Annotated in this window: 55 protein-coding genes (1 of these 55 cut by a window edge); 29 read left to right on the top strand and 26 right to left on the bottom strand. The window is 37.7% G+C overall.

The genetic code is table 11. The annotated features are described in order from the left end of the window. The first annotated feature begins 119 nt into the window (after positions 1-119). Positions 120-431 (top strand): ankyrin repeat domain-containing protein, encoded by a 312-nt coding sequence (locus WA249_RS12555; protein ID WP_336169140.1) that lies wholly within the window; start codon positions 120-122, stop codon positions 429-431. 44 nt (positions 432-475) lie between these two features. On the opposite strand, the gene WA249_RS12550 is transcribed toward WA249_RS12555, so the two are convergent. The 5 genes from WA249_RS12550 to ribF form a co-directional block, all read right to left on the bottom strand. Then, positions 476-1,018, bottom strand: a complete 543-nt coding sequence (locus WA249_RS12550; RefSeq protein ID WP_336169139.1) for an NADPH-dependent FMN reductase — start codon at positions 1,016-1,018, stop codon at positions 476-478. A 136-nt stretch (positions 1,019-1,154) separates the two neighbouring features. Beyond that, positions 1,155-1,637 (bottom strand): FKBP-type peptidyl-prolyl cis-trans isomerase, encoded by a 483-nt coding sequence (locus tag WA249_RS12545; protein ID WP_262473572.1) that lies wholly within the window; start codon positions 1,635-1,637, stop codon positions 1,155-1,157. Between the two features lies 1 nt (position 1,638). Then, positions 1,639-2,169, bottom strand: a complete 531-nt coding sequence (gene lspA, locus WA249_RS12540) for a signal peptidase II (protein WP_003655819.1) — start codon at positions 2,167-2,169, stop codon at positions 1,639-1,641. Continuing rightward, positions 2,162-4,999, bottom strand: coding sequence for an isoleucine--tRNA ligase (gene ileS, locus WA249_RS12535; protein WP_336169137.1), 2,838 nt, complete (start codon positions 4,997-4,999; stop codon positions 2,162-2,164). Before ileS ends, lspA begins: the two co-directional genes overlap by 8 nt. Before the next feature lie 61 nt (positions 5,000-5,060). Further along, positions 5,061-6,062, bottom strand: coding sequence for a bifunctional riboflavin kinase/FAD synthetase (gene ribF / locus WA249_RS12530; protein WP_336169135.1), 1,002 nt, complete (start codon positions 6,060-6,062; stop codon positions 5,061-5,063). Between the two features lie 207 nt (positions 6,063-6,269). Here ribF and WA249_RS12525 point away from each other — a divergent pair, with 207 nt between their 5' ends. Together WA249_RS12525 and WA249_RS12520 are read left to right on the top strand one after the other, a co-directional pair. After that, positions 6,270-7,403: a TDT family transporter gene (locus tag WA249_RS12525; protein WP_336169134.1), complete on the top strand. Its 1,134-nt coding sequence runs from the start codon at positions 6,270-6,272 to the stop codon at positions 7,401-7,403. Between the two features lie 80 nt (positions 7,404-7,483). Then, positions 7,484-8,050 carry a 5'-methylthioadenosine/S-adenosylhomocysteine nucleosidase family protein gene (locus WA249_RS12520; protein ID WP_336169132.1) on the top strand — a complete coding sequence of 189 codons (567 nt, stop codon included), beginning with the start codon at positions 7,484-7,486 and terminating at the stop codon, positions 8,048-8,050. 36 nt (positions 8,051-8,086) lie between these two features. Here the strand turns inward: WA249_RS12520 and WA249_RS12515 are convergent, their stop codons facing one another. From WA249_RS12515 to ubiG, 12 genes are all read right to left on the bottom strand, one after another. Further along, positions 8,087-8,707: a TetR family transcriptional regulator C-terminal domain-containing protein gene (locus WA249_RS12515; RefSeq protein WP_016139695.1), complete on the bottom strand. Its 621-nt coding sequence runs from the start codon at positions 8,705-8,707 to the stop codon at positions 8,087-8,089. Positions 8,708-8,966: 259 nt separating this feature from the next. Further along, the gene (locus tag WA249_RS12510; RefSeq protein WP_336169130.1) at positions 8,967-9,767 is read right to left on the bottom strand and encodes an ABC transporter ATP-binding protein; all 801 of its coding nucleotides are present in this window, start codon (positions 9,765-9,767) and stop codon (positions 8,967-8,969) included. Positions 9,768-9,780: 13 nt separating this feature from the next. Further along, complete coding sequence (gene ssuC, locus WA249_RS12505) at positions 9,781-10,578, bottom strand: aliphatic sulfonate ABC transporter permease SsuC (RefSeq protein WP_336169128.1); 798 nt, start codon at positions 10,576-10,578, stop codon at positions 9,781-9,783. Beyond that, complete coding sequence (gene ssuD / locus WA249_RS12500; RefSeq protein ID WP_336169126.1) at positions 10,575-11,750, bottom strand: FMNH2-dependent alkanesulfonate monooxygenase; 1,176 nt, start codon at positions 11,748-11,750, stop codon at positions 10,575-10,577. The genes ssuC and ssuD overlap by 4 nt, the downstream gene beginning before the upstream one ends. Positions 11,751-11,776: 26 nt before the next feature. Further along, a complete protein-coding gene (locus WA249_RS12495) occupies positions 11,777-12,760 on the bottom strand; it encodes a sulfonate ABC transporter substrate-binding protein (RefSeq protein WP_336169124.1) in 984 nt (327 codons plus the stop codon). A gap of 72 nt (positions 12,761-12,832) precedes the next feature. Then, entirely contained in the window at positions 12,833-13,801 is a 969-nt protein-coding gene (locus tag WA249_RS12490) for a sulfonate ABC transporter substrate-binding protein (RefSeq protein ID WP_151989218.1), read from the bottom strand. A 334-nt stretch (positions 13,802-14,135) separates the two neighbouring features. Next, on the bottom strand, positions 14,136-15,491 hold the full coding sequence (gene argA, locus WA249_RS12485) for an amino-acid N-acetyltransferase (protein ID WP_336169121.1): 1,356 nt from the start codon (positions 15,489-15,491) through the stop codon (positions 14,136-14,138). Positions 15,492-15,611: 120 nt separating this feature from the next. After that, positions 15,612-15,941 carry an RcnB family protein gene (locus tag WA249_RS12480; protein WP_336169119.1) on the bottom strand — a complete coding sequence of 110 codons (330 nt, stop codon included), beginning with the start codon at positions 15,939-15,941 and terminating at the stop codon, positions 15,612-15,614. Positions 15,942-16,181: 240 nt separating this feature from the next. Next, positions 16,182-16,586, bottom strand: a complete 405-nt coding sequence (locus tag WA249_RS12475; RefSeq protein ID WP_336169117.1) for an RcnB family protein — start codon at positions 16,584-16,586, stop codon at positions 16,182-16,184. A gap of 217 nt (positions 16,587-16,803) precedes the next feature. After that, complete coding sequence (locus WA249_RS12470; protein ID WP_336169115.1) at positions 16,804-17,550, bottom strand: YciK family oxidoreductase; 747 nt, start codon at positions 17,548-17,550, stop codon at positions 16,804-16,806. Between the two features lie 68 nt (positions 17,551-17,618). After that, entirely contained in the window at positions 17,619-18,320 is a 702-nt protein-coding gene (locus WA249_RS12465; RefSeq protein WP_336169113.1) for an HAD family hydrolase, read from the bottom strand. Continuing rightward, a complete protein-coding gene (ubiG, locus tag WA249_RS12460; protein WP_336169111.1) occupies positions 18,317-19,030 on the bottom strand; it encodes a bifunctional 2-polyprenyl-6-hydroxyphenol methylase/3-demethylubiquinol 3-O-methyltransferase UbiG in 714 nt (237 codons plus the stop codon). The genes WA249_RS12465 and ubiG overlap by 4 nt, the downstream gene beginning before the upstream one ends. Positions 19,031-19,210: 180 nt before the next feature. On the opposite strand from ubiG, the gene WA249_RS12455 reads away from it, so the two are divergent. Beyond that, the gene (locus WA249_RS12455; protein WP_336169110.1) at positions 19,211-19,828 is read left to right on the top strand and encodes a thiol:disulfide interchange protein DsbA/DsbL; all 618 of its coding nucleotides are present in this window, start codon (positions 19,211-19,213) and stop codon (positions 19,826-19,828) included. Between the two features lie 106 nt (positions 19,829-19,934). Here WA249_RS12455 and WA249_RS12450 read toward each other — a convergent pair whose 3' ends face one another. After that, positions 19,935-20,582: a TetR/AcrR family transcriptional regulator gene (locus WA249_RS12450; protein WP_336169108.1), complete on the bottom strand. Its 648-nt coding sequence runs from the start codon at positions 20,580-20,582 to the stop codon at positions 19,935-19,937. A gap of 137 nt (positions 20,583-20,719) precedes the next feature. Next, on the bottom strand, positions 20,720-21,358 hold the full coding sequence (locus WA249_RS12445) for a TetR family transcriptional regulator (RefSeq protein ID WP_336169106.1): 639 nt from the start codon (positions 21,356-21,358) through the stop codon (positions 20,720-20,722). Positions 21,359-21,531: 173 nt separating this feature from the next. Here WA249_RS12445 and WA249_RS12440 point away from each other — a divergent pair, with 173 nt between their 5' ends. The 6 genes from WA249_RS12440 to WA249_RS12415 all read left to right on the top strand — a co-directional run bounded on the left by WA249_RS12440 (position 21,532) and on the right by WA249_RS12415 (position 27,645). Next, positions 21,532-22,557, top strand: coding sequence for a ferredoxin reductase (locus WA249_RS12440; protein WP_336169104.1), 1,026 nt, complete (start codon positions 21,532-21,534; stop codon positions 22,555-22,557). Between the two features lie 33 nt (positions 22,558-22,590). After that, positions 22,591-23,754, top strand: coding sequence for a fatty acid desaturase family protein (locus tag WA249_RS12435; protein ID WP_336169102.1), 1,164 nt, complete (start codon positions 22,591-22,593; stop codon positions 23,752-23,754). Between the two features lie 124 nt (positions 23,755-23,878). Beyond that, complete coding sequence (gene rph, locus WA249_RS12430; protein WP_336169100.1) at positions 23,879-24,595, top strand: ribonuclease PH; 717 nt, start codon at positions 23,879-23,881, stop codon at positions 24,593-24,595. Positions 24,596-24,729: 134 nt separating this feature from the next. Next, positions 24,730-24,864 (top strand): hypothetical protein, encoded by a 135-nt coding sequence (locus tag WA249_RS12425; protein WP_336169097.1) that lies wholly within the window; start codon positions 24,730-24,732, stop codon positions 24,862-24,864. Between the two features lie 20 nt (positions 24,865-24,884). Then, on the top strand, positions 24,885-27,053 hold the full coding sequence (locus WA249_RS12420; RefSeq protein ID WP_336169096.1) for a phosphocholine-specific phospholipase C: 2,169 nt from the start codon (positions 24,885-24,887) through the stop codon (positions 27,051-27,053). Positions 27,054-27,477: 424 nt separating this feature from the next. Continuing rightward, positions 27,478-27,645 carry an ABZJ_00068 family colistin stress protein gene (locus tag WA249_RS12415; RefSeq protein ID WP_336169094.1) on the top strand — a complete coding sequence of 56 codons (168 nt, stop codon included), beginning with the start codon at positions 27,478-27,480 and terminating at the stop codon, positions 27,643-27,645. Here WA249_RS12415 and nadC read toward each other — a convergent pair. Then, complete coding sequence (nadC, locus tag WA249_RS12410) at positions 27,642-28,487, bottom strand: carboxylating nicotinate-nucleotide diphosphorylase (RefSeq protein WP_267531685.1); 846 nt, start codon at positions 28,485-28,487, stop codon at positions 27,642-27,644. The two genes, WA249_RS12415 and nadC, sit on opposite strands and share 4 nt — an antisense overlap. A 171-nt stretch (positions 28,488-28,658) precedes the next feature. Between nadC and ampD the strand changes: the two genes are divergently transcribed. Together ampD and murJ are read left to right on the top strand one after the other, a co-directional pair. Then, a complete protein-coding gene (gene ampD / locus WA249_RS12405) occupies positions 28,659-29,228 on the top strand; it encodes a 1,6-anhydro-N-acetylmuramyl-L-alanine amidase AmpD (RefSeq protein ID WP_336169089.1) in 570 nt (189 codons plus the stop codon). Between the two features lie 72 nt (positions 29,229-29,300). Next, positions 29,301-30,851, top strand: a complete 1,551-nt coding sequence (murJ, locus tag WA249_RS12400) for a murein biosynthesis integral membrane protein MurJ (protein WP_336169087.1) — start codon at positions 29,301-29,303, stop codon at positions 30,849-30,851. A 50-nt stretch (positions 30,852-30,901) separates the two neighbouring features. On the opposite strand, the gene WA249_RS12395 is transcribed toward murJ, so the two are convergent. From WA249_RS12395 to WA249_RS12375, 5 genes are all read right to left on the bottom strand, one after another. After that, positions 30,902-31,597 carry an FKBP-type peptidyl-prolyl cis-trans isomerase gene (locus WA249_RS12395; RefSeq protein ID WP_336169085.1) on the bottom strand — a complete coding sequence of 232 codons (696 nt, stop codon included), beginning with the start codon at positions 31,595-31,597 and terminating at the stop codon, positions 30,902-30,904. 49 nt (positions 31,598-31,646) lie between these two features. Continuing rightward, a complete protein-coding gene (locus tag WA249_RS12390) occupies positions 31,647-32,372 on the bottom strand; it encodes an FKBP-type peptidyl-prolyl cis-trans isomerase (protein ID WP_336169084.1) in 726 nt (241 codons plus the stop codon). Between the two features lie 186 nt (positions 32,373-32,558). Beyond that, a complete protein-coding gene (locus WA249_RS12385; RefSeq protein ID WP_336169082.1) occupies positions 32,559-34,754 on the bottom strand; it encodes a polysaccharide biosynthesis tyrosine autokinase in 2,196 nt (731 codons plus the stop codon). Between the two features lie 21 nt (positions 34,755-34,775). Continuing rightward, the gene (locus WA249_RS12380; RefSeq protein ID WP_336169080.1) at positions 34,776-35,204 is read right to left on the bottom strand and encodes a low molecular weight protein-tyrosine-phosphatase; all 429 of its coding nucleotides are present in this window, start codon (positions 35,202-35,204) and stop codon (positions 34,776-34,778) included. Between the two features lies 1 nt (position 35,205). Beyond that, entirely contained in the window at positions 35,206-36,348 is a 1,143-nt protein-coding gene (locus tag WA249_RS12375) for a polysaccharide biosynthesis/export family protein (RefSeq protein ID WP_336169078.1), read from the bottom strand. 162 nt (positions 36,349-36,510) lie between these two features. Between WA249_RS12375 and tviB the strand changes: the two genes are divergently transcribed. From tviB to WA249_RS12295, 16 genes are all read left to right on the top strand, one after another. Further along, positions 36,511-37,788, top strand: coding sequence for a Vi polysaccharide biosynthesis UDP-N-acetylglucosamine C-6 dehydrogenase TviB (tviB, locus tag WA249_RS12370; protein WP_336169077.1), 1,278 nt, complete (start codon positions 36,511-36,513; stop codon positions 37,786-37,788). Positions 37,789-37,817: 29 nt separating this feature from the next. Beyond that, a complete protein-coding gene (rfbB, locus tag WA249_RS12365) occupies positions 37,818-38,876 on the top strand; it encodes a dTDP-glucose 4,6-dehydratase (protein ID WP_336169075.1) in 1,059 nt (352 codons plus the stop codon). Then, positions 38,876-39,748 (top strand): glucose-1-phosphate thymidylyltransferase RfbA, encoded by an 873-nt coding sequence (gene rfbA / locus WA249_RS12360; RefSeq protein WP_336169074.1) that lies wholly within the window; start codon positions 38,876-38,878, stop codon positions 39,746-39,748. The genes rfbB and rfbA overlap by 1 nt, the downstream gene beginning before the upstream one ends. A gap of 1 nt (position 39,749) precedes the next feature. Next, the gene (locus WA249_RS12355) at positions 39,750-40,604 is read left to right on the top strand and encodes a WxcM-like domain-containing protein (protein ID WP_336169072.1); all 855 of its coding nucleotides are present in this window, start codon (positions 39,750-39,752) and stop codon (positions 40,602-40,604) included. Beyond that, on the top strand, positions 40,604-41,719 hold the full coding sequence (locus tag WA249_RS12350) for a DegT/DnrJ/EryC1/StrS family aminotransferase (protein ID WP_336169070.1): 1,116 nt from the start codon (positions 40,604-40,606) through the stop codon (positions 41,717-41,719). Before WA249_RS12355 ends, WA249_RS12350 begins: the two co-directional genes overlap by 1 nt. A gap of 1 nt (position 41,720) precedes the next feature. After that, entirely contained in the window at positions 41,721-42,977 is a 1,257-nt protein-coding gene (locus WA249_RS12345) for an O-antigen translocase (RefSeq protein WP_336169069.1), read from the top strand. Between the two features lie 3 nt (positions 42,978-42,980). Then, entirely contained in the window at positions 42,981-43,859 is an 879-nt protein-coding gene (locus WA249_RS12340; RefSeq protein ID WP_336169067.1) for a glycosyltransferase family 2 protein, read from the top strand. A gap of 39 nt (positions 43,860-43,898) precedes the next feature. Next, complete coding sequence (locus tag WA249_RS12335; protein ID WP_336169066.1) at positions 43,899-44,891, top strand: hypothetical protein; 993 nt, start codon at positions 43,899-43,901, stop codon at positions 44,889-44,891. After that, a complete protein-coding gene (locus WA249_RS12330; RefSeq protein ID WP_336169064.1) occupies positions 44,888-45,952 on the top strand; it encodes a glycosyltransferase in 1,065 nt (354 codons plus the stop codon). The genes WA249_RS12335 and WA249_RS12330 overlap by 4 nt, the downstream gene beginning before the upstream one ends. Beyond that, entirely contained in the window at positions 45,942-47,099 is a 1,158-nt protein-coding gene (locus WA249_RS12325; protein WP_336169063.1) for a glycosyltransferase family 4 protein, read from the top strand. The genes WA249_RS12330 and WA249_RS12325 overlap by 11 nt, the downstream gene beginning before the upstream one ends. Further along, positions 47,083-47,703, top strand: a complete 621-nt coding sequence (locus WA249_RS12320; protein ID WP_336169061.1) for a sugar transferase — start codon at positions 47,083-47,085, stop codon at positions 47,701-47,703. The genes WA249_RS12325 and WA249_RS12320 overlap by 17 nt, the downstream gene beginning before the upstream one ends. A 24-nt stretch (positions 47,704-47,727) precedes the next feature. Further along, entirely contained in the window at positions 47,728-48,603 is an 876-nt protein-coding gene (galU, locus tag WA249_RS12315; RefSeq protein WP_336169060.1) for a UTP--glucose-1-phosphate uridylyltransferase GalU, read from the top strand. Between the two features lie 114 nt (positions 48,604-48,717). Further along, positions 48,718-49,980, top strand: coding sequence for a nucleotide sugar dehydrogenase (locus WA249_RS12310; RefSeq protein ID WP_336169058.1), 1,263 nt, complete (start codon positions 48,718-48,720; stop codon positions 49,978-49,980). Continuing rightward, positions 49,977-51,647 (top strand): glucose-6-phosphate isomerase, encoded by a 1,671-nt coding sequence (gene pgi / locus WA249_RS12305; protein ID WP_336169056.1) that lies wholly within the window; start codon positions 49,977-49,979, stop codon positions 51,645-51,647. Before WA249_RS12310 ends, pgi begins: the two co-directional genes overlap by 4 nt. Beyond that, positions 51,640-52,659: a UDP-glucose 4-epimerase GalE gene (gene galE, locus WA249_RS12300; RefSeq protein ID WP_336169054.1), complete on the top strand. Its 1,020-nt coding sequence runs from the start codon at positions 51,640-51,642 to the stop codon at positions 52,657-52,659. The genes pgi and galE overlap by 8 nt, the downstream gene beginning before the upstream one ends. Before the next feature lie 137 nt (positions 52,660-52,796). Next, entirely contained in the window at positions 52,797-54,644 is a 1,848-nt protein-coding gene (locus tag WA249_RS12295; protein ID WP_336169052.1) for an LTA synthase family protein, read from the top strand. A 27-nt stretch (positions 54,645-54,671) separates the two neighbouring features. On the opposite strand, the gene WA249_RS12290 is transcribed toward WA249_RS12295, so the two are convergent. Beyond that, positions 54,672-56,042 carry a phosphomannomutase CpsG gene (locus tag WA249_RS12290; RefSeq protein WP_336169051.1) on the bottom strand — a complete coding sequence of 457 codons (1,371 nt, stop codon included), beginning with the start codon at positions 56,040-56,042 and terminating at the stop codon, positions 54,672-54,674. Between the two features lie 439 nt (positions 56,043-56,481). Here WA249_RS12290 and lldP point away from each other — a divergent pair, with 439 nt between their 5' ends. After that, positions 56,482-56,573 carry the beginning of an L-lactate permease gene (gene lldP / locus WA249_RS12285; RefSeq protein WP_336169049.1) on the top strand. The gene runs 1,576 nt beyond the window's last position, so the window shows 92 of its 1,668 coding nt (coding positions 1-92); the start codon lies at positions 56,482-56,484; the stop codon falls past the right edge of the window.

Genomic DNA, 56,573 nt, shown 5'->3' with positions numbered 1-56,573 from the left:
ATTAATCTAGTAGATACAGAATTTAGGGCAATGAAATTATAGTTTCAAAATCAGATTTGCATACTAGCCATGTTCTAGGAATATAATAATTATGAAGTTTGTTATTTTTAGGTGGCTACGTGAAAATTAATTCCTTCTCTTCAATACCTGAAGATGATGAAGAACTCTCTCTTCCTGAATTGGTCTATTGGGCTTCTTTAGGTGATTTGGAACAGGTAGAGAAATTACTTTTAGAAGGACAAGATCCTAATCAAGCAGATGATGAAGGTTATAGCGCTTTGCAAGCAGCTGCTGAAAATGATCATCTAGAGGTGGTTAAACTCTTAGTAGGAAAAGGTGCTCAGGTTGCTTATAAAAGCGAATACACAGCGCTACAGCTTGCAGAAATGGCTGGTAATATAGATGTAGTAAATTATTTAAAAAGTTTATAAAAATAAAAGGCCTCTTATTTTGATTAAAGAGGCCTTTTTTAAATTTAAGGTAAATAATATTTCTGTAGTTTCTCAACAATAGATTGAAGTCCTTTTACTTCAAATTCATTAGCTTCGAATTTTTCATCTTTATTGCGTTTAAATATATCCCGAATCTCTATTACAGCATTCGGATCAATGATACTTAAACTTGAGGTGACTTGACGTATTTGGCTAATAGAGCGAGAGCCATTAGTTGAACCATATCCAATAAATGCAGCAGGTTTATCGCTCCATTCTTTACCAACATAGTCGAGAGCATTTTTTAAGGCTGGACTGTAACCATGGTTGTATTCTGGGCTAATAAAGATAAAAGCATCTGCTTGAGCAATTTTGTCAGCCCATTCTTGTTGTTTAGGTTGATCATAAATTCCGGTAGCAGGCGGGTGAGATCCTGAAAATAGAGGTAAATTCCATTCTTTTAAATCAACTACTTCGGTTTGGAAATCATTTAGACCAAATGTTGGAATTGTTGATTCTAGCCAATTGGCAATTTTAATTGCTGTACGTCCTTCACGAACACTTCCTACGATGATATAGACCAGCATGTATTTTTCCCAAGGATTTTTATACTTATAACTTAATTCATTATATAGGTAGCTGAGAATATAGAATTTGTAAGGATTCTTATGTTATGAATAAAAATTGAATAATAAAAAAGCCCTCATTCAGAGGGCTTTTTATTTATATGAGTTTAATGCCTTGTTGGCCTTCAGGAGTAACCTTGAATATTTCTACTTCAAAGGTAATGTTTTTGCCAGCTAACGGGTGATTAAAATCAATTTCTGTAATGTCATCATTAACCGACTTCACTACACCGAATAAGGTTGTTTTTGCCTTATCTTCAAACTCAATCATATGACCAGGAATAGGGCGTTGTTCAAACTTAACTGTATCGAAAGTTTGAATATTTTCCGGATTCCATGGACCAAATGCATCTTCTGGCGGAAGATGTACTGTACGACGGTCGCCAGCACGTAAACCAAATAATGCTTTTTCAAAACCTGGCAAAAGGTTTCCATCACCAATGGTTAGGCTAACAGGTTCTTCACGGTTACGTGTATTATCGATTTCTACACCATTTTCAATAGCGACAGAAAAGTGTAAATCGACTTTAGAGCCGTCTGTAATACGAATTTCTTCGTTAGGTTGGATAATTTCGGTCATATTATGCATCCGAATTTTGGTTGCGTTGCTTCTCAAGGAAGAATGTATCAATGAGTAGCAAGATGGTACCTAAGGTAATAGCACTGTCCGCAATATTAAAAGCTGGAAAGTGATGATTTTGATAATAAACATGAATAAAATCGACCACATAACCTAGGGTAATACGGTCAATTAAATTGCCTAAAGCTCCACCTAAAATTAAAGCGATGGCTACAGGTAGCACCACCATCTTTTTAGGCATACGAAGCAACCAAAATACAAAAAGGATTGAAACTAAGCCTGCTAAAGATGTGAAGAAATAGCGTTGCCATCCCCCCGCATCAGATAAAAAGCTAAAGGCTGCACCATAGTTATGTAATAGTGTCCAGTTTAAAAATGGAAGTACAGGCACTGGATCTGCGTAGTTCAGATGCGTACTTGCAATCCATTTTGTCCATTGATCCAACACAATGGCAAGGACAGAAAGTCCAAGCCAAATTAAGTTGTGTGGATAAAACTGGAATAAGCCTTTTTTAGCTTGTGAATTAGGCATATTTTCTCACTTCGCCACGACCAGTGACGTTCACAATACAACGACCACATAAACCAGGATGATCGGCATGTGTATTTACATCTGGAAGGACGTGCCAGCAACGTGCGCACTTTTCACCTTCAGCTGCAGATATTTGTACACGTAAGCCTTCCATTTCAGTTGCTTCACCTTGCTCAGCAAATGGATGTACTACTACTTGAGAAGTAATAAGAACAAAACGGAGTTCATCAGCCAGTTGGTTTAAAACTGTTTGTAATGATTCATTTGCCCAAAGTTCAACTTTGGCTGAAAGATTACTGCCGACAAGTTTAGCGTTACGAGCTGCTTCAATCTGTTTATTTACTGCAGATTTTACGCTAATCAATGTTTGCCAATCTTCTTCAGAAAGGAGGTTTGCTTTTGATGAAACAGGTAAGTCATACCATTCTGAAGTAAATACATACTTTTCAGTTTGTTCTGGAATGAGTGGCCAAGCTTCTTGAGCAGTAAAGCTTAAGATTGGACTCATCCAACGAATAAATGCTTGAACGATATGATAAAGCGCTGTTTGTGCAGAACGGCGTGCCTGAGAATCCGCTTTAGTGGTGTATTGACGATCTTTGATAATGTCGAGGTAGAAACCACCTAAATCATTGATACAGAAGCTTGTTAACGCGCTACACACTACATGGAAGTTCATTTCTTCATAAGCAGTGATAATGGTTTGTTGTACTTCATTTGCACGTTGCAAGATGTATTGATCTAGAGCAATTAAGTCATCGACAGCTAAAGCATCTGTGCTTGGTTTGAAACCATTTAAGTTAGCAAGCAAGAAGCGTAATGTATTACGAATACGACGGTAGCTATCACTTACACGGCTAAAGATTTCTTTAGATGCTGCAATTTCATAGCGATAGTCGCTAGAAGCTACATATAAACGTAAACCATCAGCACCAAGTTGTTTGATGATTTCTTCAAGCGGAATGTAGTTGCCTAAAGATTTCGACAATTTACGACCGTTTTCATCCACTGTAAAACCATGTGTTAACAAGGCTTTATATGGTGCGCGATTATGAATTGCCATAGACGTTAATAAAGAAGACTGGAACCAGCCACGGTGTTGGTCTGAACCTTCTAAATATAAATCAGCAGGGCTTTCTAATTCTTCACGTTGCTCAAGTACAGCGTAATGTGTTGTACCAGAGTCGAACCATACATCGAGCGTATCGCGAATAGCGTTATATTGTGCAGCATCTTCACCAATGAAGTCTTTTGCTTCACGTTTGAACCATGCTTCGATACCTTCTTGTTCGATCAGTTGAGCAACTTCTTCGATAAGTTCAGGTGTACGAGGGTGTAATTCGTTCGTATCTTTATGAACGAAGAAAGGAATTGGAACACCCCAAGTACGTTGACGTGAGATACACCAGTCCGGGCGACCTTCAATCATTGATTCAATACGGTTTTTACCCCAGTTCGGTACAAACTCGATATCATTTTCAATCGCGTTAAGCGCACCTTCACGTAAACCTTTTTGATCCATGTTAATGAACCATTGTGGGGTAGCACGGAAAATAATAGGAGTTTTGTGACGCCAGCAGTGTGGGTAGCTGTGTTTGATTGGTTGATGCGCCCATAAACGGCCTACAGCGCCCAAAGCTTCGATAATCTTTGGATTGGCTTTATAGATATGCTCACCAGCATAGATTGGAGCAGTTGGTAAATAAACACCATTACCACCGACTGGATTATCTACTGTAAGGTTATATTGAAGACCTACTTTATAGTCGTCTGCACCATGGCCAGGAGCTGTATGTACTGCACCTGTACCGCTTGTTGCGATAACGTGTTCACCTAAAATCACTGGAACTTGACGATCAGTGAGTAGCGGGTGTTGTAAAGTAAGGTTTTCAAGCTTGCTACCAGTAAAGTCTGCTAAAACGACTGGATTTTCAAGTTTATAACGTTCAATTGCTGAAGCAACGAGATCTTTAGCAAGAATGAAGTTTTGCTTACCGCGCTCAGTAGTTACTTGTACCAATTGATATTCAATTTCGGCATGCAAAGCAACGGCTTGGTTAGCAGGTAATGTCCACGGTGTAGTCGTCCAGATCACGATATCGGTTGGGTCTTGAACTTCTACGTTTAAACGGGCACTTAAATCTTTGAGATCTACAACACCAAAACCAACGTCAATTGCGTCAGATTTTTTATCTTCATATTCAACTTCAGCTTCAGCAAGTGCTGAACCACAGTCCATACACCAGTTCACTGGTTTTAAGCCTGGCTGGATATGACCATTTTTTTGGATTAAACCTAAAGTACGAACAATATCGGCTTCTTGTTTATAGTTCATGGTCAGATACGGATTATCCCAGTCACCTAAAATACCAAGACGTTTAAAGTCAGTACGCTGTAAATCAATTTGTTTTAAAGCATATTCACGGCAAAGTTTACGGAAAGTCGCTGCATCAACTTTTTCACCAACTTTCCCTACTTTTTCTTCAACTTTTAGCTCAATTGGCAAGCCATGACAGTCCCAACCCGGAACATATGGTGCATCGAAACCGGCCAAAGTACGGCTTTTTACAATCACGTCTTTGAGTACTTTATTGACTGCGTGACCTAAGTGAATTGTACCGTTCGCATATGGAGGGCCATCGTGCAAAATATATTTTTTCTTGCCAATACGCGATGCACGAATCTGCTGATAAATGTTGTCGGTATACCACTCTTCTAACCATTTCACTTCACGTACTGCCAAATTTGCTTTCATTGCAAATTGAGTATCTGGCAGGTTTAGCGTGGCTTTGTAGTCCACTGCATTCTCAGGAGTTTGCTTATCGCTCATGCAAGTTTTCATCCAGTTTAATCAGCTTGGGAGCTGACATGTTTTACAATCAAAATTCGAATTAAAAAGGAAATTGTGTCGTGTCGTTACGGTATTGTCGTAACTGCTGCACGTCATTATCAATTCCTGCCTTAAGTGCTTCAAGCGAAGGGTAGTTCAATTCACCATGAAGATAGTGAAGAAAAGTCACCCGCATAAATAAGCCATACAGATTAGCAGAAACATCAGGGAAATGTACTTCTAATCTCCACTCTGGATATTCTTGCTGGATGGCTGGACGTGTACCGACATGTCCTGCGCCATATAGGCTGTTTTCATGATATCCGGCAATTCCCGGTTTTTCGGGTGTATCTTGACGCACTTTTTGAGTAAGTGAGGTTGTTTCACAAATGACTTCAACACCATAAATACCATTTAAACAGGGCTTGTGGCGGTTGAGGCGAACGTTAATCGTTGGAAAATCCAGAGTTCGGCCAATCTGGTCGCCATATTGAACACGTCCGGTAATACTGTAAGGACGGCCTAATAATTTAGCAGCTAAGGCAAGATTTCCTACCTGAAGTACTTGGCGAATACGAGTTGAACTTACGCGTTCGCCTTCAAGTTCAATCGTATGTAAATTTGTGACCCCAAATCCGTAATCTTTTAAAAATTTGCTGTTGCCTTGACGGTCCTTACCGAAATGAAAGTCATCTCCTAAAACCAAAGTTTGCGCGTTTAATTTATCTTTTAATAAGTCTGCAAAGGCTGACGCGCTCAGGCTACGGAAATGCTCATCAAATTTAGCAACTGCAATGTAATCAACCCCAAGCTCAGCTAGGTATTCAACTTTTTCTCGTAGTGAATTAATACGAGGAGGGGCATCGTAGCCTTTAAAGAATTCAAGAGGTTGTGGCTCAAAAATCATAACCAATGTTTTTAAGCCTTGTGCTGCAGCAATTTTTTTGAGTTGAGCAATCATCGCTTGGTGACCTAAATGGACACCATCAAAATTACCAATAGTTACCGCTGTTTGAGGTAACTGAAAATTGGGCGATAACGCATTAAGACGAAGCAGTTTCATGAACTTAAAATATGGCTATTTTTGCAAGGGCTATATATTGCCATAATCTCACAGATTCGTCTTGTTGTTGTGTTTTTACTCAGTTATTTTTCAATATGAATATTTTTATATCTAAAATATTGATGAATTAAATAAAAATAAATCAATTTTTCTTATTAATGGTTTGCTCTATTATATCTTTATCCACTCTTTGATTAGAGAACTAAGATGAAAAAACCCTTTTACCAATTAAATCATAGCAAAGATGTTATACGACATTTTACTCCAAATTGGTTTACAGCGACTATGGGTACTGGTGTGGTCAGTATGATTTTAATTCAGCTTCCATTCGCTCAATCATTTTTATTTACGCTGGCGAGTTTGTTATGGCAATTTAATATTGTTTTATTCAGCGTTTTTTCAGCTCTCTATTTATTGCGGTGGTTTCTTTTCCCCCATGAAGCGAAGCAAATATTTAACCATCCCAATATGAGCTTGTTTTTAGGCGCTATTCCGATGGGACTGGCTACAATATTGAATGGTTTTTTAAGCTTTGGTATCGGGCTTTACGGTGAAGTTGCGATACATATTGCTCAAGCTTTATGGTACGTCGATGTTTTTTTAGCACTATCAATTGCGTGGATCGTGCCGTTTTGTATGTTTAGCCGTCAGAATCATCAGCTACATACGATGACCGCAATCTGGCTTTTACCTGTGGTTGCATGTGAAGTAGCAGCAAGTTCTGCGGGCATGTTAGTTGCGCATTTACCAGCAGATTTGCATAGCTTTCATTTATTAATGGCGGGCTACGTACTCTGGGGGATTTCTGTTTTACCCGCATTCGCTATTTTGACAATTCTAATGTTGCGTATGGCTTTGCATCAGTTACCAGAAAAAGAAGTCGCAATTTCTAGCTGGCTTTCTTTAGGACCGATTGGTACTGGTGCATTAGGTTTATTGTTACTAGGTGAGCAAGCCCAAAGAGTGGCACCAAATGTAGGATTCCACCAATTTGCGAATGTCTTTCAAGCTTTAGGAATTGTGGGTAGTCTCGTGCTTTTAGGCTTCGGATTATGGTGGCTTGGCCTAGCGATTTTAACAACGCTTCGTCATGCAAAGACAGGTATTCCATTTAACTTAGGCTGGTGGGGCTTAACCTTTCCATTAGGCGTATTTATTCTGGCACTATTTAATTTAGGGCATCAGGTCGAAATTGTCTTTTTACAATACGTTGCTGTGGCATTGAGTCTTTTATTATTGACGATGTGGGGTGTGGTAATGAAGAAAACGCTAGCAGGCGCATATAGTGGCCAACTCTTCTTCTCTCCATGTTTAATCGCTTTACAACAAAAAATGCAGTAATGATGAAAAGGTGCAAAAAGCTTTTGCACCTGATTTATACTTATTTGCTAATTTATTTAATTTTGATTTGAGCTTTTTGAATGAACACTGATATTGCTTTAATTATGGCACTTCCTAATGAATCTAAAGGTTTGTTTGAGCAGGCAGGTGTTGAAGTCCATTACAGTGGTATTGGTAAGATTAATGCTGCTTTTAAAGCATTTGAGGTTATTCAAAAAACTGGATGTAAAACTTTAATTAATCTAGGTACAGCTGGAAGCTCTGCATTTAATCGACATGATTTAGTCGAAGTAAAGACTTTTGTCCAACGTGATATGGATGTTTCACCTTTAGGGTTTGAAGTTGGTGTGACGCCATTAGATGATCACTTGGCGGCAGAGATTCATCTTCATCCCCATTTTGTTGATTTGCCAAAAGCAGTTTGCGGAACTGGCGATTCATTTGAAACGGGTCAGCCAAAAGTAGCTTGTGATGTGGTGGATATGGAAGGCTATGCCTTAGCCAAAGTCTGCCATAAGCTGGGCGTACGTCTGATTTCGGTGAAGTATATTACTGATGGGGCAGATGACACTGCACATGTGGATTGGGAAGAAAATTTATTATTAGGTGCTCAAAAACTTTTGGCGCTTTATCAGAATCATTTCTAAAAAAAGATCGGCAATTTTGCCGATCTTTTTTTTGTTTTAGCGAGGTAATACGCCGTAGAGCATCAGGTGGACTGTATGCTCAATTGAGCGTTGGAACATGCTTCGATTACGAAGTGTTTTTCCAGTCACCATTTCCATTTGGGTTGCAAAATCTGCATAGTTTTGCGTAAGGCCCCAAATATTTAAGATTAATAATTCTGGGTCGATATCTGGTGAAATTTTCCCTTCTTCTTGCCAAGTCTGAATGACTTTAGCTTTCCGCTTAAATAGTTTTTTTAATGGGCCTTTGAGTATAGGTAAAATATGTGGAGCGCCTTGAATTATTTCTAATGCAAACAATCTAGATGCTTTCGGTTGGCTACGAGACAGTTCGATTTTTTGTATTAAATAGTGAGTTAAGGCTTCGGCTGGTTCTAATTCAGACTCTAAAGTTTGTAAGGGAGCCAACCATTTTTGTAAAACAGTTGTGAGCACTTCTACGTATAAAGACTCTTTATTTTCGTAGTAATAGAAAATATTCGACTTATGCATGTCGGCGAGTTGGGCAATTTCATCCAGACTTGCGCCAGTGAACCCATAGACTGAAAATACGTCAAGGGCGGCAGCAAGAAGCTGATTGCGCTTTTGGGTACTCTTTTTTTGTTCCATCTGCTGCATAATTAAAAAAATAGTATTCCCATTGTAAGGTAAATTGTTTGATTTGTGCACAGGTGTCTTGCTTTTTTAATCAAAAAACGGCTAGTTATTTGCGTAATAGATATACTATTGTGCAAAAAATAGAGAGATTCACTAGTTTATTGTTATTCTTAAAAATATTTTTTAAATTTCGCTCTAAAAAAGAGCAATAAAACAGCAGTTTTATTGCTCTTAAATTGGGCATTTTTCGGTTGAACAGTTCTCATTCTTTATCGCAACCTTAAGTTGCCAGAACTGCATCGAGTACTTGTTGCTCAAGTTGGGAAAAACTAATACTTTTTTTACGGGGACGTGGCAAATTAACTTGGAAACTTTGAGCGATTTGACCCTTATCTAATAAGATAATACGGTCGGCTAATTGCACTGCTTCACTTACGTCGTGTGTCACTAAAATGGCAGTAAAACCTTGTTCTTTCCATAAGCGCTCAATCAAGCTTTGCATCTCAAGCCGAGTTAGAGCATCTAATGCACCTAAAGGCTCATCTAACAATAAAATACGCGGCGTATGAGATAATGCACGTGCTAAGGCTGTACGCTGACGCTGTCCACCAGAAAGTTGTGAAGGCCATTGTCCAGATTTTTCTTTTAAACCCACTTTTTCTAGTAATTCTTCTGCTAAAGCATGTTGGGCTTTAGGCAAACCCAGTTGAACATTTTGAAGAATATTTCTCCAAGGAAGCAAGCGTGGGTCTTGGAACATTACTCGAATATCATCGTTAGTAATGCCTTCACGCAAATGTCGAGCAGATTTGAATTTGATTTCCCCAAAACTGGCTTTTTCAAGTTGAGCAATTAAACGTAGTAACGTACTTTTGCCACAGCCACTTCGACCAACAATTGCTAAAAACTCACCAGGCTGGATGTGGAGGTCAAGATCTTCAAGGACCTTTACCTCGCCATAGAATTTATAAAGTTGCTCAATCAGAATCTCTGCACCTAATGTCGGTTCTTGTGATTCTGCTGGACTTTCAGGAATGAGCTGCACTTCATTTTGATTAATATTTAAATTCAGATTTGTCATGTTCTAAGCTCCTTTATTTCTGATATCCAGAGTGCCAACGTAGTAAATAGCGTTCTAAAAGCTGTGCTAAAACATCTGCCAGTTTGCCTAGTAAGGCGTAAAGAAGAATACCGACCAGAACGACATCTGTTTGTAAAAACTCACGTGCATTCATAGTCATATAACCAATACCTGCTTGAGCCGAAATGGTTTCAGCAACAATGAGCAATACCCAAACCAAACCTAAAGCAAAGCGTAAACCCACTAAAATAGAAGGCATAGCACCGGGAAGAATAATTTCTTTATAGAGCTGCCAACGTGAGAGTCCGTAGCTTTTACCCATCTCAATCAATTGAGGGTCAACTGACCGAATACCATGATAAGTATTAATATAAATCGGGAAGAAAACACCTACTGCGACCAAGAATAATTTCGCTGTTTCATCAATACCGAACCACAAGATTACGAGTGGAATAAGTGCTAATGCTGGGATGTTACGAATCATTTGCAAGGTCGTGTCGAGCAGGGTAGAGGCGAAGCGTGAAGAGCCATTAAGTAAACCTAAGAGCAAACCTAAACCGCCACCAACCAAAAGTCCAAGCAAAGCACGACCAGCACTCACCTTAACGTGATGCCATAATTCTCCGCTAACGAGTAAGTGCCAAAAAGCGGAAACAACGGCAGTGGGTGCTGGCAAAATGCGGCTTTCTAAAAGACCTGAACTTGAAGCAATTTGCCAAACAACCAAGAGAACAATGGGAAAAACCCAAGGCAGCAAATGCTGCCCGATTTGTTTTGTTCCACGTGAAACAATACTTTCATCTTTACTCATGCAGGCTCCTTGACGGAACTATTTTGCTTCTTCTCGTCGGGAACATAGTTGTTGGCAATAATCTCACCGAAGGGACCGGTTAAATTTGGCTGAGCAAGTTTGGCACGAGTTTCGATTGGTAATAATGGGAATACTAATTCTGCAAAACGGATTGACTCTTCAAGATGTGGGTAGCCCGAGAATATGAAAGTATCAATACCTAAGTCAGAATATTCCTGAATGCGGGCAGCAACTGTTTCTGGGTCACCTACAAGCGCTGTACCAGCGCCACCACGGACTAAACCAATACCTGCCCAAAGGTTTGGAGATACTTCAAGCTTGTCACGGTTACCGCCGTGGAGAGCTGCCATACGTTGTTGGCCTACAGAGTCCATTTGTGCAAATTTTTTCTGTGCTGCAGCAATAGTCGCATCATCAAGATATTGGATAAGCTCGTTCGCTGCTGCCCAAGCTTGTTCGTTGGTCTCGCGAACAATCACATGCAAGCGAATGCCATAAGTTAATTTACGACCTTTAGCCTCAGCTTTGGCACGAACATGTTCGACTTTTTGTTTAACTGCTTCTGGTGGTTCACCCCATGTAAGGTAAGTATCGACTTGCTCAGCTGCAAGATCGACAGCGACGTCTGAAGAGCCGCCAAACCAAAGTGGTGGATAAGGCTTTTGAACAGGTGGGTAAAGTAGTTTTGCATCATCTACTTGTAAGCGTTCACCATGGAATGTAAAAGCTTCACCCGTATGCGAACGCGTCAAAATTTCACGCCAGATTTTTACATATTCATTGGCAGTTTGATAACGCGTTGAGTGATCTTCATATAAACCATCGCCGCGGAGTTCTGCTTCATCACCACCAGTCACTAGGTTGAGTAACACGCGACCATTCGACAAGCGGTCAAATGTTGCAGCCATACGAGCTGCCAAGGCTGGTGTTGTCACCCCTGGACGTAACGCAACTAAAAATTTAAGGTGTTGAGTTGCATCAATCAGGCTAGCCGCCGTAATCCAAGGATCTTCACATGAACGACCTGTTGGAATAAGTACACCTTCGTAACCTAAATTATCTACTGCCACAGCAATTTGCTTCATATAGGCATGGTCAACCTGACGAGCGCCTTTACTTGTACCTAAATAGCGACTATCACCGTGGGTAGGAATAAACCAGAAAATTTTCATGTGCATTACCTATATGTCTATTGAAATTACTTGGCAATCCAAACAGCTTGTTTGATGCTGATTGGTTTTGGAATGATGCCTTGTTGAGTAAAGATGTCTGCGAGTTGCTGCTGCTCAGCAATCACTTTGCTGTTCAGCGGCGCGGCTGATGAAGGACGAGGACGGCGTTTAATAAATAAGTCACTGGTCGCAGGCTTTAATCCTGTGCTTTGGCCAATGGCTGTTGCCGTTTCTGCTTGATGGCTTTGAACCCATTTGTCAGCTTGATTGATTTGTTTGATGAGTCCAGAAACAGCTTTCGGATGTTGTTTAACAAAATCTGGAGCTGCTAAATAAAATGTATAGTTCGGGCTTAAGCCTTTACCTGATGCAAGAACACGAGCTTGATCTTCTAGTTGTGCTGAAGCGAAGTAAGGGTCCCAAATGGCCCATGCATCAACGGCACCTTTTTGAAATGCTGCGCGAGCATCGGCAGGTGTAAGCCAGATCGGAGTAATGTCGCTCCAGTTTAGGCCTGCTTTACGTACAGCTTGCACAAGTAAGTAATGTGAACTCGAACCTTTTTGCAGCGCAATACGTTTACCTTTAAGGTCTTTAAGTTGTGTGAGCTGCGAGTTTTTAGGAACTAAAATTGCTGATGCTAGCGGTTTAGCTGCTTCATAAGCAATGTAATATAAAGGCTTTCCAGCCGCTTGTGCGTAGACTGGAGGAGTGTCTCCAGTAACTCCTACATCAAGGGAACCGACGGCCAAAGCTTCTAAAATTTGTGGACCAGCAGGGAACTCATTCCAAGTGATTTTGGCATTTGGAAATTCTTGTTCAAATAATTTTTGCTGCTTGGCAATTGCAAAGTTAATCGAACTTTTTTGAAAACCAATACGAAGTTCTTTCACCGTTGGATCAATTGCCCAAGCTGGCGCTGCGATTGTTAAACCTAATACAGTGACTGCACTGATGCGTTTAGCTAGTTGTGCCCACTGACTCTTATTAAATAATGACTGATGTTGCATATTGATATCCTTGTTCCCCTTGAGGTCAGGCACAGCATTTATATGATTATTTAAGCTGTGCCCAAGCTGGGTTTATTTCAGTTTTAAAATGGCATCTTGAATGGTGAGCTTGTTCGGGATGAGCTTTTGCGTATAAAAGGCATCAGCTACTTGTTGTTGTTCTTGTGCCACCTTGTCAGAGATTGGCTGAACTCCAAAACCCATACGTGAAATGGAAGTTTTGAGTACATCAAACTCAAGTGCTGTCGGTTTTTCGAGTAGCTTCGCAGCTTCATCCTGATGTGAACTCACCCATTCAGTGGTCTGATTAAGGGTTTGAACAACTGTATTGAGAACTTTTGGATTATTTTCTGCAAACTTACGATCAGCTAAATAGAACTGATGATTGCTTACTAAGTTTTCACCTGTTGCTAAAACTCGAGCTTGAATTTGATGTTCAGCTGCTGCAAAGAACGGATCCCAAATGACCCATGCATCTACTGCACCTTTTTCAAAGGCAGCACGAGCGTCTGATGGCGGTAAATAAACAGGTTGAATATCACTTAAGCTTAAGTTGTTGGCTTCTAGAACTTTCAATAACAGGTAATGAACATTCGAACCTTTATTAAGAGCAACACGTTTGCCTTTTAAATCTTTAATAGAGTGGATTGGGGAGTCTTTTTGTACCAATAATGCTTCTGCTTTTGGTGCAGCAGGCTGGTTTGCGACATAGACTAGATTTGGATTGGCAGCTTGAGCAAAAATAGGTGGTGCTTCACCTGCTTCACCGAGTGAAACACTCCCTACGTTTAAACCTTCAAGCAATTGAGGGCCAGCAGGAAACTCAACCCATTTTACTTGGACGCCTTGTTCTTTTAGTACTTTTTCTAGGTCACCACGGGCTTTTAAAATAGGCAGAATGCCATATTTTTGATAGCCAATATTTAAAGTTGTGGTGGCCTGTTCCTCTTTTTTGGCACAACCACTTAACATCATTACTCCTGCAAGGCTGGCCGCGATGACTGAATATTTTGCCCATGAAGTGGTGTTGAAAAGTGCCATGAGGTTTCGTGCTCCCCGAAAGAGAAAAAGAAAAAATAATTGGATGAGCAGATACCCTAAAGGGATTTTTATTTCAGAAAAAATAAATATTCAGTCTTTATTTATGCAAAAAAAAGCTAAAAACAATAGGCTATAACCTTATGCAAAAAAGTGATTTATTAAACAGAATAATATTTAGAAAATGATGTTTAAGTTTTTGTAAATAAAATAAAAAAATATCAATACATTAAAAATAGAGATTTAAAAAAAGTACAACCATAAATTAATAGTGTTTATGGATGTACTTTTTTAACTAAGCTTATCTGAAATAAGAATATCTTAAAAAGAGCAAAGGCTAGGGAAGCAGTTTCTTAAAGACTAAAGAATTCCTTTGATAGTTATAGAGCGCCTGACGGGCATTAGGTAACTCATCAACACTGACCTGATGGAAACCATGTTCTAAAAACCAGTGAGCAGTACGCGTTGTTAAAACGAATAATTGACGAATACCTTGTTCTTTGGCTTTTTCTTCAAGGAATTGCAGAATTTGGCTGCCACGGTTTGATTTACGATAACTTGGATGTACTGCAACGCAGGCAATTTCTGCAGAACGAGTTTCATTAAATTCAGTCGGAATTGGATAAAGTGCGGCACACGCTAAAATCATGCCATCGCGTTCAATGACAGCAAACTGGCTGATTTCTTGTTCCAGACGTTCACGTGAACGATAAACCAAGATGCCTTCTTCTTCCAAGGGACGCAATAAATTCATTAAACCGCCCACATCTTTGATATGGGCTGTGCGAACTTCTTCATAATGCGCATCGGTAATCATGGTTCCTATGCCATCTCGAGTAAATAACTCTTCGAGAAGGGCGCCATCATAGGCATAGGAAATGAGATGAACGCGGTGAACACCCGATAAAGAGGCTTTTTTTGCCTCTTTTAAATGTAGAGTTAAGGTTGGACTACTGGTTTGGTATTGTTGAATATAATAGTCCAGTTGATGAGGGCTTAACTCACGTAATATCTGTTCATCCTCATTAAAAAGCCCTTGTTGCTCTCCTAGAAAAATGAGCTTATCTGCTTTTAAATATGTCGCGGTTTTAGTTGCGACTTCTTCAGCTCGTAAGTTAAACACTTCCCCAGTGGTTGAGTAACCAGTCGGACCAAGTAAAACAATATTATCATTATCAAGATGACGCTGAATTGCGTCAGTATCTATTGAACGAACTTCCCCTGTGAGCTGAAAGTCCATTCCATCACGAATGCCATACGGTTTAGCTGTTACGAAATTACCTGATACGACATCTATTCGAGCACCGTACATTGGGGAGTTCGCTAAGCCCATAGAAAGCAATGCTTCAATTTCTAGACGAATAGAGCCTACGGCACTCATGACACAGCTTAAAGATTCACGTGTGGTAATACGGCTGTTGTCATAAAAAGGGGTTTCAATTCCTTTTTCCTTAAGATTTTGATTAATTTGCGGACGTGCGCCGTGCACGAGAATTAAGCGAATACCAAGAGAGTGTAATAAAGCAATATCATGAATAATATGTTCGAAGTTAGGATCGCAGACTGCTTCACCGCCAAACATCAATACGAATGTTTTATCGCGGTGAGCATTAATGTAGGGCGCTGAGTGTCGAAACCAGTGTACATAATGCTGGGTGTTATTATGCGACTTTTCTAAAGACTTGCTTGGCATACCGATCTCGAATCAACAGCAAAAAGATATAAAGATGATTCTAAACAAAAAAGCTTAAAGCCGCATGTTTTAGATAAAAAAACACCCAAATCTAAGTTTGGGTGTTTAAATTTTTTTAAATTAGTGAACCACTTTAATGATTTTATGGCTTTGTTCATTCACCAGTACATAATTTCCGTTCACTTTATACCATTTTTGAAAACGCCCAGGCTTAGTCAATTTATCATGCGCGCGATAGTCGATTGCATAACGTGAGTGTTGATACTCATGAGGTACAACCTGACCTGCTCGCCACACATTATGATGGTCATCTTTGTGAATTACGTTGACTGGTCTGACATCACGGTTAGGGTAGTTACCGTGACGATCATGATCATTTGGCGCAGCCATTGCTGTTGTTGCAACTAAACCACTCATTGAAAGAACAATTGCTGTTGTTAGTTTTTTCATAATGAACCTCGAATGATCAATTAAATTTCGATAATTGAAGATTAGTGAACAATTACAGATAAATCGTGGAGGCTACGAAGAATAAATGTGAAAACTAACGATGAAATAAGAAGAAATTAAGAAAATATTAAAGGTAAAAATATAAAAAATCTTTTTATTTTTAAAATATATAGGTAATAAAAAAAGATAAAACCGTGAGGCTTTATCCTTCTTGTTCAGCGATAGCGAGGTTCTATCGCTTTAAAAACCACGAATGCTAACAATGCTATTAGAATCAGTATCGACTAAAATATAGTCATTATTGATTTTGTACCATTGTTGGTTCCGGTCTGGTTTCGGCAAGTTACTGTCTTTATAGTCGACTTTGTACCCATTCCCACGATAGTGCTGTGGCATGACATAGCCCGGCTGCCAGCGATGCTGTTTAAGCCGTTCAAAACCACGTTCTTCACGCATGCGGCGTTCGTCACGGACACGATCTTCATCGTTATCACGGTCAAATTTATGGCCACGATCATTCCATTCACCACGTGGTCCTCCACCTTTAGGACCATGGCCTCGGTCAAAAGGAGGGTCAGCAAAACTCGCCATACTTGTGGTGAGTACGGCTATGGAAAGGGTCAAGATAGTGAACAACTTTTTCATGATGCATCCTCGTTTACATCTGATGTCTCTCATGTTGAATACTCTACGCGTAAAATGCAGAGAAACTGTGAAGATCATTTAATGGTTCAATTAAAATTACGGATAGATCAAGAGTTTTTTATCAATAATAAAAAAGGCTTGTATATATCTTTTCAGGTATAGGCAAGCCAGATTTGATGATCGGCTGTAATTTTTTTAGCTTTTCATCTTTAACTTTTTAATCCTGTGCATCGATACTTTGACCATTGAGCGCCAAGCTATCATCACCCATTAAATAGAGATAAGCAGGCAAGATAGACTCTGGTGTAGGTAGTGTTTTTGGATCTTCTTGTGGGTAGGCTTTCGCACGCATTGCAGTACGAGTCGCACCTGGATTAATGCAGTTAAAGCGAATATTCGGATAAGTATGTTCCGCTGCAAAAATCTTGCTGACTGCTTCAATTGCTACTTTCGATACTGAATAAGCGCCCCAGAGTGCACGTGCTTCTCGCCCTACGCCAGAGCTAGTAAATACAACAGAAGCGTTATCTGATTTCTGTAAAAGCGGGAGTAAGGCTTGAGTGAGGGCAAAAGGCGCACGTAAATTTACTGACATCACATCATCCCATACCTCTGCTGGATAATGTGCGAGTTCAACGCGTTCACCTAAAATGCCAGCGTTGTGCAAAATGCCATCTAAACGTCCAAATTGCTTTTCTAGTGTATTCACTAAAAAGTCATAATCACGATCGGAAGCACTCGAAAGCTGGAGCGGTAAAATTGCAGGTTGTGGTGCACCTAGACTTTCAATTTCATCATAAATAACTTCAAGTTTATTTAAAGTTCTACCATGCAGTACAACGGTTGCGCCATGTAGGGCATAAGTCAGAGCCGCAGCTCGCCCAATTCCATCGCCAGCACCGGTGATTAAAATAATTCGATCTTTGAGTAGATCCGGACGAGGTTGGTATTCTGAATATTTCATTGGTAAACCTCCTTCTTTTTATATTGATAAAACAAACAACTGTTAAAAAAGCCTATAAAACTCTTATGTTAACTTATCATACGCTGATTTTCCTGTAGAGCAGGAAGCTTTTGACGTAACATATGGTGTAATTCTGTCACCGTATTTACAATCGAATCGGCCTGCCATGCAGCGAGATCATCACGATGTTCGATTGGTAAATAGCCATATGCAGCCAAAATAGTATACATATTGGCATTGCGACCAGCATCAATATCACGTGGATGGTCACCCACATAAATAATGTCATTTGCTGGGATATTTAACTGTTTAGCCGCCAAATACATTGGTTCTGGATCTGGCTTGGTTTTAGTGACATCTTCAGGACACACCAAAACCGCGCAGCGTTCGGTCAGATTTAACTTTGCTAAAAGAGCTTCACTTAAACCGCGTGGTTTATTGGTCACAATACCCCATGGGATTTGCTGAGCTTCTAACTCTTCTAAAAGCGGATACATGCCCTCAAAGAGGTCGGTATCAACCACAATATTATTGCCATAAATATCTAAAAAGTTTTGACGATGCGCCAAGAAAATAGGATTAGCCACATCCAGCTCTGGATAGACCAATTTAACCATTGCGCGTGCACCTTCAGAAACCTGAGTGCGAATGAGGTCTGCATCAACAATTGGACGTCTTTCATCACGGCACATTTGCTGAATAATACGAATGAAGTCGGCAGCCGTATCGATAAGAGTACCGTCTAAATCAAATAAAACAGCTTTCATCATGCACCTGTATTTATTGTGTGAACCATATAATTAACATCAACATTTGGTGCTAACCAGTAATGCTTAGTAAGTGGGTTGTAGTGCAGTCCGGTCATTTCTTTTAAAGTAAGACCTGCATTACGAATGTCATGAGCCATTTCAGATGGTCGAATAAATTTATGATAATCATGTGTACCTTTTGGCAACATGCGTAGTACGTATTCTGCCCCAATAATGGCAAATAAATAAGATTTTGGGTTACGGTTAATGGTTGAGAAGAACACATGACCGCCCGGTTTAACCAAAGCCTGACAAGCGCTTACAATAGATGCCGGATCTGGAACGTGTTCCATCATTTCCATGCAAGTTACCACATCGTATTGGCCTGCTTGTTCTTGTGCTAGTTCTTCTACAGGAATTTGGCGATATTCAATATTTTGAATATTGTCTTGCTGAGCATGCAAACGGCCAACTGCTAGCGGTGCTTCACCCATATCAATGCCCAGTACATCTGCTCCACGGCGTGCCATGCTCTCGGCCAAAATACCGCCACCACAACCGACATCAAGTACTTTTTTACCAGCAAGGCCACCTACACGTTCATCAATCCAGTTTAAACGGAGTGGATTAATTTGATGAAGTGGGCGAAATTCAGAATGTTGATCCCACCATTTGGCAGCAAGTGCTTCAAACTTTGCGATTTCTTGTAAATCAACATTCAATTGCGACATGGTGCTACCTCTAAACTTGAGTTATCTTTTTGGATATAGTTCGCCGTTAGTGTAGCGATTATTGGGAAAAAAGCGATAAACCCAATAAAAAACTTCACAGAAGCAAAACGAATTTAGCATATTTGTTTTATATTTAGGGCATAAGCTAATGCATAACAACTTAGAGGAAAAGCTGTAGCAATGAAAAAATTGGTTTTGGGTGGTTTAAGTGCAGCAATTATGGCCGTATCGGGTAGTGCAATGGCAGCAGATTTTGTTGCTGGTAAAGACTACACCGTGATTGCCAATCCAAGCAAAGTGGAAGTTCCGGGGAAAATCGAAGTTCGAGAGTTCTTTTGGTATGGATGTCCACACTGTTTTAAACTTGAACCGCATATGCAAACATGGTTAAAACAAGCTCCAAGTGATATACGTTTCGTACGTACACCGGCTGCTATGAACAAAGTATGGGAACAAGGCGCACGTACTTATTATACATCTGAGGCATTAGGTGTACGTAAACGCACGCATTTACCATTGTTCCATGCGATTCAGGTGAATGGTCAGCAAATTTTTGATCAGGCTTCTGCTGCGAAGTTCTTTACTCGTTATGGCGTGCCTGAACAGAAATTTAATAGTACTTACAACTCATTTGCTGTGACTGCAAAAGTTGCCGAGTCAAATAAACTTGCTCAACAGTACCAATTAACAGGTGTTCCTGCGGTTGTCGTTAATGGTAAATATGTTGTGCAGGGTGAAGATGGTAAAGTTACTCAAGTTCTTAATTATTTAATTGAGAAAGAACGTAAAGCAAAATAAGTTGTTTAGGCTTTACTTCAAAATGGGCTTCAAATGAAGCCCATTTTTATTTAATTAAATTTATATCGATGTTTAATTTTTTGTTAATGATCACGAAATATTTCAATTATTTTTTTGAGTTTTCATCTTCAATTTGAAAATTTAAAACATCAAAATTAACAGATTGAGTTGGCAGCGATAACGCCTGATTAATATATAAATTAATTAATTTTTGGCGAGAACCAATAGAACGCTGGTAATACGTAGAATTTAAAAGCAATGATGCACCGTAAGTCAGTGACCAGATGTAAGACAAATAGTCACGAATCGACATGTCATAATTTAATGATTTTAAATAATTTTCTGTAATATCTTTAATTGCTAAAATACGCTGTTGGCGGATTTCATAAAGCTCTTCGAAAAGATGCTTCAACTTAGACTCTGTCATTGTCAGATTTTCTTCAAGTTGATGCAATAAAATGGTTTTTCCTGGCGTAAGCAAATGGTGAAGCATGTAATGAGGGGCATACTCTTTGAAATCTGTATTATATTTTTTAGAAATTTCTAAAATTTGCTTTTCATTTTGAATAATGAGCTCAAGTAGAAGCTCATTTTTGCTTCTAAAATGCTTATAAAGTGTGCCTTTAGCAATATCTAGCTCGGCCACTAACTCATCTAGAGTAATTTCCTGATTGTTTTCTAGTAACAACTTTTCTGCTACGTTCAGAATTTTTTCTTTGCGCATCAAAAACTGTGTATGACGATCAAGATTCATAGGTATTCCCACACCAGTTTGGCCTAACTAATAATTTACTTCCTGTAAAAAGAAAAAGACTTTTCTCGAAATTTTTAGCCTTTTTCTTTCTCTCTTTACGTATTACCACATAACCTGTTTTTTGTCATTTGCCGCTTCTACCGTTCCCAGTTTGCAATCCCTCTAAACAGTAAGCGAACTTGTGTAGAAGCATTTTCAATAAAGGCAGTTTGTTGCAGCTTGAGCTGTTCACCTTGATATTGTTTTGATAGGTTGAGCCACGTCATTGCCCATGTAAATGACATGTTGGTCAAAATAGTGGATAGGACATTTAAGTCTTGAGGTTGTTGAATATGTTTAAAATTTTCGAGTTTGGTGAGATCTGTTGTTAAATCTTCAATTAGAAATTCGATTTCTCTAGCAATGGCTGTACGAACCGTTTCTGAACCGCCCCAACGCTCGGAAATCATAAATTGCCACTGCTTAGGGCTATGATTTACCGCCTGAACAAATAGCTCAATGCTGGTCTGAGTTTTGGTCGATTTATGTTGTAAATAACTTTGACCTAATTGATGTAAAACACTTTTTAAATGTAGGGCAACTTGGTCAACCAATTCCTTACCGAGTTCATCCATGTCTTGAAAATGACGATAGAACGCTGTCGGTACCAAACCAACTTCACGTGCAACTTCACGCAAACTAATACTACTGAACGAACGCCCAGACGTGCTTAGAAGCAAGGCTGCATCGAGGAGTGCCTGACGACTTTGCTGTTTTCGTTCATCCCGTATCGACATTAAAAGAGCCTATTTAAACCGTGAGCCAGAGTCTAACAAAAAAGAGCAAACTTTCATAAAAAAAATAGTGAACAAGTGTTGACTGAGTGAACAGTTATAAATATAGTGTACATATGTTCACTATACGAACATGTGTTCACTCAAATAAATAGCCAGATACAAAAGAGGAACGTATGAACGCAACACTTAGTTATCAGCCACATTTGGTCCGAGAAGATTTTGTTGATTTTGTTTTGCAGAAAATTAACGTGACTTGGGCTTGGAAACGCGTACTTGCAGAAGTTATCGCAGTTCAGTCTCTACATACCGATATGGTGCTGATCAAGCTTAAACCGAATCGCAATTTTAAGGTCGATCAGGTACGTGCTGGGCAAAGTATTTTATTAACGCTACTTATTGATGGAGTTTACCAACAGCGTAGTTATTCAATTATTGAAGTAACTCCTCAAGGTGAAATCTCTTTAGGGATTAAAGTACAAGGCTTGGTGTCTAGCGCAGCTCAACGATTGCATGTTGGAGAGTGCATTGAGATTTCACAGCCACAAGGTGATTTTACTTTGCACCAAGACCTGCGACCTGCGATTTTAATTGCGTCGGGTAGTGGCATTACTGCAATTTATTCACTTTTGCAGCAAGCTTTGAAACAACAGCTTGAACAGATTCATGTCATTTATTTTAATCGTGCTGAAATTTTTCATGCTGAATTAAAAGCTTTGGCAGAAAAGCATCCAGAACTTCAATATCATTTTTTTAATACCGTTGAGCAAAAGCAGCATTTAACTGAAGACCTATTGCAAAAGTTGGTTCCTGATTACGCACAGACTGCAACCTATGTGTGTGGACACCATGGCATGATGCAACAGGCAAATGAAATTTATGCGCAGCAAAGTGCTCAGTCGCAGCTTCACCAAGAGTTTTTCATGCCTGTTCAAATCGAACAGTCTAATGAAGCACAACCAATCATATTCCGTCGTTCGCAACAAAACTTTCTTGCCACGACAACGTTATTAAGCAGTGCAGAGCAAGCTGGCTTACGTCCACAGCATGGTTGTCGTATGGGTGTATGTAACCAATGTACGTGTACCAAAGTCAGTGGTGTCACCCAGAATATCTTAACAGGTGAAATTGACGATCAACCAAATCGTGCAATTAAGTTATGCGTGAACCAAGCCCTTAGCCCAGTCACGATTGATCTATAAAAACAAACATAAAAGAGATTTGAGGATACCCTTATGAATATGGCAGTAGAACTTAAAGCAACATCAAAATCGGCACATTTAACTCCAGAGCAAACAGAAGCGTTTGGTCGCCGTATTGAAGAAATTCGTCTTGAAGTGATGAAAGATCTCGGTGAAAAAGATTCAAAATATATTTACAAAGTACGTAATTTTGTACGCTACACCGAAATTGCATCACGTGGCATGTTGATGTTTGGTGGTTGGATTCCACCAGTATGGTTGTTGGGTACGGCTATGCTGGGCGTATCTAAAATCGTTGAAAACATGGAACTTGGTCATAATGTGATGCATGGTCAGTTTGACTGGTTAAATGACCCAACGCTTAACGGTGCAACCTATGATTGGGATACGGTGTGTACAGGTGAAGACTGGAAATATACCCATAACTATAAGCATCATACCTATACCAATGTGTTTGGCATGGATCATGATATTAGCGGTTATGGTGTGATGCGCATGAGCCGTGAGCAAAAGTGGGAAACCCGTTTTTTATTCAACGTGCCAATGGGTTTCGTATTGTCAACGGGTTTTGAATGGCTACTGGCTTTACAACGTCTAGAAATGGAAAAAGTGTTGTTTGATGGCACCAAAACTTGGAAAGAAGTATATGTAGAATCTAAAAATCTACGTAAAAAAATGGTCCGTCAGTTTGGTAAAGATTATGTGCTGTTCCCACTAATTGCAGGACCAATGTTCTTGCCAGTATTGGCTGGTAACTTTTTTGCGAACTTGATCCGTAACTACTGGGCATCGACCGTGATTTATTGTGGTCATTTCACAGAAGATTCTGAAATTATCACTGACAATATTGATAATGAAACTAAAGCAGAGTGGTACTTGCGCCAGATTCGTGGTTCAGCAAACTTTACTGGCGGTAAGATTATGCATTTCTTGAGTGGCAACTTGAGCCATCAAATCGAACATCACTTGTTTCCTGATGTACCTGCCAACCGCTATCAAGAGATGGCACCTAAAGTACGTGAAGTCTGTGCAGAGTTCGGGCAACAGTACAATACCGCACCCTTTGGAGCTCAAATTTTGAGTGTGTATAAACGTTTGGCTGTTCACTCTTTGCCTGATAATGTGGTTGATCGTTTGGTGGCGACCAAGCAGACCTTTGTTGAGGCGGTGAAAGGCATGTTTGGCAAAGCTGCTTAATAAAGATAGAGCATTGTTTGAGTCATCAAGCGATGCTCTTTACCAATAAGTAAAAGGGAAAGTACGTGTAATTGAGATATACTACGGTGCAATTATATTTGTGCCATTGTTTTAAGGAATCATTATGCGTATTGACCAAAGAGCATTAGACCAGTTACGTGAAGTAAAAATCACACGTAACTATACCCGTTACGCAGAAGGTTCAGTTCTGGTTGAGTTTGGTCATACCAAAGTATTGTGTACTGCAAGTATTGATAATTCAGTTCCACGGTTTTTAAAAGGAAAAGGACAGGGCTGGGTTACTGCTGAATATGGCATGTTACCGCGTTCAACCCATACCCGTAGTGACCGTGAAGCAGCACGTGGTAAACAGTCGGGCCGTACACAGGAAATCCAACGTCTGATTGGTCGTAGCTTACGTGCCATGGTGGATTTGAAAAAATTGGGTGAGAACACGATTACAGTTGACTGTGATGTAATTCAAGCCGATGGCGGGACACGCACAGCAGCCATCACTGGTGCAGCTGTTGCTTTGGTCGATGCGATGAATGTATTGCTCAGCAACAAAAAAATTAAACAAGATCCACTAAAAAGTTTAGTGGCAGCAATTTCTGTTGGTATTTATCAAGACGAAGTATTACTTGATCTTTGCTATGAAGAAGATTCGAACTGTCAAACTGACTTAAACGTGGTGATGACACAAGCTGGCGAATTTATTGAAATTCAAGGTACAGCTGAAGATAAACCATTTACTCGTGTACAAAGCAATGACATGTTAGAAATGGCTGAAAAGGGAATTGCCGAGCTGATTAAAAAGCAACAAGAAGCTTTAGGCTGGTAATTTTACGCTTTCTAAAAAAACGCATCTTCGGATGCGTTTTTTTATGCCTTCATCAAATCGACATAAAAACATCACTTGCCTGTCACTTTTACACTTTATTAGTAGTTCGCATTTAAACCGTTTGGAAAAAACCAATGCGAAAACTTTCACTTCTATTAATTACGTCTTTAGCACTTATGCTCAGTGCTTGTAACGATGATAACAACTCAGATAATTCATCGCCAACAACACCGCCAACCAGTAATTGCAAAATGCACTGTGCACCATAATAAAAATTAAGGATGAAAAAATGAATCGTCGCGAATTTCTTTTAAATTCTACAAAAACCATGTTTGGAACAGCTGCTTTGGCGAGTTTCCCGCTGAGTATTCAAAAAGCGCTGGCTATTGATGCCAAGGTTGCAAATGGGACTATTCAAGATGTTAAGCACATCGTGATTTTGACTCAGGAAAACCGCTCATTCGATAATTATTTCGGAACACTAAAAGGTGTACGTGGTTTTGGTGATCGTTTTACCATTCCAATGACGGAAGACCGGAAAGTGTGGGAGCAATATGATGCCAAGAAAAATAAAGTATTGCCTTACCATCTAGATAGCCGTTTAGGAAATGCACAGCGTGTTTCAGGGACTCCCCATTCATGGTCCGATGGTCAAGCAGCTTGGGACAGTGGTCGTATGAGTGATTGGGTGGCTTATAAAAAACCGCAGTCGATGGGCTACTACAAAAAACAGGAAGTCGAATATCAGTTTGCTTTAGCCAATGCTTTTACGATTTGTGATGCTTATCACTGTGCGATGCATGCAGGTACTAACCCTAACCGTAAATTTATCTGGACAGGAACCAATGGTCCTACAGGTGCAGGTGTGGCTAGTGTCGTAAATGAGTTTGATGGGATTGGGCCATCAACAGAAGGTTATGAATGGACGACTTATCCTGAACGCTTACAGCAGGCTGGCGTGACATGGAAAGTTTATCAAAATATGCCAGATAACTTTACAGATAACCCGCTTGCGGGCTTTAAACAATATCGCCGTGCAAATGAGCAATCTGGTCAACCTGTCAGTAACGACACACTGACATGCCCACCATACGATGAAAAGATCGATGCGAATCAACCACTTTATAAAGGTATTGCCAATACCATGCCAGACGGTGGTTTTTTAGGAACTTTTAAAAGTGATATTGCGCAAGGTAAATTGCCGCAAGTGAGTTGGTTAGTTGCTCCTGCGACCTATAGTGAACATCCTGGGCCATCTAGCCCTGTACAAGGCGCTTGGTATATGCAAGAAGTATTAAATGCATTAACTGAAAATCCTGAATTGTGGAGCCAAACCGTTTTATTAGTGAACTTTGATGAGAATGATGGTTTCTTCGACCATGTTCCTTCACCGAGTGCGCCGTCTAAAGATATAAACGGTGTTGTATATGGAAAAACGACTTTAAGTGATCAGCAGATATCTTATGAATATTTTAATCATCCAGCAGTAGCAACCTCAAAATCTCAGCCTAAATCAGATGGTCGAGTGTATGGGCCGGGTGTGCGTGTCCCTATGTATGTGATTTCACCATGGAGTCGTGGAGGATGGGTAAATTCTCAAGTGTTCGACCATACGTCTATTTTACAGTTCTTAGAAAAACGCTTTGGCGTGCAAGAGCCAAATATTAGTCCATACCGCCGTGCCGTATGTGGTGACTTAACGACGGCTTTTAACTTCAAAACACCAAACCTCATGCCTATAGCCCAATTAGATGGAAAGAAAACAAAAGCTGAAGCCGATGCGATTCGTGTCGCTCAAGCTTTATTGCCACAAGTTCCTGTTCCGAGCCAGCAACAATTTCCTCAGCAGGAAATGGGAATTAGACCATCGCGTGCTTTACCTTATATTTTGCATACCAGTGCCAAAGTCGATGCAGCACAAAAGACTGTAAAACTGATGTTCTCAAACACAGGCAAACAAGCAGCCGTTTTTCATGTGTATAACCGATTAGATCTTACGGTAGCTCCTCGTCGTTATATGGTTGAGATGGGTAAACAGCTTGATGATGTATGGAATGCTCCAACTGGTCAATATGACTTGTGGGTACTTGGACCAAATGGTTTCCACCGTGCGTTTAAGGGAGATTTGAGCCAAACGAACCAGACTCAAGCATTGCCAGAAATTAGGGTGTGTGTTGAAGAGTGTGATGCAAATTTGTATTTGAAAGTTCGTCATGATGGTAATAAGTCAGTCAAGCTCACTGTCAAAGCAAATGCTTATCTTGCAAACAAGACATGGAATATAGAAACGAATAGTTCCGAAAAAGAGCTGGTTTGGGATATGTCCGAATTTGGTGGTTGGTATGATTTCATTGTCACTTTAGCTGATGATGCTACGTTTAGCCGCCGCTTTGCAGGTCGTATAGAAACTCAAGAAGATTCAATTTCTGACCCGTATATGGGTTATTTAGAGTCTTAAGTTGCTGTAATAGATGAATGATTAAGCTGAAGTCTTAGATTGATAATTATTTTAAATTAGCTATCACGACGGAGTCTTATCGTTTATTCATCCAGTGGAAGTAGCTAATTTGTTACTTTGGTTTCGCCCAAAGTAAGGTACGTAATAAAGATTAATTAATCTTTATTACGTACCGAAGGGCAATGACAGGCTTAATAACGTTCTTGCGCTGCGACAAAGCTATAATCGCTTTGTCTTGCTCAGGTTGTAGATGACATCTCGCACAATCTAATGTTGGGAAATATAAGTGAAGAGAGGTAATATCTTGTTGTATAGATGAATAATAAAAATAAAGACTTACCTTTTGTAACAGAATCTCCTAAGCCTCGTCATATTTATCTTTTACCTTGAAACCCTGTTTTTTTTAAAGTAATGGGGAAAATTTATGCTACAAGGTTTCATTGTATTATTAGCAGTAGTTACATTTGTTTTAATGGCTGCTGACCCACGTGATAGTGGGGCACAAGCGACTCAGTCAGCATGGCAAAAAACACAAGCAGCAGACATGACCAAGTCGCAAAAAAATACGAATAACGATGTGGACTCTATTTAAGCATTAAAACGCATTGATAAATCAACAGCTCTAACGTCTTTAGTCAGTACACCCATAGAAATGTAGTCAACACCAGTAGTGGCAACTTCGCGCAAATTTTCAATGGTGATATTGCCTGATGCTTCGAGTTTACAACGGCCTGCAACATGTTTTACAGCATCAATCATTTGCTGTTGACTGAAGTTGTCGAGCATAACAATGTCTGCACCAGCTTCAAGCGCTTGATTTAGCTCATCCCAAGTTTCAACTTCGACTTCAACAGGTTTACCCGGTGCAATTTCATGCGCTTTTTCAATTGCCTGAGCAATACCACCCGCCGCCATAATATGATTTTCTTTAATTAAGAATGCATCAAATAAACCGAGACGATGGTTCTGTCCGCCACCAATAGCCACAGCATATTTCTGTGCAATACGTAAGCCTGGTAAGGTTTTACGCGTATCGAGAAGTTTTGTATTTAAACCTTCAAGATGTTGAACATATTCAGCAGTTTTTGTTGCAACAGCAGACAAAGTTTGAATAAAGTTTAAAGCAGGGCGTTCTACAGTAAGTAAGCTACGTGCAGAACCTGCAAGTTTTAAAAAGGCTTCATTTGCAGCAACACGGTCACCTTCTTGTTTTAACCAAGTTACCTGTACAGTATTGTCATAAGCTGAGATGAGTGCATTTACCCAAGGCTGGCCAGCTAAAACCATATCTTCACGGCTAATAATGGTTGCGGTTGCCTGCTCATCTTCAGGTGTGAGCATAGCGGTAATGTCACCGTCCCCAATATCTTCTTGTAATGCTTGTTGAATATTGATTTGAATTGATTGTTCAAGCAAAGACTGAGGTATGCTCATACGGTTTCCATTTTGTAGATGACCCTAAAACTTGCGATATATTAGCACCGTCGACTTTAAAAATAAGCTGTTTTGTGAGATTAATCGCGATAAACAATCGCATTTACTGCTTTGAAAAGTAGATAACTGCTTTAAACTAAATCAATTGGCAAGCAATTTATTGGCATCTCAATGAAGCAAATCACACCGTATGAAGTTATAGATGGACAATTAAAAGGGGCGAGACAAATCCCTTCTCCAAATTTTAACCAGCGGCCGACTGGTACTGAAATTCAAATGATCGTCGTTCATAATATTAGCTTGCCACCGTCTCAATTCGGAGGTGGATATATTGAGCAGTTTTTTCAAAATAAATTAGATTGGTCAGTGCATCCTTATTTTCAGACCATTGAAGGCATGCAAGTTTCTACACATCTGTTAATTTTACGAACAGGTGAAGTCCTACAGTTTGTTAATTTTAATGATCGGGCATGGCACGCAGGACGTTCAAGTTATTTAGCCAAAGTAGAATGCAATGATTATTCAATTGGTATAGAGCTTGAAGGAAGTGATGATTTACCTTTTGACGAAGTGCAATACGAAGTATTAACTGATGTGGTTAAGGCTATTCGTCAGGCTTATCCCGAAATTAAAAATCATATAGCAGGGCATTCAGATGTTGCGCCCGGCCGAAAAACAGATCCAGGACCTTATTTTAAATGGCAACACTTTAGACAGTTGTTGGTTCAGAAAAAAAGTTGAGTTCATTCATCATTTCACAACGAAAAGATTTTCTAGTTTCATTACAATAGCGTCTTTCGAATATAGCTGTAGGTGAGTGCGATGGCATTGTGGCGATCGACTTTTATTGTTAGTGCAATGACGATGTTGTCACGAGTGTTAGGTTTAGTGCGTGATGTTGTATTGCTCAACGTGTTTGGTGCGGGTAAAGATTTTGATACCTTCGTCGTCGCTTTTCGTATTCCCAACTTTTTTCGACGATTGTTTGCCGAAGGTGCCTTTTCTCAAGCCTTTATTCCAGTCTTAACTGAATATAAAACAGGTCGAGCACACGCTGAAGTACAGATCTTGATTAGTCGGGTATTTGGCTGCTTGCTAACGGTCATGACCTTACTGACTTTTGTGGCTATGGTTTTAGCACCTGCGATCATTTATATGTACGCACCGGGTTTCCATAGCGATCCTGAAAAGTTCGATTTAGCAGTCAGCATGTTCCGCCTGACTATCCCTTATTTATTATTTATGTCACTAACTGCTTTTGCTAGCAGTATTTTAAATAGTTATGGTTCGTTTGCTTCACCAGCTTTTTCACCGGTTTTACTAAATGTCGCGATGATCGCAGGTGCATGGTGGCTTACGCCGTATATGGCTGAACCCATCAAAGCCTTAGGTTGGTCAGTGGTAGTGGCAGGAATATTACAGTTAGCTATACAAATTCCTGAATTATGGCGTAAAAACCTACTGATTCCACCTAAAGTTGATTTTAAACATGAAGGTGTAGAACGCATTTTAAAATTAATGCTTCCAGCATTGTTTGGGGTATCTGTTACCCAGATTAACCTGTTATTAAATACGATTTGGGCCTCTTTCATGCAAGATGGTTCAGTATCTTGGCTCTATAGTGCAGAGCGTATGACTGAGTTGCCGTTAGGTTTAATTGGCGTTGCGATTGGTACAGTGATTTTACCTTCACTTTCTGCTCGTCATGCAGAACAAGATCAAGCAAAGTTCCGTGGTATGATCGACTGGGCTGCAAAAATTATTGTATTAGTTGGCTTACCAGCAAGTATTGCCTTATTTATGCTTTCTACACCGATTATTCAGGCATTATTCCAGCGTGGTGAGTTTGACCTGCGTGATACACAAATGACAGCTCTGGCACTGCAATGTATGAGTGCAGGCGTGATCGCATTTATGCTGATTAAAGTCTTTGCACCTGGTTTCTATGCACAGCAAGATACCAAAACACCAGTACGTGTCGGTTTAATCTCAGTCGCAGCGAATGCTATTTTAAACGTTATATTTATTGGTTTCTTTAAGCTGATTGATTGGCATGCAGAGCATATGGCACTTGCATTAGCATCTTCAGGCTCGGCTTTAGTAAATGCCAGTCTACTCTATTTCTATTTACATAAACGTAATATTTTCCGATTTGATTCGCATTGGAAAAAATTAGGACTTCAATATGGTTTGGCTAACCTTGCCATGATTGCAGCACTTTGGTTTGGATTAAATTGGTATAACGGTGAACTTTCACAGTGGTTACGAATTGCCGAAGTGGTTGGATTGTGTGTCGTTGGTGTAGTTGCTTACCTGGTCGCTCTAGTCATTACCGGTTTTCGCCCTAGAGATTTAAAACACTAAAAAATAAAAAAAGCGATCTTAAATGATCGCTTTTTTTATATCTAATGAATCTATTTTGGTAAAACTTGCAGTAATTCAATATCAAAAATTAAAGTATTGTTTGGGCCAATAGTATCACCAGCACCTACTTCACCATAAGCTAGATTTGAAGGAATAAAGAAGCGGGTTTTACCGCCTTCTTTCATGGTTTGCAAACCTTCTGTCCAACCTGTAATCACTTGGCTAAGTTGGAATTCAACTGGATGGTTACGGGCAATAGAACTATCAAATACGGTCCCGTCTAGTAAACGACCTTCATAATTTACTTTAACACGAGATGTAGCTTTCGGTTTTTGACCATTACCTTCTTTTAATACTTGGTATTGAAGACCAGATTTGGTCGTAATCACACCCGATTTTTTAGCGTTTTCTGCAAGAAATGCAGCGCCAGCCTGAGCATTTTGTTGTCCTAATTTTTGAAACTCAACTAACTGTTTAGCTTCTAAAGTTTTTTTATACTCATTAATTGCTTTCGCCATTTCCTCGTCTGTCAAGCTGGCAGATTTTTTCTGTGCGCCTTCTTGAAGACCTTGATAAAAGATATCAAGATTTAAATCTGTTAATGCATCAGTATTATTTCGACCCATTAAATAGCCGTAACTATAACTAAATTGTTCTTTTGCTGGACTTTTATTTGTTATAGGGGGGGCAGCAAAAACAGATAAACTCATTGTTGATGTTGCAATAATTAAACCGATTTTTTTCATGCTGTTTTCCAAAAAAAAGGAGAGTAGTGTTCTACTCTCCTGAATGTTTTTATTTCACTGAAATGAGTTCTACATCAAAAATCAGTGTACTGTTTGCTGGAATACCAGGAACTTCCTGAGGACCATAGGCAAGGTTTGATGGAATAAAGAACGTTGCTTTACCGCCTTCTTTCATCAATTGAAGCCCTTCAGTCCAACCTGGAATTACTTGATTAAGAGGGAACTCAACTGGTTGACCGCGTTTATAAGAACTATCAAAAACCTGACCGTTAATTAAACGACCTTCATAATGTACTTTAACAACTGATTGAGCTGTTGGCTGTTTGCCAGTACCTTCTTTAGTAATGATATATTGCAAGCCAGATGCTGTCGTTTTTACTCCAGCTTTTGTTTTATTTTCTGCTAGGAATTGAGCATCGGCAGACTCGGGAGTAGTACCAGTGGCTTGTTCTGGCTTATTCTGTTGCTGCATTTTTTGCTGTAACTCTTTTTCATAAGCGTTTACAGCAACTTTTAACTCTTCTTGAGTATAAGCACTTGGCTGTTTGCTACGAGCATCATGAATTCCTTTCACAAACGCTTTGGTATCTAACTCAGGTGGAGTTTGCTGAGCAACTTCATATCCAAGTACATAACTAATTTTTTCAATTGGAGAGGCATTTTTATTTGCCTTACTTCCGACTTCTGTGGTCGGATGTTGGCTTGCATAATATACTGGTACAAGTGCAGCACCGCCTAAAACTACAGCGACAGCAATGGGTAAGGCTTTACTCATAAAAGGTTCCAAAAATAATCATTTGAGTCTAAAAGGCTGCTTTTGATCTTAGCATGCTTAAGCATAGAATGTTTAAGAAAAAAAACGAGTGGTTTTTTATATATTTTAATTAGTTTTAATGTGGCTAAACTTAAAAATCAAATAAAAAACCGGATCATTTGATCCGGTTTTTTAATCACTTTATGCTTAATCTTCTTTTTGTGCTTTATATGCGTAAGCATAGTTATAGCCGTAGCCACCACCACTAGAACGTTGGATATCATTAAGGATAAAGCCATTAACCTTAACACCAGCTTGTTCAAAACGGTTAACGGTTAATTCAAGTTCTTTCATATGTGACTTAGCATAACGGGCAACAATTAAGTTCACACCCGTGTACTGAGAAATAATAATACCATCAGTGACTGCAAGCACTGGTGGAGTATCAATAATGATATGGTCATATTGAGTCTGGAACTTCTCTAGTAAGTCTTTGAACTGTGTAGAGCTCAGCATTTCTGAAGGATTGGTTGGGCTTTTACCGCGAGTAATCACGTCAAGATTCGCAACTTGAGTTTTATGTAAAACTTGTGTCAAGTTAGCTTGGCCACTTAGTAGTTCAGAAAGACCAGGTTTGACATCAACATCAAAATATTTATGCATATAACCGCGACGCATATCAGCATCAATCAATAATACTCGTTTATTACCTTGGGCAAAAATAGTTGCTAGGTTAGTCGAAATAAACGATTTACCAACTTCTGGGGATGGACCCGCAATCATAATAATATTATTTTTTGCTGAGGTTAACGCGAAGTGAATGGCAGTACGAATACTACGCAAACTTTCAATCGCAATATCATCGCTACTTTTAACTGCTAAAATAGGAATACTTTTTTTCTTCTTCAAAATACTCATACGAGTCTCTTGAATAGGAGAGCGAGGTACGGTTGCATAAACTGGAAGATCTAATTCATTTTCAATTTGAGTAGAATCATTAACTCCGCTACGCATCACATTACGTAGTAATGCAATTAATCCACCAATCAACCCACCGAAAATTAAAGAAATAATTAAAACTATCAGCTTTTTAGGTTTAATCGGTTTGACAGGTTCTATAGCGGTATCAATGATACGGACATTGCCAATTTCACCTGCATTAGCAATTTTCAGCTGTTGATAAGAGTTAAGTAACGACGTATATAACTCTGTGTTGACCTTCACATCACGATAGAGCTGTAAATATAAACGTTGTGTTTCAGGAAGTTGAGTTAAACGATTGTTGAGATCAGCAATCTTTTTATTAATCTCTGTAATTTGAGCATCGATTTGACGGATTAATGGATGATCATTGGTATATTTTGCTGAAAGTTCTGCTTGCTTCTGTTGTAACTCAATCTTAAGCTTTTCTAGATCAATATTTTGTTTAAGTAACAGTTCAGATTCAGCATTTACATCGACTGTTTTATACTTTTCACGAAACTGATTAAATTTGATTTCGGAATCTTCTAACTGTTTTCTAAGATCTGGTAACTGTTTTTCAAGAAAAGCTAAAGTCTGTTTGGATTCTAGAGACTTTCGCTCAATATTTTGTTTATGATAAACATTTAAAACATTATTGAGCACTTGGGTGATATGCTCTGGATCTTGACCTAAATAGCTTAAACCAATAACACCCGTCATCTTACCTTTTTCAGCAACAGTATAAATTGCATTAAATTGATTTACGGCCGTTAGTAGAGCGAGCTTAGTTAAAGTATAACTGTGATCTTTCAGATTACTATGTGTATTAACCTGAACTTGCCATAACCCTTTTTGTGTATTTAGTACATTTTTCTTATTTAGTAAACCATTAAATACAACTTGATCTTTATAAGTTAAAGTAAATTGATTTGCATCTTTAAACTCTAATTTTAAAGGTTTATCTAAATAATATTCAGGTACACTGAGCTGTTTAACTATTAAATTATTGTTTTGGTTAGCGTAAATTACAGCATCGTGACGATACTCTAGTTTACTTTGGTCTTGTGAGACAAGTTTACCAATTAAACTAGATTGATTATCTTTGATTTTAATATCAAGGTTAAGATTCTGGATGACCTGCCCTAAAACCATTCTAGAACGAAGAATTTCTATCTCTGGATCAGCTGGTGATTTTTGAGATAGACCTCCACTGACTTTAGAAAGATCCCCAAGTAGAGCAGCAGAGGCAGCACCTTTACTGTCTTCAACTTGTACCATTGCATCTACAGAGTAAGTATCAGGAGTTATCCGTAAATATAGCAAGGCACAAATTAAACTTAAGACCATGCAACATGCTATGATTTTCCACTGTGCAATCAATGAAAAGAATAACTCTTTTAAATCGATGCTATCTTCGTTAGTTTTAGAGTTTTGGTTCATAAATTTACAACTAATATACAATTATAATTGAGTGCGCCAATCTTGCACATAGCTTTGAATGTTGCGGCAAGTCTGATCAAAAAAAGCTTGGTCGTGTTGATAAGGATCAGGTACATTTTGTCCTTGCCAATGCCCAAGCCTAAAAATTTTTCCCTTAGCAAAGGGCCAAGTTTGTTCAATATGCTTTTGTTGATTATTGCTCATCACCAAAATTAAATCATTTTGTTTAATTAACTCGGCATTAATCTGACGAGCAACATGGGAACGCATATCGATATTCAACTGATCCATACAATGAATAGCTTTATCATCTGCTGCATGGCCTACTAGAGCCGAAATACCAGCCGAGGAGATATTTAATGTAGGATGTTGAGCCTTTAAAAAGTACTCAGCCATTGGGCTGCGGCAAATATTACCTACACAAACCATTAAAATATTTTGTAGCTGCATGCTAGTTTTTACCCAATTGATCAAAGGTATAAAGTGCACTAGAGAATGGTACAATTTGGTTCATAATACGTTGCCAACGAGTTAGACCAGTTGCATCAATATAAACAATATCATTTTTTTGCATTTGAAATTGATTGGACAATGCAAGGTTACCAATACTGCTCAAGTTAAGCTGATAAATTGTTGATTTTCTTGTTTGTAAATCTGTACGCATGACATAAATACGAGCGGCACTTGCCGAGTATGGGTTAACACCTTCACTTTCCCCCAATACATCACTTAAAGTCATCCCTTGATCTCGTAATGGAATTGCTGAGCTTTTATTAGACTCACCCATAACATAGAGTTTTTGATTCTGTTTAGTATTTACATAGATCGTGTCATTGGGTTGTACTAACAATTTGTGTAGAGAATATCCTTGTTTCTCAAGTGCAACGACATTTAAGTTATAAACTTCACCATTTCGAATGAGTTGAATATCTGTATTGTCGCCGGATTCTTGATTTACACCTCCCGCCATACTTAGGGCTGTATAAATACTAATCGGCTGATCATCTAAAGTATATTGCCCACTTTTCATGACCTGACCATTAACAAAATAGCGTTTAGCTTGGTATGAAAGCACACGAACCACGACATCAGGTGTTTTTAAATACTTTGCAAATTGACTTCGTAAATATTTATTGGTCTCAGCAAGAGTTTTTCCTGCAATATGAACTTGTCCTACAAGTGGTAATTGAACATTTCCTGTAGAGTCAATTGGATAACCAAATGCTTTAATATCAGTAGAAGAACCTTGAATAGGGGGAGTAATTTCAGGATATGCCCAAAGCTGAATAGATAGTACATCCCCTGCGCTTAAGTGGTATTGATAAAAAGGAGTGTTAAACAAAGCACTTATATTTCCTTGCGGACGCAAAGACTCAGAACTGATTTCTGGAATATTGGTTTGGGTGAGTTGTACGACAGAAACTTCCGCTCCTTGTCCTGTTTTAAAAGTACCTTGTTCAGGTAAGTCGTAAGTTTGTAAGCCTGAAGTGACTGCACATCCTGTAAACGAAAGTGAAATGGCTAAAAATAATAATGTGCTTTGATGCTTCACATTCAAACCCTTTATTGTTTGTAATCCAATGATACTTTGCATGAAGACATTGGATTGTAGTCTATAATTAACCCAAATCATACTTTATTTGCTGGGCAGAGATTGTATATTTCGAGAAAATTTTGTTTAAAGTCTGCTATATTATCGTAGTAGGTCGTATCCATGATGTTTCCCCATTTAAAATTAAATGGTTAGGTTTTATATATGTTTCAAATCGAACAACTAAAAATAGCAATTATCGGCTTAGGGTACGTTGGATTACCTTTAGCTGTTGAATTTGGTAAACATAAATCTACAATTGGATTTGATATAGATAAGAAGCGTGTATTAGAGTTGCAAAGTGGACATGATCATACTTTAGAAGTTTCCTCAGATGAGCTGAAACACGTACAGCAGTTATCGTATACAGCAAATATCGAACACTTACAAAAAGCAAATTTCTTTATTGTTACAGTACCTACACCAATCGATGACTTTAAACAGCCAGATTTGACTCCTCTTATAAAAGCATCTCGAAGCATTGCCACAGTATTAAAAAAAGGCGATATCGTTGTGTATGAGTCAACAGTTTATCCAGGTGCGACAGAAGAAGTATGTATACCTGAATTAGAAAAACATTCGGGTTTAAAATTCAATCAAGATTTCTTTGTGGGGTATAGTCCTGAACGTATTAATCCTGGCGATAAACAACGACGTGTCACTAATATTTTAAAAATTACATCAGGTTCTACTCCTGATATTGCTGATTATGTTGATCAAGTTTATAGATTAATTATTGAGGCCGGTACACATAAAGCACCAAGTATTAAAGTCGCTGAAGCTGCTAAAGTCATTGAAAATACACAAAGAGATGTCAATATTGCATTAATTAATGAATTGGCTCTTATTTTTAATAAAATGGGTATTGATACTGAAGATGTGCTTAAAGCAGCAGGTACCAAATGGAACTTTCTAAACTTTAGGCCAGGTTTGGTAGGTGGTCATTGTATTGGTGTTGATCCGTACTATTTAACGCATAAAGCAGAGTCAATTGGTTTACATCCAGAAATTATTTTGGCAGCTCGTCGTTTAAATGATCGCATGGGTGAATATGTTGCAACCCAATTGATCAAAGAAATGGTAAAACAGCGCATACAAGTTGTCGGCGCTCGTATATTAATTTTAGGTTTGAGTTTTAAAGAAAACTGCCCTGATATCCGTAACACCAAAATTGTAGATATGGTGAAAGCACTAAAGGAATACGATTTAGATCTTGATATTTACGATCCTTGGGTAGATAGTGCCGAAGTTGAAGGCGAGTATGGTTTAGCTCCAGTTACGGAATTAAAGCAAGATCATTATGATGCAATAGTTATCGCTGTTGCCCATGATCAGTTTAAAGCAATGTCGAGTCAACAGCTCATTGCACTAGGCAAAGAAAAACATGTTTTATATGATTTAAAATATGTTTTAGATAAAGAACAAAGTGATATTCGACTGTAAAAATTACTAGTTACTAGCATAGGAATTTTATGAAAATTTTAGTCACAGGCGGTGCAGGTTTTATTGGTTCTGCTGTCATCAGAAATATTATAAAAAATACTCAAGATGAAGTATTAAATATAGATAAATTAACATATGCAGGCAATTTAGAATCATTGTCTGAAATTGATACCGATCCACGATATCAATTTCAACAAGTTGATATTTGTGACAGTGAACGTTTAACAGAAATTTTTAAAGATTTTAAACCTGATACTGTTATGCATTTGGCAGCTGAGTCACATGTAGACCGTTCTATCGATGGCCCTGCTGAGTTTATCACAACAAATATTGTTGGAACTTATACGTTATTAGAGGTTGCACGTAAGTACTGGTTACAATTAAATGAAGAGAAGAAAGCCTCTTTTAAATTTCATCATATTTCAACAGATGAGGTTTATGGTGATTTAGAAGGTACAATAGATTTATTCATTGAAACAACACCTTATGCACCAAGTTCGCCGTATTCCGCAAGTAAAGCTAGCTCTGATCATTTGGTGCGTGCTTGGCATAGAACATATGGTTTACCAACTGTAGTGACGAATTGTTCAAACAATTACGGCCCATATCACTTTCCAGAAAAGCTCATTCCATTAGTGATCTTAAATGCACTGGATGGTAAGGCTTTACCGATTTATGGTAAAGGTGATCAGATTCGTGATTGGTTGTATGTCGAAGATCATGCTAAAGCTCTCTATAAAGTTGTGACTGAAGGGAGAGTTGGGGAAACTTATAATATTGGTGGTCATAATGAAAAACAAAATATAGAAGTTGTGAAAACAATTTGTAAAATTTTAGATGAATTAAAACCACAAAATAATCATCAACCTTATGAGACATTAATCACTTTCGTAAAAGATCGTCCAGGACATGATTTACGTTATGCAATTGATGCCTCAAAAATTGCAAAAGATTTGGGCTGGAAGCCTGAGGAAACATTTGAAACAGGTATTAGAAAGACTGTTGAATGGTATTTAAATAATTTAGAGTGGTGCCGTCGAGTACAAGATGGCAGTTACCAAAGAGAAAGATTAGGTGTAAGTGCATAATGAGTACAAAAGGTATAATTTTAGCAGGTGGTTCTGGGACACGGTTGTATCCGATCACAAAAGGCGTTTCAAAACAACTGTTACCAATTTACGATAAACCAATGGTTTACTATCCTTTGTCTGTATTGATGTTGGCTGGTATTCGTGAAGTTCTCATTATCAGTACGCCAGACGATATAGATGGTTTTAAACGATTGCTGGGTGATGGTTCACAGTTCGGTGTTGAATTGAGTTATGCGATTCAACCAAGTCCGGATGGTTTAGCTCAAGCATTTATTATTGGTGAAGAGTTTATTGGCGAAAGTAATGTCTGTTTAGTACTTGGCGATAATATTTTCTATGGTCAAGGTTTTACACCAATGCTACGTCAAGCCGTGACACGTCAAAAGGGTGCAACTGTATTTGGTTATCAAGTCAAAGATCCTGAACGTTTTGGTGTTGTTGAGTTTGATGAGCAAAAACGAGCAGTATCATTAGAAGAAAAGCCAAAACAACCAAAATCGAATTTTGCAGTTACAGGACTTTATTTTTACGATAATGATGTAGTGAAAATTGCAAAACAAGTAAAACCTTCAGACCGTGGTGAACTTGAGATTACGACAGTGAACCAGATGTATCTAGACCGTGGTGATCTCAATGTTGAGTTACTTGGACGCGGTTTTGCTTGGTTAGATACAGGCACACATGCAAGCTTGCTTGAAGCAGCACAGTTTGTTGAAACCATTGAAAAACGTCAAGGTTATAAAGTGGCGTGTCTTGAAGAAATTGCACTTCATAATGGTTGGTTGACGAAAGCTCAAGTGTTAGAAATCGGCCAAAGCATGAGTAAGAATGATTATGGTCAATATTTGATTTCTTTGGTAACTGAATAAAATGAGCCTTGTAAAATTAATTGACTTGCCGAGTTTGGGTGATGAACGAGGTGGTTTAGTTGCGATTGAGTCTAATCAGTCAATTCCTTTTGATGTGAAGCGTTTGTATTACATCTTTAACACGTCAAAAAAACCGCGTGGTTTTCATGCTCATATTGATTTAAAACAAGTTGCAATATGTTTGAAAGGTAGTTGTAGATTTATTCTCGATAATGGCTCTACTAAAGAAGAGGTTGTTTTAGATAACCCGACCCAAGGTTTGGTTATTGAGGGACTGATCTGGCGTGAAATGCATGATTTTTCAGAAGATTGTGTATTGCTGGTTTTAGCAAGTGAACACTTTACAGAGCAAGATTATATTCGAGATTACGATGAATTTTTGCATGTCGTAAATCAGCCTTATATTCATCCATTATCTGATGTTAAATCCAAAAATATTGGTCAGAAAACAAAAGTTTGGCAATATAGTGTGATTTTCCAGAAAGCGGTTATTGGCGAAAATTGTAATATTTGTGCACACACTATGATTGAAAATGATGTGCAAATTGGTAATAACGTCACAATTAAATCAGGTGTGTATGTATGGGATGGGATTACGCTAGAAGATAACGTTTTTATTGGTCCTAGTGTTACTTTTACAAATGATAAGACCCCCCGTTCAAAGCAATATCCCGATGAGTTTCTAAAAACTATAGTTGAACAAGGCGCAAGTATTGGTGGTAATGCTACCATTTTACCCGGCATAAGAATCGGTCGAAATGCATTGATTGGTGCAGGCGCAGTAGTAACTAAAGATGTTCCGGAAAATGCAATTGTAGTAGGAAATCCTGCAATTATTAAAGGCTATGTGAAATAATGATTCCTTTCTTAGATTTAAAAAGTATAAATAGTCAATATCGTGCAGAACTAATCGAGGCTTGCACTCGTGTTATAGATTCTGGATGGTATATAGGTGGAAATGAGCTAGCTCAATTTGAACAAAACTTTGCGGAATATTGTGGAGTAAAATTTGCAATTGGAGTTGCAAATGGTTTAGATGCCTTGATTCTTACGCTTCGAGCATGGAAAGAGTTGGGGAAACTAAATGATGGTGATGAAGTAATCGTCCCATCAAATACATACATTGCAAGTATTTTAGCAATTACTGCCAATAACCTAACGCCAGTTTTAGTTGAACCAGATATTAATACTTATAATATTGATCCAAGCAAGATTGAAGCTGCTATTACTCCAAAAACAAAAGTAATCTTACCTGTTCATCTATATGGGCAATTAGCAGAAATGCCTGCAATCATGGCAATTGCAAATAAATACAATTTACTTGTTTTAGAAGATTCAGCTCAATCACATAGTGCTGAAATTAATGGAATAAAAGCTGGAAACTGGGGCGATGCTTCGGGTTTCAGTTTCTATCCTGGTAAAAATTTAGGTGCATTAGGTGATGCTGGTGCTGTAACCACTAACAATGAAGAGCTTGCACAAATGTTACGTGCTCTTCGTAATTATGGTTCCCATGAAAAATATAAAAATTTAGTACCTGGTGTAAATAGTCGTCTTGATGAAATTCAAGCTGCCATGCTAGATATTAAATTAAAATATTTAGATCAAGAAGTAGCTCATCGCCGTAAAATTGCGCAATTGTATTTACAGAATATAGTAAATCCTTTAATCAAATTACCTTTAGCTGAGAAAAATGCTGAAGAATATCAGCAACACGTTTGGCATTTATTTGTAATTCGTACCGAGCATCGTGAAGCTTTACAAAAGTACTTGGCTGAACAAGGCGTACAAACTTTAATTCATTATCCTATCCCACCTCACAAGCAACAGGCTTATAAAGAATGGAATGATTTAAGTTATTCTATATCTGAGCAGATTCATGCTGAAGTGATGAGTTTACCTATTGGTCCTACACTAAGCGTGGAAGAGGCTGAGAAAGTAATTCAGATTTGTAATAATTTTAAAGTCTAAAATGAATTTACTAAAAACAAGTGTACTAAATGGCGTGGCTGTTTTAATTAAAACGGCCACGATGTTTATTTTAAATAAGATTTTAGCTGTTTATGTGGGGCCGGCAGGTTATGCTGCTATTGGTCAGTTTCAAAACTTCATACAAATGGTGACAACATTTGCCGGTAGTGCAATTAATACCGCCGTTATTAAATATACTGCAGAGTATTATGAAGATGAAACCAAACAGCGAAGTATATGGAAAACAGCAGGAAGTATCGTTTTACTGTTTAGTTTAATTTTTTCATTCATTATTTTAATTTTTCAAAAACAGCTTTCAGTTTATATTTTTCATACTGATCTATATCAAACAGTTTTCGCTTGGTTTGCTGTATTTTTGACTTTTTTTACCTTTAATGCACTTTTTTTAGCCATCTTAAATGGTAAAAAAGAAGTTTTAAGATTAGTTGTCGCAAATATTGTTGGTAGTATTTTTTCTTTAGCTGTAACGAGTCTATTAGCCATAAAGTATAGTTTATATGGCGCTTTGGTTGCACTTTCAATTTATCAGTCCTTAGCTTTTTTGGTGACTCTGTTTTTATGCTATAAAGCCAATTGGTTTAGATTTTCATATTTGTTTGGAAAAATAGATAAGACCATAGCAAAAAAGTTTGTAGCTTTTGCATTGATGGCATTGGTCAGTGCTGTCTGTGTTCCTCTTTCTCAAATGGCGATTCGAGGCTATCTTACTCATGAGTATGGCATGATCTATGCAGGTTATTGGGAAGCTATGATCCGCCTAAGTGCAGCGTATTTGATGTTGGTTACGACAACCTTAGGAGTATATTACTTGCCACGGCTGTCGGAATTATCAAAACTTGAGGACATCAAGTCTGAGGTTTACTTGGGTTATAAATTTATATTTCCTCTGGCAGTTACAGGCGGTTTGGTTGTTTATGGCTTACGTGATTGGATTATTAGTTTATTGTTTACTAAAAATTTTTTGCCAATGCGTGATTTATTTTTATGGCAAATGATTGGTGATTCTTTAAAAATTGGGAGCTGGATACTTGCATACCTGATGCTAAGTAAGGCAATGACCAAACTGTTTATCATTACAGAAATTGTATTTGCTTTAACCTCAATTTTATTTACAATTTTATTCACAAAAGTGATGGGCTTTGACGGTGTTTCCATGGCTCACCTTGTAAATTACGCTTTGTATTGGGTTGTCATGGGCTTATTGATATTTAAGCTTTTGAAAGAAAAAATGAGTTAAAAGATGCTATTGAAAGAACAACCTTTGGTTTCTATTGTTATACCCTGTTATAACCATGAAAAATATGTACAAGACTGCATAAAAAGTGTCATTGCTCAAACTTATCAAAATATTGAACTTATAATTATTGATGATGGTTCAAAAGATGAGTCTGTCGAAAAAATTCAACAACTTGTGAGTCAGTGCCAAGAAAGATTTGTTCGGTTTGAATTTAGACATCGATCAAATAAAGGCTTGTGTGCCACCTTAAATGAAGCTCTTGAATGGTGTCAAGGTCAGTATTATTCAGCTATAGCTTCAGATGACGAAATGATTTCACATAAAACAAAGTATCAAGTAGATTTCTTGGAAAAACATTTAGAGTGTGTCGCACTATTAGGTGGTGTAATATTAATAAATGATTCAGGTAAAGAAATTAAAAAAGCATCGAGAAAAGAATCTAACCATGATTTTTCTAATATTTTTTTAATGAAGCATGGTTTAAATGTTTGTACACAAATGGCAAGATTATCAGTGATTAAACAAGTTGGATGTTATAATGAATTGTTTAAAATTGAAGATTGGTATATGTGGTTAAAATTAGCTAATTTTGGAATAATAAAAAATGTTGAAGAGATTTTTGTTAGATATAGGTTGCACGAAGATAATACTATTAAAAAAGGAGAGTTGATATACCAGGGATTGATGGAAATAGCAAATGAGTATAAGTTTCATAGCTTGTATTTAAAAGCAATTAAAAATATTATTTGGATTCGAGTGGCGGCAATAATTATTTCTGATAAACGGAAAGGAGGGGATTTCTTTATGGTAACTTTACTTTCTGATCCAATGGTAATATTTTCAAAAAATTTTTATAGATGTTTAAGGAATTTTTTTAAATAAAATAATCTAAATTTATTGTTTTATTTTGGGCGGTGTTTCTTGAATAACTTAACTTTTAAATCCAATACTATTATATTTTTTATATTGTTGCTTTTGCTTTTGCCAACTTATAATTATCTATTTATAGGTAGTATGGAAACAGCATTAGATCGTGACCAATATTTATATATGATGGAATATCCATTTGGGGGGAGGGAAGAGCCTTTAATCCATGTTTTATCTTGGTCTTTAGGTTTTATTGTTGATAGTCCTTTTGTTAAATTAGTATTAATTCAGAATTTTTTTATTATTCTACTATTATTGGTTTTTGCATTTTTTTGTGATATTGGAAAGTATACAGGAGTTTCTAAATTTCTTTTATTTTTTTTAGTTTTTTTAGTTGTTTACTCAAATATGTTGGGTGTTCAGTTAAGAGTTGGCTATGCAACTATTATATATTTATTTTTAGTATTTTCTATATTAGGTTGTAGTTATTTAATAAATAAAAAAACACTATATTTATTCTTGCCTATTTTAATGCATTTTGGAACTTTTTTTTCATGTTTATTTTATTTAATTTATGCTTTTTTTAAAATTAATAACTATAGAAGAAATTTAATATTTATCTTGTTAATGTGCTTTTTGGTGTTAATATTATTTAAATTTATTCCAGTAGTTCTCAGTTCTATAGGTATAAATGCATACTATTTGGATTATTTGAATCGTGATAGTGTCTTGAATGATGGTAGAAAATATCCTTTTACTTTGTTTTTTTATATATTTATTTTATTTTTATTATTTTTAAATAAAAAAATTTATAGAACAGAAGCATACTATTTTTGCTACTCTGGACTAGTTCTTATATTCATGGCAATATTTCTTGACTTTTATGTTGCATATAAATTTCTATTGCCAATATCTGCATATTCTTTCATTTTTTATATGAAAAACTTTAATATTAAGTATGATAATATAATTTATTATATTTTGATTACTGTGGTTGTATTTTGTATTTTTTATTATACTTTTTCTAAGCAGGTAGGTTTATTTTGAATATTTTATATGTAATTACAGGTTTGGGGTTGGGAGGGGCTGAACGAGTAGTTGTTGACCTTGCCGATCAAATGGTTGAAAACGGGCATACTGTTAAAATTGTATATTTGAAAGGAAATATAATAGTTCGTCCAAAAAATTCATCTATTGACCTTATAGGACTTGATTTTGATGATGCCAAAAATTTTTTTAAAGCTTCCAAAAAATACAAGAAAATAGTTAAAAGCTTTAAACCTAATGTTGTTCATGCACATATGATACATGCTAATATCTTTGCAAGATTAAATCGCATAGGTTGCAATGTTCCAAAGTTAATTTGTACAGCCCATAATTCAAATGAGGGTGGAAGACTTCGAATGCTAGCGTATAAATTTACAAATTCTCTTTCGGATATTAATACAAATGTTAGTAATGAAGCATCTAAATCTTTAATTTCTAAGGGTGCATTTACTAAAGCTAATCTGCTGACCGTATATAATGGTATAAATTTAGAAAAATTTAACAAAATTGAAATTAATAATAAAAATAATAATGAAATAAAATTTCTTTCTGTTGGTCGATTTAATGATCAAAAAGATTATCCAAATTTACTAAAAGCGATTGCTCTATTAAAAGACAAAATTAATGATAATGTAAAATTCTATATTGCTGGCGATGGAGATTTAAGACAAGATATTGAAGATTTAATACAAGAGTTAAATGTACAAAAAATTATTACATTACTCGGAAAAAGATCAGATATTCCAGAGTTGTTAAATGATGCACATTTTTTTGTTTTACCATCTAAGCATGAGGGTCTACCTACGGTCGTTATAGAGGCAATGGCTTGTCAAACTTATGTTATTGCAACAGATTGTGGTGGTAGTGCTGAGATTATGGGGAATACAGGAATACTTGTTCCTATACAAGACAGTAAAGCTTTATCTGATGCGATTATTCATGTATTGTCTTTAGATGATGATATTATTAAAAGTAATAATCTAAAGGCTCGTCAAAGGGTAGAGGATTTATTTTCATTAGATACATCTGTAAAAAAATGGTTAGAACTATATGTATCATAAAAAAATAGCATTGATTGGTACAACAGGTTCTAGTTTTTATGGCTTTCGCGCAGATTTAATCAAGCAGTTAGTTTCTGAAGGCCATATTGTTTATGCCTTAACCTCAGAATATAGTGACCAATGCTTAGAAAAAATAAAAGGATTAGGCGCACTGCCTGTTACATATCAATTGAGCCGAGGAGGCTTAAACCCTTTTGCAGATATTCAATCGTTTTTACAACTGAAAAAAATACTAAAAAGGATCCAACCAGATATTGTCTTTTCTTATTTTGCCAAACCTGTGATTTATGGAAGCATGGCTGCTAAAGCGGCAAAAGTACCAAGTGTGATTGGAATGTTGGAAGGGTTAGGATTTACATTTACTGACCAACCCGAGGGACAAACGGCTAAAACCAAAATCATTCGTAATATTCAAGTACTACTGTATAGAATGGCTTTTCCATGTCTAAATAAAATAGTTTTTTTAAACCCTGACGATCAACATGACTTAATTCAACACTATGGTTTACATGTACCAGAAGTGCATGTTTTAGGTGGGATTGGTTTAAATTTGTCGGATTATCCTCCCATGGATGCAAAAATATCGCCTGTTAAATTTTTATTTATAGGGCGATTACTCAAAGAAAAGGGTGTGTTTGAGTTAATTCAAGCAATTCGGATTGTGAAGTCAAAATATCCACAAGCACATTTTACAATTTTAGGGGCGATTGATCATCAAAATATGGGGGCCTTAAAACAGGCAGAGTTAGATCAATTAATTGCTGAAAAACTATTCGAATATCCAGGTTATGTTACAAATGTAAATCAATGGATAACAGATTCTAGTGTGTTTGTTCTGCCATCATATAGAGAGGGTGTACCACGTAGCACTCAAGAGGCAATGGCAATTGGACGTCCAGTGATTACAACAGACGTCCCTGGTTGTCGTGAAACTGTTGAGGACGGCATTAACGGTTTTCTAGTTCCTAGGTGGGATCCAAAAGCTTTAGCAGATAAAATGTGTTACTTTATAGAAAATCCTGAGCAAGTGAATATAATGGGTTTGAAGAGCTATGAAATAGCACAAGAAAAATTTGATGCTGAAAAAGTAAACGCCAAACTTATAGATATCATGGGTTTAAAAGATCTAAATGAAAAGACTAGTTGATATTTTTATTGCTTCTGTAGCATTGATTCTGCTTTCACCTATTTTTTTATTTGTTGCTTATAAAGTGCGTAAAAATTTAGGCTCCCCTATCTTTTTTTATCAAGAGCGGCCAGGTAAGAACGGCAAACTTTTTAAAATGATTAAGTTCCGTTCAATGAAGGATGCCTTTGATGTTCAGGGAAATCCATTGCCAGATGAAGCACGGATTACGCCATTTGGCCAGAAGTTGCGCTCTACTAGCTTAGATGAAATGCCCCAGCTTATTAACGTATTAAAAGGCGATATGAGTGTGGTGGGGCCTCGTCCGATGCTAAAAGACTTTGTTGCTTTATATTCACCCGAGCAAGCGCGTCGTTTAGAGGTTCGTCCTGGAATGACTGGTTTAGCTCAGGTAAGTGGACGTAATGAGTTGGATTATGAAGAACGTTTTAAATGTGACGTTTGGTATGTGGATAATCACAGTGTTTGGGTTGATTTTAAAATTATGTTTAAAACCGTCAAAGTGATGTCAAGGCGTGAAGGTATTAATGCACCTGGTCATGTAGGACCATCTTTATTTAAAGGTAATGATGTCCAAGAAAATGCCGATTCATCTGTAAAGTAAATTTTATATCTTGAAATATTTCTTATGATCAAAAAAGCAGTTTTACCAGTAGCTGGTTTAGGAACGCGTTTTTTACCCGCAAGTAAGTCAATTCCAAAAGAAATGGTTACTGTTGTTGACCGTCCAGCTATTGAATATGTAGTGCGTGAAGCGGTGGAAGCTGGAATTGAACAGATTATTTTAGTGACTCACTCTTCAAAAGCTTCGATTGAAAATTATTTTGATCGAAACTTTGAATTAGAAACTATATTAAATGAAAAGAAGAAATTGGATTTGCTTGCAGAGATTACGCAAATTATTCCTTCTCATGTGAGTATTGTGAGTGTACGACAACCTCAGCCTCTAGGCTTAGGACATGCTGTTTTATGCGCAAAAAGTGTAGTAGGACTGGATGATTTTGCTGTGTTATTACCAGATGTATTGGTGAAAGATAGCTCGGGACAGAATGATTTGTCGCGTATGATTTCCCGTTATGATGAAAGTCAAGCGGCACAGATAATGGTAGAAGCAGTGCCTGATCACCTAGTAGATCAATACGGTATTGTTGATGTTGTTCAAAGCCCAGATGAAGGTAAAAGTATAGCTATGCAGGGTATTGTAGAAAAACCTAGCGTTGGTTCTGCACCCTCTAATTTATCTGTTGTTGGTCGTTATGTTTTACCTGCAAAAATTATGCAATTACTGGAAAATACACCGAAAGGTGCAGGTAATGAAATTCAATTAACAGATGCAATTGCTATGCTGCAACAAACTGATGTGGTTGAAGCTTATCGTATGCAAGGGCAAACCTTTGATTGTGGTAGTAAGCTTGGTTATTTAAAAGCTGTTCTACATTATGGTATTGAACATCCTAAATTGGGAAATAATTTTAAACAGTTGATTCAAGAACTTAAATTATAAAATTTGTAGCTCAACTTAAGTATTTGTAAAAAATAATGAAGATGTGAGTGATTCAATATATTCTCTTCTCGTAGTGAGAAGAGAATTCTATAGAATATTAAAATCAGGTGTACAATGAAAATCGCGGTATTTGGAACCACCTTGCACGCTGGTGTAATGGCAGCATTATTAGCTGAATATGGTAATCAGATCTATTGGTGTACAAGTGTCACCTGTGAAGAAAATATATCTGTACTTTCGTATCAAGATCAAGAAGTTAATCATTATTTAAATAAGCAAAGAAAAGCAGGTTTTTTAAAAGAAAGTCCTTTTTCTCAAATTCCTTTAGATATTGAAGTTTATCTATTCTGTTTTAGCCCAACACAAATAGACCTAGCTTTAAAAACAGTTGAGAAGTTAAGTGAACGTCCAATAGTTCATCCAAAGTTAATGGTTAATGGTTCAACTTTTGGTTTACATGGGACAGAAAAATTAAAGCAACATTTACCTAAAGACGAGTGGGTTTATTTTCCTGACGTGATTCAAGAAGGCAATGCGATTAATAGTGTACTCAATGTAAAACATGTTATTGTTGGTGTTGAATCGAGCTCTGCTCAAGACACAATGCAAGAATTATTGCGTCCATTCTTCCGATTTAGCTATCAATATTTATTCATGCCGATTTTAGATGCCGAATTTACCAAACTCAGTATTTCAGGCATGTTGGCGACTAGAATTAGTTATATGAATGACCTTGCCCTAGTTGCTGAAAAGTTGGGTATTGATATAGCTAATGTAAAGCATGGCATTGCTGCAGATACACGTATTGGTGCAGCTTATTTGTCGGCAGGAGTGGGATTTGGTGGGGAAAATTTTTCACATGATATTTTAACACTCTCTAGTACGGTTTCTGAAACAGGTGTGAAAAGTCGACTTCTAGAACAAGTGTGGGCGATTAACGAGCAACAAAAAGAAATTTTATTCCGTAAATTGTGGAATTATTATCATTGTGACTTGAGTGGAAAGACAGTTGCAATTTGGGGAGCCTCATTTAAAGAGAATACTCTAAGTACGCATAACTCACCTATTCATATTTTATTGGCTGCTCTTTGGGCTCAAGGCGTAAAAGTACGTTTACATGATCCCCAAGCTCTTGATGAAATTGCAGCCTTGTATGGAAATCGTGAAGATCTGATTTTATGTGCTGATCAATATGAAGCAGCACAAGGGGCGCATGCTTTGTGTCTAGTTACGGCATGGAAGCAGTATTGGAGTCCTGACTTTAAACAGTTACAACAATTGATGCAGCATCCACTTATTTTGGATGGGCGTAATATTTATGATCCAGCATATGTGAAATCTAAAGGTTTTGCTTATGAAGGAGTAGGTCGATTATGAGTAAATCTATCGAGAAGTTTCCTAAAGAGCTAGTTTCACCTATTGCACAGCTCCATTCTTTGGTTGAGAAAAATTCAAAAGCACATATAAAAGAATTATTCGCGTCAGAGCCCGATCGATTTCAGAACTACTCTGTAAAGTTTGATCAACTGGTTTTTGATTATAGTAAGCACCGCGTGACTAAGAATGTTTTAGAGCAATTGGTAGCTTTAGCAAAAACTAAACAATTGACTCAGTGGATTGAACGCTTATTTTCTCAAGATAAAGTCAACTGTACCGAACAGCGTGCGGCAATGCATTGGGCTTTACGCTTACCATCAGAGTACTCTAAGTTTCCAGAATTAACTCAAAAAGTTCATATCCAATTGCAGCGTATGTATGCATTGGTTGAAAAAATCCATGCTGGACAATATCGTGGGGCTACTGGTGAAGTCATTCAAGATGTCGTTAATATTGGGGTAGGAGGGTCTGATTTAGGGCCTCAAATGGTGACCCATGCATTATCGGATTTTAAAGTAAAGACAGCTAAACCACTTAATGTGCATTTCGTATCGACGATGGATGGTAGTCAGTTATCGGAATTGCTTCATCAACTGCGCCCAGAAACAACTTTATTTATTATTTCATCGAAGTCATTTGGCACCATTGATACCTTGTCTAATGCGCAAACTGTTCGACAGTGGCTTGAAAAAGTATTAGGAAAACACGAACGGGTTGTAAAAAGCCATTTTATTGGTGTTTCTACAAAAGCGGACAAAATGTCAGAGTGGGGGATTGCACCTGAAAACCAATTACTGCTTTGGGATTGGGTTGGGGGACGTTATTCTCTTTGGTCATGTATTGGTTTACCTATAGCATTGTCAGTTGGTGTTGATGGTTTTCAGCAGCTTTTAGCTGGAGCTCATGCTATAGATGAGCATTTCCAAAATACAAGTTTTGAGCAGAATATTCCTGTACTCATGGCATTGTTAAGTGTTTGGAATAATAATTTTTTAAATATTCAGACCCATGCTGTATTACCTTATGATGGACGTCTAAAATATTTTGCTGCCTATTTACAACAACTCGAGATGGAGTCTAATGGTAAATCCGTACAACGTGATGAGCAAAAAGTTGAGTTAGATACTTGTCCAATCGTATGGGGTGAGGTTGGACCGAATGCTCAGCATGCATTTTACCAGTTACTTCACCAAGGAACTCAAGCTGTAAGCTGTGATTTTATTGCACCTGTACAACGTTATAATGCGGACCATTTCACTTATGTAGAAAATGCTGAGGCATTGATTGAACAGCATCATCTTGCACTTTCAAACTGTTTAGCGCAATCAAGATTATTGGCTTTTGGTAATGAAGCATTGGATGCGAAAGAACTAGAAAAATTGCCTATTTATAAGCAATATGAAGGGAACCAGCCGAGTTCAACATTACTTTTAAAAGAACTTAATCCCTATAGTTTAGGGATGTTAATTGCTTTATATGAGCATAAAGTATTTGTTCAATCTGTAATCTGGAACATTAACCCGTTTGATCAATGGGGGGTTGAAAAGGGTAAACAGATTGCCGATCAGTTACTTCCGATTCTAAATGGTGTTCAAAATGATCTCTCGGCACTTGATGATTCAACGCGTGGATTGATTAAAATTTTATTAGGAAAAATAGATGGCTAAAATTCTGGTTACTGGTGGTGCAGGCTATATTGGTTCACATACTTGCGTAGAGCTTTTGAATGCAGGTCATGAAGTCATTGTTTTTGATAATCTTTCAAATAGTTCAGAAGAGTCTTTAAATAGAGTTCAGGAACTCGCTCAAAAAAGTTTAACTTTTGTAGAGGGGGATATTCGGAATGCAGATGAACTTGATCGTGTATTTCAAAATCATACAATCAATGCAGTGATCCATTTCGCAGGTTTAAAAGCAGTTGGTGAAAGCCAAGAAAAACCGTTTATTTATTTTGATAATAATATTGCAGGTAGTATTCAACTGGTTGAGTCAATGGAGAAAGCCGGTGTCTATACACTCGTGTTTAGCTCATCTGCGACAGTATACGATGAAGCAAATACGTCTCCTTTGAATGAAAAAATGCCTACAGGTATGCCTAGTAATAATTACGGTTACACTAAATTAATCGTTGAGCAATTATTACAAAAATTGTCTGTTTCTAATTCTAAATGGTCGATTGCTTTACTTCGTTATTTTAATCCAGTAGGTGCCCATAAAAGTGGACGTATTGGTGAAGATCCACAAGGTATTCCAAATAATTTAATGCCTTACGTTACGCAAGTTGCTGTTGGTCGCCGTGACAAACTTTCTATTTATGGCAATGACTACGATACAGTGGATGGTACAGGTGTACGTGATTATATCCATGTTGTTGACTTAGCTAATGCACATTTATGCGCTCTCAATAACCGTTTAAAAGCGCAAGGTTGCCGTGCATGGAATATTGGCACGGGTAATGGCTCATCCGTATTACAAGTTAAAAATACCTTTGAACAGGTTAATGGTGTAGCTGTAGCTTTTGAATTCGCACCACGCCGAGCAGGTGATGTAGCGACTTCATTTGCAGATAATGCCCGTGCTGTTGCTGAACTGGGTTGGAAGCCACAATACGGCTTAGAAGATATGTTGCAAGACAGCTGGAAGTGGCAAAAAAATAATCCAGAAGGATATAAAAATTGATTATTTAATTTTTCTAAATATCAACTATCTATAGTTATCATTCTAAGATAAAACTCTTTTCTGAATAAAGGCTACAGTTGTAGTGAGTACTTTCATGCTAGTATTCGCCGCAATTTTGTTAGCCTCTTTTTGTCGTCATGGTTTTTCTACGTCAACAATTTTTATTTATTTTTATTGCTTTCTTATCCACCTGTCTGGGTGTATATGTTGCGTGGGATATGAACCTGAGTTTAAGTAAATTTTATACTTATTTCAGTTTGCCTCGAGCATGCTTCTCTTTGCTCTTTAATTATACAGTGATTCAACTATTTTTTATTTTATTGGGACGAAAGTATGCAGCATTGATCCTCAGCCAACTTGTTGTTATTTTTCTCAATTTTATTAATCAAAAGAAACAGCAGTATTTGTTTAGTAACTTAAGCCCAGAAGATATTTTCTTGTTGCCTGAAGCCATGAAAGCCTCACCCTGGTTGTTAGAATTGGTCTTTTTTACCACAATTGTGGTTTTTTTTGTGATGCTACTGGTCGCAGTTCGCAAAGAAAATAAAGCGACATTTCATACCTATGTACCGAACATGGTTATTTTTGGTCTGTTGTGTAGTAGTCTGATCTACTTAAATTTTATTAAAATTCCAACTGAAACCTGCGGTCCCGAAAACAGACCGGCTTTTTGTAGATACTTAAACTCGTTTCCAAATACTCGAAATAGTTGGGTTGGTGATTATCGGAATATTCAGGACTATGGTTTTGCGACCTTTTATGTGTCTAAACTACTCGACAATGTCACCAGTGTTTTGCTGCCTAGCCGAAAAGTGTCTGAACGGACCATTCAGCAGATAATGCAGCAATATGTTAAGCCAGAAGAAATGGTACAACAGAATAAGCTACAGCAATATCCAAATATTGTGGTGGTGATGGAAGAGTCATATTGGGATGTACGGCAGTTAGACTCCCAATTACCTCAAAATATCGCGCCATTTTTTAATAAAAATCAGGCGACGCGGTTGTTGTCTCCTGTGTTCGGTGGGGGAACAGCCAATGTCGAATTTGAAGTATTGACCAGTTTAAATACTGCTTTTTCCCCAAATGAAGTGTTGTATGTATCTAAGTTGAAAAAACCAGTTTATGCCTTGCCATTTTATTTAAATAGTTTGGGTTATCAAACTGTTGCCATGCACAATAACTATGGTTATTACTATAACCGTAATAAGGTTTATCCAGATTTGGGCTTTCAAAAATTTATTTCACTGGAGAATATGGTTGCGGAAAAAGATCAAGAACAACATATTAATGCAGGTGGTTGGGCAACGGACGATTTAATTTTTAAGTCTCTTCAAGACACTCTGAAGCAGAATCCAGAGCAGCCAAAATTTATTTATGCAATCACGGTGGAAAACCACCCGATGTATGACGATGAGCGCTATGGGAAACAAGACTTTAAGTTTAGTCAGGCTTTATCTGAAATTGATCGGCGGAAATTGAGTACTTATACAGCAGGTACTATACGTGCCAATCAAAAATTGCTTGAGTTAAAGCAGTTTTTAAAAACAGTAGATCGACCAACAATTTTGCTGGTGTTTGGTGATCATTTACCAAATCTGCAAGGAGTTTATGATAATTATAATTTCTTTAAAGATGATCCCGAGCGGAAAAATTTAAAGAATTATCAAACACCTTTCGCAGTGTGGAGCAATTACAAGCTAAGTAAAAAACCGTTTAAGCAGCCGTACATCGCTGCGAGTTTTGTAGCACCGAAGTTACTGCAAATGTCGGGTATACCGCTCTCAAATTATTATCAATTTATTCAGCAAGTTTCACAGTGCTATAACGCAGTTCATCAAAAGTTTCTATTGCCTGGGGAAAACTGTGATGTCGATCAAAAGGCACTGTTAGAACAGTACAAAAGTCTAAATTATGATGTGCTAGATGGGCATAATCATACTTATAAAATTATGCAGAATACGCAAAAAGAGATGGAACAATAATGTTCCATCTCTTTGATATGTGTGTTGTTAAGACTGGATTAATCCAGTTAACTCGTCTACATAATGCTGCATCGGTTGAGCTTGGCGGTCTGCACGGCTTTCAATGTTAAGGCGTAGTAAAGGCTCAGTGTTCGAAGCACGCACATTAAAACGCCATGCACCAAAGTCGAGGCTTACACCATCGGTGCGGTCAATTTCTGGATTTTGCTCGGCATAGAAATCAAAAATCTTTTGAATAGTGATTTGTGTATCAGCTACTTTAAAGTTGATTTCACCACTGCAAGGAAACCTAGTAATCATGTTTTCAACGAGTGTTGATAGAGATTGTTCAGTTTCAGAGAGGAGTGCAACGGTGAGTAACCAAGGAATCATACCGCTGTCGCAGTAAGCAAAGTCACGGAAATAGTGATGGGCACTCATTTCGCCGCCATATACGGCATTTTGTTCGCGCATGACATCTTTAATAAAGGCATGACCTGATTTTGATTGTACGGCAACACCTTTGTATTCATCTACGATATCAAATGTATTCCACACTAAACGCGGGTCATGAACAATTTTCTCGCCTGATTGTTTAATCAAGAAAGCTTGAGCCAATAGACCAACAATATAGTAGCCTTCAATGAACTGACCCTTTTCATCAAACAAGAAACAGCGGTCAAAGTCGCCGTCCCAAGCAATCCCTATATCCGCTTTATGCTCAAGTACAGCATTTCGGGTACTGTCACGGTTTTCAATTAAAATCGGGTTAGGAATCCCATTTGGGAAAGTACCATCTGCTTCATGATGAATTTTAATAAATTCAACTGGTACGTTAAGCGCTTTAAATTTTTCTTCAATGGCATCAATCACGTGACCAGCTGCACCATTACCCGCGTTTACCACCAACTTAAGTGGGCGGATTTTTGCCGGTTCAATATAGGTGATTAAGTGGTCAACAAACTCAGGCAAAATGTTATAACTTTGAGTTGTACCTTTTTTGCTAACTTCTTCAAAGTTATTGGTTTCTGCTAAAGCCTGAATTTCTTTTAGACCCGTATCTGCACTAATTGGACGAGCATTTTCTCGAACCAATTTCATACCGTTATAGTCCATTGGGTTATGACTAGCAGTAACTTCAATACCACCTTGTACATCTAAATGAAAAGCGGCGAAGTAAACTTCTTCAGTACCAGTCATGCCTAAATCAAGCACGTTTACACCTGCATCATTTAAGCCGCGGATAGTAGCTTGTTTTAAAGCCTCACTGCTTAGACGAATATCACAACCTACAACCACAGTCTTTGGTTTGTAGATTTGTCCATAAGCGCGGCCAATTTTATAAGCAATTTCTTCATTTAATTCGGTGCCGAGTTTGCCTCGGATATCATAGGCTTTAAAACACGTTAAAGTAGTCATTATTCAATTCAATATTTGGTTTGGGTTGTAGAGATCATTATAATTTATACATAAATGTATATGTTTGGACGTTTGCGTATATTTTGCATATTAAAAATACACTTTTGTATCTTTTAATAGCAGAAATATACATTTTGAGATAGTTCCTTAAATTTAATTATGTATAAATTGCCTTGTACTATTTACTTCTGAATCTGCATCTAAAACTTTAGTCTAATAAGAAAATTTATAAATTATAAATAGCTTGATTTTACTTGGTACTATTGGTCATACCAATTGTGGTGATTATTTAATGCTTGAACTTGCCAATGCTCGTGTTTATGATGCGATTTGTGGTTTAAGGATTAACATTTGCACTTAAATTTTAATTGGTAATACCAATTGTGCTGAATGTTTAAAATTTTAAGGTACAAAAAATTCGCCCCAGCATTTCAAGGAGATGACAATGCTCAATATGTGGCAACAACTTTATGACCCTTTAAATAATATTTGGCTGTCCAGTGCGGTTGCATTAATCCCGATTATTTTCTT

The sequence above is a fragment of the Acinetobacter sp. 161(2023) genome (genome assembly GCF_037027805.1).
GTDB lineage: Bacteria > Pseudomonadota > Gammaproteobacteria > Pseudomonadales > Moraxellaceae > Acinetobacter.
Note: the sequence above shows the minus strand (reverse complement) of the source record. Positions and strands in the feature narration are given on the sequence as shown.

What these genes read in the sequence shown, in the direction of transcription:
- WA249_RS12550 (WP_336169139.1), bottom strand. Translation starts at nt 1,018, where the DNA reads ATGCTGGTCTATATCATCGTAGGAAGTGTTCGTGAAGGACGTACAGCA.
- WA249_RS12545 (WP_262473572.1), bottom strand. Translation starts at nt 1,637, where the DNA reads ATGACCGAAATTATCCAACCTAACGAAGAAATTCGTATTACAGACGGC.
- lspA (WP_003655819.1), bottom strand. Translation starts at nt 2,169, where the DNA reads ATGCCTAATTCACAAGCTAAAAAAGGCTTATTCCAGTTTTATCCACAC.
- ileS (WP_336169137.1), bottom strand. Translation starts at nt 4,999, where the DNA reads ATGAGCGATAAGCAAACTCCTGAGAATGCAGTGGACTACAAAGCCACG.
- ribF (WP_336169135.1), bottom strand. Translation starts at nt 6,062, where the DNA reads ATGAAACTGCTTCGTCTTAATGCGTTATCGCCCAATTTTCAGTTACCT.
- WA249_RS12525 (WP_336169134.1), top strand. Translation starts at nt 6,270, where the DNA reads ATGAAAAAACCCTTTTACCAATTAAATCATAGCAAAGATGTTATACGA.
- WA249_RS12520 (WP_336169132.1), top strand. Translation starts at nt 7,484, where the DNA reads ATGAACACTGATATTGCTTTAATTATGGCACTTCCTAATGAATCTAAA.
- WA249_RS12515 (WP_016139695.1), bottom strand. Translation starts at nt 8,707, where the DNA reads ATGCAGCAGATGGAACAAAAAAAGAGTACCCAAAAGCGCAATCAGCTT.
- WA249_RS12510 (WP_336169130.1), bottom strand. Translation starts at nt 9,767, where the DNA reads ATGACAAATCTGAATTTAAATATTAATCAAAATGAAGTGCAGCTCATT.
- ssuC (WP_336169128.1), bottom strand. Translation starts at nt 10,578, where the DNA reads ATGAGTAAAGATGAAAGTATTGTTTCACGTGGAACAAAACAAATCGGG.
- ssuD (WP_336169126.1), bottom strand. Translation starts at nt 11,750, where the DNA reads ATGAAAATTTTCTGGTTTATTCCTACCCACGGTGATAGTCGCTATTTA.
- WA249_RS12495 (WP_336169124.1), bottom strand. Translation starts at nt 12,760, where the DNA reads ATGCAACATCAGTCATTATTTAATAAGAGTCAGTGGGCACAACTAGCT.
- WA249_RS12490 (WP_151989218.1), bottom strand. Translation starts at nt 13,801, where the DNA reads ATGGCACTTTTCAACACCACTTCATGGGCAAAATATTCAGTCATCGCG.
- argA (WP_336169121.1), bottom strand. Translation starts at nt 15,491, where the DNA reads ATGCCAAGCAAGTCTTTAGAAAAGTCGCATAATAACACCCAGCATTAT.
- WA249_RS12480 (WP_336169119.1), bottom strand. Translation starts at nt 15,941, where the DNA reads ATGAAAAAACTAACAACAGCAATTGTTCTTTCAATGAGTGGTTTAGTT.
- WA249_RS12475 (WP_336169117.1), bottom strand. Translation starts at nt 16,586, where the DNA reads ATGAAAAAGTTGTTCACTATCTTGACCCTTTCCATAGCCGTACTCACC.
- WA249_RS12470 (WP_336169115.1), bottom strand. Translation starts at nt 17,550, where the DNA reads ATGAAATATTCAGAATACCAACCTCGTCCGGATCTACTCAAAGATCGA.
- WA249_RS12465 (WP_336169113.1), bottom strand. Translation starts at nt 18,320, where the DNA reads ATGATGAAAGCTGTTTTATTTGATTTAGACGGTACTCTTATCGATACG.
- ubiG (WP_336169111.1), bottom strand. Translation starts at nt 19,030, where the DNA reads ATGTCGCAATTGAATGTTGATTTACAAGAAATCGCAAAGTTTGAAGCA.
- WA249_RS12455 (WP_336169110.1), top strand. Translation starts at nt 19,211, where the DNA reads ATGAAAAAATTGGTTTTGGGTGGTTTAAGTGCAGCAATTATGGCCGTA.
- WA249_RS12450 (WP_336169108.1), bottom strand. Translation starts at nt 20,582, where the DNA reads ATGAATCTTGATCGTCATACACAGTTTTTGATGCGCAAAGAAAAAATT.
- WA249_RS12445 (WP_336169106.1), bottom strand. Translation starts at nt 21,358, where the DNA reads ATGTCGATACGGGATGAACGAAAACAGCAAAGTCGTCAGGCACTCCTC.
- WA249_RS12440 (WP_336169104.1), top strand. Translation starts at nt 21,532, where the DNA reads ATGAACGCAACACTTAGTTATCAGCCACATTTGGTCCGAGAAGATTTT.
- WA249_RS12435 (WP_336169102.1), top strand. Translation starts at nt 22,591, where the DNA reads ATGAATATGGCAGTAGAACTTAAAGCAACATCAAAATCGGCACATTTA.
- rph (WP_336169100.1), top strand. Translation starts at nt 23,879, where the DNA reads ATGCGTATTGACCAAAGAGCATTAGACCAGTTACGTGAAGTAAAAATC.
- WA249_RS12425 (WP_336169097.1), top strand. Translation starts at nt 24,730, where the DNA reads ATGCGAAAACTTTCACTTCTATTAATTACGTCTTTAGCACTTATGCTC.
- WA249_RS12420 (WP_336169096.1), top strand. Translation starts at nt 24,885, where the DNA reads ATGAATCGTCGCGAATTTCTTTTAAATTCTACAAAAACCATGTTTGGA.
- WA249_RS12415 (WP_336169094.1), top strand. Translation starts at nt 27,478, where the DNA reads ATGCTACAAGGTTTCATTGTATTATTAGCAGTAGTTACATTTGTTTTA.
- nadC (WP_267531685.1), bottom strand. Translation starts at nt 28,487, where the DNA reads ATGAGCATACCTCAGTCTTTGCTTGAACAATCAATTCAAATCAATATT.
- ampD (WP_336169089.1), top strand. Translation starts at nt 28,659, where the DNA reads ATGAAGCAAATCACACCGTATGAAGTTATAGATGGACAATTAAAAGGG.
- WA249_RS12395 (WP_336169085.1), bottom strand. Translation starts at nt 31,597, where the DNA reads ATGAAAAAAATCGGTTTAATTATTGCAACATCAACAATGAGTTTATCT.
- WA249_RS12390 (WP_336169084.1), bottom strand. Translation starts at nt 32,372, where the DNA reads ATGAGTAAAGCCTTACCCATTGCTGTCGCTGTAGTTTTAGGCGGTGCT.
- WA249_RS12385 (WP_336169082.1), bottom strand. Translation starts at nt 34,754, where the DNA reads ATGAACCAAAACTCTAAAACTAACGAAGATAGCATCGATTTAAAAGAG.
- WA249_RS12380 (WP_336169080.1), bottom strand. Translation starts at nt 35,204, where the DNA reads ATGCAGCTACAAAATATTTTAATGGTTTGTGTAGGTAATATTTGCCGC.
- WA249_RS12375 (WP_336169078.1), bottom strand. Translation starts at nt 36,348, where the DNA reads ATGCAAAGTATCATTGGATTACAAACAATAAAGGGTTTGAATGTGAAG.
- tviB (WP_336169077.1), top strand. Translation starts at nt 36,511, where the DNA reads ATGTTTCAAATCGAACAACTAAAAATAGCAATTATCGGCTTAGGGTAC.
- rfbB (WP_336169075.1), top strand. Translation starts at nt 37,818, where the DNA reads ATGAAAATTTTAGTCACAGGCGGTGCAGGTTTTATTGGTTCTGCTGTC.
- rfbA (WP_336169074.1), top strand. Translation starts at nt 38,876, where the DNA reads ATGAGTACAAAAGGTATAATTTTAGCAGGTGGTTCTGGGACACGGTTG.
- WA249_RS12355 (WP_336169072.1), top strand. Translation starts at nt 39,750, where the DNA reads ATGAGCCTTGTAAAATTAATTGACTTGCCGAGTTTGGGTGATGAACGA.
- WA249_RS12350 (WP_336169070.1), top strand. Translation starts at nt 40,604, where the DNA reads ATGATTCCTTTCTTAGATTTAAAAAGTATAAATAGTCAATATCGTGCA.
- WA249_RS12345 (WP_336169069.1), top strand. Translation starts at nt 41,721, where the DNA reads ATGAATTTACTAAAAACAAGTGTACTAAATGGCGTGGCTGTTTTAATT.
- WA249_RS12340 (WP_336169067.1), top strand. Translation starts at nt 42,981, where the DNA reads ATGCTATTGAAAGAACAACCTTTGGTTTCTATTGTTATACCCTGTTAT.
- WA249_RS12325 (WP_336169063.1), top strand. Translation starts at nt 45,942, where the DNA reads ATGTATCATAAAAAAATAGCATTGATTGGTACAACAGGTTCTAGTTTT.
- WA249_RS12320 (WP_336169061.1), top strand. Translation starts at nt 47,083, where the DNA reads ATGAAAAGACTAGTTGATATTTTTATTGCTTCTGTAGCATTGATTCTG.
- galU (WP_336169060.1), top strand. Translation starts at nt 47,728, where the DNA reads ATGATCAAAAAAGCAGTTTTACCAGTAGCTGGTTTAGGAACGCGTTTT.
- WA249_RS12310 (WP_336169058.1), top strand. Translation starts at nt 48,718, where the DNA reads ATGAAAATCGCGGTATTTGGAACCACCTTGCACGCTGGTGTAATGGCA.
- pgi (WP_336169056.1), top strand. Translation starts at nt 49,977, where the DNA reads ATGAGTAAATCTATCGAGAAGTTTCCTAAAGAGCTAGTTTCACCTATT.
- galE (WP_336169054.1), top strand. Translation starts at nt 51,640, where the DNA reads ATGGCTAAAATTCTGGTTACTGGTGGTGCAGGCTATATTGGTTCACAT.
- WA249_RS12295 (WP_336169052.1), top strand. Translation starts at nt 52,797, where the DNA reads ATGGTTTTTCTACGTCAACAATTTTTATTTATTTTTATTGCTTTCTTA.
- WA249_RS12290 (WP_336169051.1), bottom strand. Translation starts at nt 56,042, where the DNA reads ATGACTACTTTAACGTGTTTTAAAGCCTATGATATCCGAGGCAAACTC.